The 56,320-nt window shown below is 74.0% G+C and carries 51 protein-coding genes and 2 riboswitches (2 of these 53 only partly in view); of the genes, 33 read left to right on the top strand and 18 right to left on the bottom strand.

The window, feature by feature from the left end; all coding sequences use genetic code 11:
* From K2224_RS26360 to K2224_RS26345, 4 genes are all read left to right on the top strand, one after another.
* Window positions 1–515, top strand: partial view of a ubiquinol-cytochrome c reductase iron-sulfur subunit gene (locus K2224_RS26360; RefSeq protein WP_221908982.1) — the 3' end only. Its footprint begins 529 nt before the window's first position; the window shows 515 of its 1,044 coding nt (coding positions 530–1,044); the start codon falls outside the window, past its left edge; it ends in the stop codon at window positions 513–515.
* Window positions 512–2,149, top strand: a complete 1,638-nt coding sequence (locus K2224_RS26355) for a ubiquinol-cytochrome c reductase cytochrome b subunit (RefSeq protein ID WP_221908981.1) — start codon at window positions 512–514, stop codon at window positions 2,147–2,149. The genes K2224_RS26360 and K2224_RS26355 overlap by 4 nt, the downstream gene beginning before the upstream one ends.
* Before the next feature lie 140 nt (window positions 2,150–2,289).
* Window positions 2,290–3,354 (top strand): anthranilate phosphoribosyltransferase, encoded by a 1,065-nt coding sequence (gene trpD, locus K2224_RS26350; RefSeq protein WP_221908980.1) that lies wholly within the window; start codon window positions 2,290–2,292, stop codon window positions 3,352–3,354.
* Between the two features lie 84 nt (window positions 3,355–3,438).
* Window positions 3,439–3,556: riboswitch (SAM riboswitch) on the top strand.
* A 202-nt stretch (window positions 3,557–3,758) separates the two neighbouring features.
* Window positions 3,759–5,138 (top strand): aminotransferase class V-fold PLP-dependent enzyme, encoded by a 1,380-nt coding sequence (locus K2224_RS26345; protein ID WP_221908979.1) that lies wholly within the window; start codon window positions 3,759–3,761, stop codon window positions 5,136–5,138.
* Between the two features lie 588 nt (window positions 5,139–5,726).
* On the opposite strand, the gene K2224_RS26340 is transcribed toward K2224_RS26345, so the two are convergent.
* Together K2224_RS26340 and K2224_RS26335 are read right to left on the bottom strand one after the other, a co-directional pair.
* Window positions 5,727–6,008: an Lrp/AsnC family transcriptional regulator gene (locus K2224_RS26340; RefSeq protein WP_039637278.1), complete on the bottom strand. Its 282-nt coding sequence runs from the start codon at window positions 6,006–6,008 to the stop codon at window positions 5,727–5,729.
* Window positions 6,005–6,739 (bottom strand): rhomboid family intramembrane serine protease, encoded by a 735-nt coding sequence (locus K2224_RS26335; protein ID WP_221908978.1) that lies wholly within the window; start codon window positions 6,737–6,739, stop codon window positions 6,005–6,007. The genes K2224_RS26340 and K2224_RS26335 overlap by 4 nt, the downstream gene beginning before the upstream one ends.
* Window positions 6,740–6,924: 185 nt before the next feature.
* Between K2224_RS26335 and K2224_RS26330 the strand changes: the two genes are divergently transcribed.
* The 5 genes from K2224_RS26330 to K2224_RS26310 all read left to right on the top strand — a co-directional run bounded on the left by K2224_RS26330 (window position 6,925) and on the right by K2224_RS26310 (window position 12,624).
* On the top strand, window positions 6,925–7,164 hold the full coding sequence (locus K2224_RS26330) for a hypothetical protein (RefSeq protein WP_221908977.1): 240 nt from the start codon (window positions 6,925–6,927) through the stop codon (window positions 7,162–7,164).
* Window positions 7,165–7,182: 18 nt separating this feature from the next.
* Window positions 7,183–8,556 carry an NYN domain-containing protein gene (locus K2224_RS26325; RefSeq protein WP_399019727.1) on the top strand — a complete coding sequence of 458 codons (1,374 nt, stop codon included), beginning with the start codon at window positions 7,183–7,185 and terminating at the stop codon, window positions 8,554–8,556.
* Between the two features lie 309 nt (window positions 8,557–8,865).
* Complete coding sequence (locus K2224_RS26320; RefSeq protein WP_221908976.1) at window positions 8,866–9,891, top strand: NlpC/P60 family protein; 1,026 nt, start codon at window positions 8,866–8,868, stop codon at window positions 9,889–9,891.
* 235 nt (window positions 9,892–10,126) lie between these two features.
* The gene (locus K2224_RS26315; protein ID WP_221908975.1) at window positions 10,127–11,173 is read left to right on the top strand and encodes an NlpC/P60 family protein; all 1,047 of its coding nucleotides are present in this window, start codon (window positions 10,127–10,129) and stop codon (window positions 11,171–11,173) included.
* Between the two features lie 62 nt (window positions 11,174–11,235).
* Window positions 11,236–12,624: a hypothetical protein gene (locus tag K2224_RS26310; protein WP_221908974.1), complete on the top strand. Its 1,389-nt coding sequence runs from the start codon at window positions 11,236–11,238 to the stop codon at window positions 12,622–12,624.
* Here the strand turns inward: K2224_RS26310 and K2224_RS26305 are convergent.
* On the bottom strand, window positions 12,581–13,936 hold the full coding sequence (locus tag K2224_RS26305; protein ID WP_221908973.1) for a glycosyltransferase family 87 protein: 1,356 nt from the start codon (window positions 13,934–13,936) through the stop codon (window positions 12,581–12,583). The two genes, K2224_RS26310 and K2224_RS26305, sit on opposite strands and share 44 nt — an antisense overlap.
* Window positions 13,937–14,172: 236 nt before the next feature.
* Here K2224_RS26305 and K2224_RS26300 point away from each other — a divergent pair, with 236 nt between their 5' ends.
* Window positions 14,173–15,315 (top strand): glycosyltransferase family 4 protein, encoded by a 1,143-nt coding sequence (locus K2224_RS26300; protein WP_221908972.1) that lies wholly within the window; start codon window positions 14,173–14,175, stop codon window positions 15,313–15,315.
* A gap of 82 nt (window positions 15,316–15,397) precedes the next feature.
* Here the strand turns inward: K2224_RS26300 and K2224_RS26295 are convergent, their stop codons facing one another.
* Window positions 15,398–17,194 (bottom strand): long-chain fatty acid--CoA ligase, encoded by a 1,797-nt coding sequence (locus K2224_RS26295; protein WP_221908971.1) that lies wholly within the window; start codon window positions 17,192–17,194, stop codon window positions 15,398–15,400.
* 272 nt (window positions 17,195–17,466) lie between these two features.
* On the opposite strand from K2224_RS26295, the gene K2224_RS26290 reads away from it, so the two are divergent.
* From K2224_RS26290 to K2224_RS26265, 6 genes are all read left to right on the top strand, one after another.
* Complete coding sequence (locus K2224_RS26290) at window positions 17,467–18,243, top strand: metallophosphoesterase (protein WP_221908970.1); 777 nt, start codon at window positions 17,467–17,469, stop codon at window positions 18,241–18,243.
* A 181-nt stretch (window positions 18,244–18,424) separates the two neighbouring features.
* On the top strand, window positions 18,425–18,919 hold the full coding sequence (locus K2224_RS26285) for an SRPBCC family protein (RefSeq protein ID WP_221908969.1): 495 nt from the start codon (window positions 18,425–18,427) through the stop codon (window positions 18,917–18,919).
* A 2-nt stretch (window positions 18,920–18,921) separates the two neighbouring features.
* Window positions 18,922–20,136, top strand: a complete 1,215-nt coding sequence (locus tag K2224_RS26280; protein WP_221908968.1) for an ArsA family ATPase — start codon at window positions 18,922–18,924, stop codon at window positions 20,134–20,136.
* A gap of 104 nt (window positions 20,137–20,240) precedes the next feature.
* Complete coding sequence (locus tag K2224_RS26275; protein WP_221908967.1) at window positions 20,241–20,714, top strand: DUF5304 domain-containing protein; 474 nt, start codon at window positions 20,241–20,243, stop codon at window positions 20,712–20,714.
* 128 nt (window positions 20,715–20,842) lie between these two features.
* A complete protein-coding gene (locus K2224_RS26270; protein WP_221908966.1) occupies window positions 20,843–21,784 on the top strand; it encodes an ROK family glucokinase in 942 nt (313 codons plus the stop codon).
* Window positions 21,785–21,789: 5 nt separating this feature from the next.
* On the top strand, window positions 21,790–22,587 hold the full coding sequence (locus K2224_RS26265) for an endonuclease/exonuclease/phosphatase family protein (RefSeq protein ID WP_221908965.1): 798 nt from the start codon (window positions 21,790–21,792) through the stop codon (window positions 22,585–22,587).
* An 18-nt stretch (window positions 22,588–22,605) separates the two neighbouring features.
* On the opposite strand, the gene K2224_RS26260 is transcribed toward K2224_RS26265, so the two are convergent.
* Window positions 22,606–23,151 (bottom strand): hypothetical protein, encoded by a 546-nt coding sequence (locus K2224_RS26260; protein WP_221908964.1) that lies wholly within the window; start codon window positions 23,149–23,151, stop codon window positions 22,606–22,608.
* On the bottom strand, window positions 23,138–23,935 hold the full coding sequence (locus K2224_RS26255; RefSeq protein ID WP_221908963.1) for a carboxylesterase: 798 nt from the start codon (window positions 23,933–23,935) through the stop codon (window positions 23,138–23,140). Before K2224_RS26255 ends, K2224_RS26260 begins: the two co-directional genes overlap by 14 nt.
* Before the next feature lie 236 nt (window positions 23,936–24,171).
* Between K2224_RS26255 and K2224_RS26250 the strand changes: the two genes are divergently transcribed.
* The 5 genes from K2224_RS26250 (at window position 24,172) to K2224_RS26230 (ending at window position 29,321) form a co-directional block, all read left to right on the top strand.
* Window positions 24,172–24,879 (top strand): 1-acyl-sn-glycerol-3-phosphate acyltransferase, encoded by a 708-nt coding sequence (locus tag K2224_RS26250; RefSeq protein WP_221908962.1) that lies wholly within the window; start codon window positions 24,172–24,174, stop codon window positions 24,877–24,879.
* A gap of 93 nt (window positions 24,880–24,972) precedes the next feature.
* A complete protein-coding gene (gene macS, locus K2224_RS26245) occupies window positions 24,973–26,283 on the top strand; it encodes a MacS family sensor histidine kinase (protein WP_398197885.1) in 1,311 nt (436 codons plus the stop codon).
* Window positions 26,276–26,947: a response regulator transcription factor gene (locus K2224_RS26240; protein WP_221908961.1), complete on the top strand. Its 672-nt coding sequence runs from the start codon at window positions 26,276–26,278 to the stop codon at window positions 26,945–26,947. The genes macS and K2224_RS26240 overlap by 8 nt, the downstream gene beginning before the upstream one ends.
* A 192-nt stretch (window positions 26,948–27,139) precedes the next feature.
* Window positions 27,140–28,168 (top strand): 6-phosphofructokinase, encoded by a 1,029-nt coding sequence (locus K2224_RS26235; protein WP_221908960.1) that lies wholly within the window; start codon window positions 27,140–27,142, stop codon window positions 28,166–28,168.
* Between the two features lie 136 nt (window positions 28,169–28,304).
* Window positions 28,305–29,321, top strand: coding sequence for a 2-hydroxyacid dehydrogenase (locus tag K2224_RS26230; protein ID WP_221908959.1), 1,017 nt, complete (start codon window positions 28,305–28,307; stop codon window positions 29,319–29,321).
* Here K2224_RS26230 and K2224_RS26225 read toward each other — a convergent pair.
* Window positions 29,287–31,239, bottom strand: a complete 1,953-nt coding sequence (locus tag K2224_RS26225) for an anthranilate synthase family protein (protein ID WP_221908958.1) — start codon at window positions 31,237–31,239, stop codon at window positions 29,287–29,289. The two genes, K2224_RS26230 and K2224_RS26225, sit on opposite strands and share 35 nt — an antisense overlap.
* A gap of 257 nt (window positions 31,240–31,496) precedes the next feature.
* Between K2224_RS26225 and K2224_RS26220 the strand changes: the two genes are divergently transcribed.
* Window positions 31,497–32,846, top strand: a complete 1,350-nt coding sequence (locus K2224_RS26220; protein ID WP_221908957.1) for a class II 3-deoxy-7-phosphoheptulonate synthase — start codon at window positions 31,497–31,499, stop codon at window positions 32,844–32,846.
* 155 nt (window positions 32,847–33,001) lie between these two features.
* Window positions 33,002–33,337 carry a bacterioferritin-associated ferredoxin gene (locus tag K2224_RS26215; protein ID WP_221908956.1) on the top strand — a complete coding sequence of 112 codons (336 nt, stop codon included), beginning with the start codon at window positions 33,002–33,004 and terminating at the stop codon, window positions 33,335–33,337.
* A gap of 40 nt (window positions 33,338–33,377) precedes the next feature.
* Here the strand turns inward: K2224_RS26215 and bfr are convergent, their stop codons facing one another.
* Entirely contained in the window at window positions 33,378–33,854 is a 477-nt protein-coding gene (gene bfr, locus K2224_RS26210) for a bacterioferritin (protein WP_221908955.1), read from the bottom strand.
* 155 nt (window positions 33,855–34,009) lie between these two features.
* Between bfr and K2224_RS26205 the strand changes: the two genes are divergently transcribed.
* Complete coding sequence (locus K2224_RS26205; protein WP_221908954.1) at window positions 34,010–34,630, top strand: sulfite oxidase-like oxidoreductase; 621 nt, start codon at window positions 34,010–34,012, stop codon at window positions 34,628–34,630.
* A 34-nt stretch (window positions 34,631–34,664) separates the two neighbouring features.
* Here K2224_RS26205 and K2224_RS26200 read toward each other — a convergent pair whose 3' ends face one another.
* Window positions 34,665–35,564, bottom strand: coding sequence for a deoxyribonuclease IV (locus K2224_RS26200; RefSeq protein ID WP_221908953.1), 900 nt, complete (start codon window positions 35,562–35,564; stop codon window positions 34,665–34,667).
* Between the two features lie 55 nt (window positions 35,565–35,619).
* Window positions 35,620–37,599 carry a Stk1 family PASTA domain-containing Ser/Thr kinase gene (pknB, locus tag K2224_RS26195; protein ID WP_260693285.1) on the bottom strand — a complete coding sequence of 660 codons (1,980 nt, stop codon included), beginning with the start codon at window positions 37,597–37,599 and terminating at the stop codon, window positions 35,620–35,622.
* 201 nt (window positions 37,600–37,800) lie between these two features.
* On the opposite strand from pknB, the gene K2224_RS26190 reads away from it, so the two are divergent.
* Window positions 37,801–38,205, top strand: coding sequence for a MerR family transcriptional regulator (locus K2224_RS26190; RefSeq protein WP_221908952.1), 405 nt, complete (start codon window positions 37,801–37,803; stop codon window positions 38,203–38,205).
* On the opposite strand, the gene K2224_RS26185 is transcribed toward K2224_RS26190, so the two are convergent.
* The 3 genes from K2224_RS26185 to thiO all read right to left on the bottom strand — a co-directional run bounded on the left by K2224_RS26185 (window position 38,202) and on the right by thiO (window position 40,570).
* Entirely contained in the window at window positions 38,202–39,053 is an 852-nt protein-coding gene (locus K2224_RS26185; RefSeq protein ID WP_221908951.1) for a thiazole synthase, read from the bottom strand. The two genes, K2224_RS26190 and K2224_RS26185, sit on opposite strands and share 4 nt — an antisense overlap.
* A 9-nt stretch (window positions 39,054–39,062) precedes the next feature.
* Window positions 39,063–39,263 carry a sulfur carrier protein ThiS gene (gene thiS, locus K2224_RS26180; protein ID WP_221909931.1) on the bottom strand — a complete coding sequence of 67 codons (201 nt, stop codon included), beginning with the start codon at window positions 39,261–39,263 and terminating at the stop codon, window positions 39,063–39,065.
* Between the two features lie 74 nt (window positions 39,264–39,337).
* Complete coding sequence (gene thiO, locus K2224_RS26175; protein WP_221908950.1) at window positions 39,338–40,570, bottom strand: glycine oxidase ThiO; 1,233 nt, start codon at window positions 40,568–40,570, stop codon at window positions 39,338–39,340.
* Window positions 40,568–40,680: riboswitch (TPP riboswitch) on the bottom strand. Its footprint overlaps the gene before it by 3 nt.
* A 157-nt stretch (window positions 40,681–40,837) precedes the next feature.
* On the opposite strand from thiO, the gene K2224_RS26170 reads away from it, so the two are divergent.
* The 5 genes from K2224_RS26170 (at window position 40,838) to K2224_RS26150 (ending at window position 45,580) form a co-directional block, all read left to right on the top strand.
* Window positions 40,838–42,130, top strand: coding sequence for an NAD(P)/FAD-dependent oxidoreductase (locus K2224_RS26170; protein WP_221908949.1), 1,293 nt, complete (start codon window positions 40,838–40,840; stop codon window positions 42,128–42,130).
* Between the two features lie 133 nt (window positions 42,131–42,263).
* Window positions 42,264–42,629, top strand: coding sequence for an Rv2175c family DNA-binding protein (locus K2224_RS26165; protein WP_221908948.1), 366 nt, complete (start codon window positions 42,264–42,266; stop codon window positions 42,627–42,629).
* Between the two features lie 101 nt (window positions 42,630–42,730).
* Window positions 42,731–43,381: a thiamine phosphate synthase gene (gene thiE / locus K2224_RS26160; protein ID WP_221908947.1), complete on the top strand. Its 651-nt coding sequence runs from the start codon at window positions 42,731–42,733 to the stop codon at window positions 43,379–43,381.
* Window positions 43,382–43,510: 129 nt separating this feature from the next.
* Window positions 43,511–44,428, top strand: a complete 918-nt coding sequence (metF, locus tag K2224_RS26155; RefSeq protein ID WP_221908946.1) for a methylenetetrahydrofolate reductase [NAD(P)H] — start codon at window positions 43,511–43,513, stop codon at window positions 44,426–44,428.
* 36 nt (window positions 44,429–44,464) lie between these two features.
* A complete protein-coding gene (locus K2224_RS26150) occupies window positions 44,465–45,580 on the top strand; it encodes a hypothetical protein (protein WP_221908945.1) in 1,116 nt (371 codons plus the stop codon).
* Window positions 45,581–45,714: 134 nt separating this feature from the next.
* On the opposite strand, the gene K2224_RS26145 is transcribed toward K2224_RS26150, so the two are convergent.
* From K2224_RS26145 to K2224_RS26130, 4 genes are all read right to left on the bottom strand, one after another.
* Window positions 45,715–47,229: an NAD(P)/FAD-dependent oxidoreductase gene (locus tag K2224_RS26145; RefSeq protein ID WP_221908944.1), complete on the bottom strand. Its 1,515-nt coding sequence runs from the start codon at window positions 47,227–47,229 to the stop codon at window positions 45,715–45,717.
* A gap of 65 nt (window positions 47,230–47,294) precedes the next feature.
* Window positions 47,295–47,918: a DUF4126 domain-containing protein gene (locus K2224_RS26140; protein WP_221908943.1), complete on the bottom strand. Its 624-nt coding sequence runs from the start codon at window positions 47,916–47,918 to the stop codon at window positions 47,295–47,297.
* Between the two features lie 383 nt (window positions 47,919–48,301).
* Entirely contained in the window at window positions 48,302–48,916 is a 615-nt protein-coding gene (locus K2224_RS26135; RefSeq protein WP_221908942.1) for a TetR/AcrR family transcriptional regulator, read from the bottom strand.
* Window positions 48,917–48,951: 35 nt separating this feature from the next.
* A complete protein-coding gene (locus K2224_RS26130) occupies window positions 48,952–51,159 on the bottom strand; it encodes a YhgE/Pip domain-containing protein (RefSeq protein WP_221908941.1) in 2,208 nt (735 codons plus the stop codon).
* A gap of 264 nt (window positions 51,160–51,423) precedes the next feature.
* Here K2224_RS26130 and K2224_RS26125 point away from each other — a divergent pair, with 264 nt between their 5' ends.
* From K2224_RS26125 to K2224_RS26115, 3 genes are all read left to right on the top strand, one after another.
* Window positions 51,424–51,918, top strand: coding sequence for an SAV_6107 family HEPN domain-containing protein (locus K2224_RS26125; protein WP_221908940.1), 495 nt, complete (start codon window positions 51,424–51,426; stop codon window positions 51,916–51,918).
* Between the two features lie 105 nt (window positions 51,919–52,023).
* Window positions 52,024–52,779 carry a bifunctional 2-polyprenyl-6-hydroxyphenol methylase/3-demethylubiquinol 3-O-methyltransferase UbiG gene (locus K2224_RS26120; RefSeq protein ID WP_221908939.1) on the top strand — a complete coding sequence of 252 codons (756 nt, stop codon included), beginning with the start codon at window positions 52,024–52,026 and terminating at the stop codon, window positions 52,777–52,779.
* A gap of 318 nt (window positions 52,780–53,097) precedes the next feature.
* Window positions 53,098–53,499, top strand: a complete 402-nt coding sequence (locus K2224_RS26115; RefSeq protein ID WP_221908938.1) for a DUF3040 domain-containing protein — start codon at window positions 53,098–53,100, stop codon at window positions 53,497–53,499.
* 410 nt (window positions 53,500–53,909) lie between these two features.
* Here the strand turns inward: K2224_RS26115 and K2224_RS26110 are convergent, their stop codons facing one another.
* Window positions 53,910–56,320, bottom strand: the 3' portion of a protein-coding gene (locus K2224_RS26110; protein ID WP_221908937.1) for a DUF3488 and transglutaminase-like domain-containing protein. The gene runs 16 nt beyond the window's last position; 2,411 of the gene's 2,427 nt are visible here — the last part of the coding sequence; its start codon lies off the right edge, out of view; it ends in the stop codon at window positions 53,910–53,912.

The raw sequence follows: 56,320 nt of genomic DNA, 5'->3' as shown, positions 1-56,320 counted from the left end.
TCCTGCTGCGCGACCTCGGCCCGCTGCCCGAGAAGAAGCTGCGGACCACCGGCTGGAAGAAGGGCATCCGCCTGGTCAACCAGTCGACGAACCTCCCGCTGCGTCCCGAGGACATCGCGGTCGGCTCCCTCACGTTCGCCAAGCCCGAGGGCCTGGAGGAGAGCGACGAGGACTTCGCCAACAAGATCGCCAAGGACGCCCTGATGCTCGTGCGGATCCAGCCGCAGAACATCAAGGACAAGCAGGAACTCGCCTGGTCGCACGAGGGCATCGTGGCCTACTCGAAGATCTGCACCCACGTGGGTTGCCCGATCAGCCTGTACGAGCAGCAGACGCACCATGTGCTCTGCCCCTGCCACCAGTCGACCTTCGACCTTTCCGACGGCGGTCGCGTCATCTTCGGTCCGGCCGGTCACGCCCTGCCGCAGCTGCACATCACGGTGAAGGACGGCTACCTCGAAGCCGTCAGCGACTTCGCGGAGCCCGTCGGCCCGAGCTTCTGGGAGCGCGGATGAGTAACGAGACAACCGCGACCACTGCGCGCCGTGGCCAGGCGCCACGGGGTGAGCGGATCGCCGACTGGGCCGACGGCCGGCTGGGCATCTACAGCCTGGCCAAGGCCAACATGCGCAAGATCTTCCCGGACCACTGGTCCTTCATGCTGGGCGAGGTCGCGCTCTACAGCTTCGTCATCATCATCCTGACCGGTGTCTACCTGACGCTGTTCTTCCACCCGAGCATGGCCGAGGTCACCTACCACGGCTCCTACGTGCCGATGCACGGGATCAAGATGACCCAGGCGTTCGAGTCGACGCTGAACATCAGCTTCGACGTGCGCGGTGGCCTGCTGATCCGGCAGATCCACCACTGGGCGGCGCTGGTCTTCCTGGCCGCGATGATGGTCCACATGATGCGGGTGTTCTTCACCGGTGCGTTCCGCAAGCCGCGTGAGGTCAACTGGCTGTTCGGCTTCCTGCTGTTCGTCCTGGGCATGTTCACCGGCTTCACCGGCTACTCGCTCCCGGACGACCTGCTCTCCGGCACCGGCGTCCGCTTCATCGAGGGCGTCATCCTGGCGATGCCGCTGATCGGCTCGTACCTGCAGATGTTCATCTTCGGCGGCGAGTTCCCCGGTCACGACATCATCCCGCGGTTCTTCACGGTCCACGTGCTGCTGCTGCCGGGCATCATGCTGGGCCTGCTGGTGGCGCACCTGATCCTGGTCTTCTACCACAAGCACACGCAGTTCCCGGGTGCCGGCAAGACCAACAACAACGTGGTCGGCATGCCGCTGCTGCCGGTCTACATGGCCAAGGCCGGAGGCTTCTTCTTCCTGGTCTTCGGTGTGATCTCGGTGATCGCCGCGGTCGCCAGCATCAACCCCGTGTGGGCCATCGGCCCGTACCGGCCGGACCAGGTGTCCACCGGTGCGCAGCCGGACTGGTACATGGGCTTCGCCGAGGGCCTGGTGCGTGTCATGCCGGGCTGGGAGTGGAACTTCTGGGGCCACACCATCAACTTCGGTGTGCTGATCCCGATCCTGGTCTTCCCGCTGGTCCTGATCGCCATCGCGGTCTACCCGTTCATCGAGTCCTGGGTCCGCGGCGACAAGCGCGAGCACCACATCCTGGACCGCCCGCGCAACGTGCCCAACCGCACCGGCTTCGGTGTGGCCTGGCTCGTCGCCTACTTCGTGATGCTGATCGGTGGCGGCAACGACCTGTGGGCCACCCACTTCCACCTGTCGATCAACTCGATCACCTGGTTCGTCCGGATCGCGTTCTTCGTCGGGCCGGTGCTGGCCTTCATCGCCACCAAGCGGATCTGCCTGGGTCTCCAGCGCCGCGACAAGGACAAGGTGCTGCACGGACGCGAGTCCGGCATCATCAAGCGCCTGCCGCACGGTGAGTTCATCGAGGTCCACGAGCCGCTCGACCAGGAGCAGCTGCACGTCCTCACCCAGCACGAGCAGCCCGAGCCGTTCGAGCTCGGTCCCGAGGTCGACGAGAACGGTGTCCGGCGCAAGTTCAAGCGCTCGCAGAAGCTGCGCGCCAAGCTCTCCAAGAGCTACTACGGCGAGGACAACGTCATCCCCAAGCCGACCGTCGAGGAGTACAAGGAGATCACCAGCGGCCACGGCCACCACTGATCCCCGCGGGCGCGGCGACGCGCACCGCTGGTAGTACGCCACCCAGAGGGCCCCGTCCACGTAGAGGACGGGGCCCTCCGGCATGCCCGTGTGTCGATAAGGTGACGGCACAGGCAGGAGACGAACCAGGAGCGTGGACCATGAACGTCGTGACCCCGGCAGGCGGCGGCAACGTGGCGGACCGCTCCTGGCCGGCCGTACTCAACACCCTCCTCGGCGGCCGGGACCTCACCGCCGACGACACCGCCTGGGTCATGGACCGGATCATGCGCGGCGAGGCCACCGACGCCCAGATCGCCGGCTTCGCGGTGGCACTGCGGGCCAAGGGCGAGACGGTCGCGGAGATCTCCGGCCTGGTCCGGACGATGTACGCGCACGCCAGCCTGATCGAGGTGCCCGGCCCCAGCGTCGACATCGTCGGCACCGGCGGTGACGGCGCGAACACCGTCAACATCTCCACCATGTCGGCCATCGTGGTCGCCGGCACCGGCGCCAAGGTCGTCAAGCACGGCAGCCGCGCCGCGTCCTCGGCCAGCGGCGCCACGGACGTCCTGGAGAAGCTGGGGATCAATCTGGACCTGTCGCCGCGGCGGGTGGTGGAGGTCGCGGAGGAGGCCGGGATCACCTTCTGCTTCGCCGCCAAGTTCCACCCCGCGCTGCGGCATGTGGCGGCCGCCCGCGGCCAGTTGGGCATCCGGACGACCTTCAACGTCCTGGGCCCGCTGACCAACCCGGCCCGGGTCAGGGCCCAGGCAACCGGCGTCGCCGACGCCCGGATGGCGCCGATCCTGGCCGGCGTGCTGGCCGAGCGCGGCTCCTCGGCCCTGGTCTTCCGCGGTGACGACGGCCTGGACGAGCTGACCACCACCGCCACCTCCCGGGTGTGGGTGGTGCGGGACGGCGCGGTCCACGAGGAGCCCTTCGACCCGCGGGACGTCGGCATCGAACTCGTCCCGGTGACGGCACTGCGCGGCGGCGACGCGTCGTACAACGCGGAGGTGGCCCGGCGGCTGCTGGACGGCGAGACCGGCCCGGTGCGGGACGCGGTGCTGCTGAACGCGGCGGCCGCGCTGGCCGCGCTGGAGCCCTCCGACGCCCCGCTGACCGACCGGATCCGGGACGGCCTGCGCAAGGCCGCCGAGGCGATCGACTCGGGCGCGGCCCGGCGGACGCTGGACCGCTGGGTGGCAGCCAGCAACGCCTGACGCACGCCGGATGTGACGCGGCTCCCGGTCCGGAATGCGGACCGGGGCTTGCGCCCCGATGATCGTGTGGCATGATTCAGCCCAGGTCACGAGTGACAGCGACACAGGCCCCGGCCCGCTGTCCGGCAACCCTCCTTCCGTGGCGGGGTGCCCCGGGTGATGACCAGGTCGCAGGCAGCGAGGTCTGCGGCAAGCGCGGATCCCTCGCCAGGGATCCTGGTCCCCGAGGGAGTTCCCCCGTGATGAAGCGAATGCGTTAGGGCCGCCGGCCCCGTTCCCACGCACCCTTTTCTCTTTTTCCCTTCACGCTGCGACGCCGTGCCGGGCAGTTCCTGTGCACCCTCCGCGTGCCGTGCGACGCCCACCGCCGCAGCGAACTCGCTTACTTCTCACGGGAGTTCGCCATGTCTGTCTCGACCGCTGCCGCCGACCGCTCCGTCTGTGCCCCGCTGCCGGTTCTGGGCCGGGACGTCCTCGTCCCCCTGGTGACCGGCGGCGAGGCCGTCTACGCCGCGCTGGACTACGCCGCCAGCGCCCCCGCCCTCCAGCGCGTCTGGGACGACGTCGCCGCCTACGCCCCGTACTACGGCAGCGTCCACCGCGGCGCCGGCTACCTCTCCCAGCTCTCCACCGACCTCTTCGAGAACGCCCGCAAGACCGTCGCCGACTTCCTCGGCTGCCGCGCCGAGGACCTGGTGGTCTTCACCCGGTCCACCACCGACTCGCTGAACCTGCTGGCCGCCGCGCTCCCGCAGGGCACCCGGGTGTTCGTCTTCGAGACCGAGCACCACGCCTCGCTGCTGCCCTGGGAGCACCGCGCGGACCTGACGGTGACCTACCTCGACGCCCCGCGCACCCCGCGGCAGGCGGTCGACACCCTGGAGAAGGCGCTGTCCGCCCGCGAGCCCTACGGGCCGGCGCTGGTCTGCGTCACCGGCGCCTCCAACGTCACCGGCGAACTGTGGCCGGTGCGCGAACTGGCCGCCGCGGCGCACGCGCACGGCGCCCGGATCGTCCTCGACGCCGCCCAGCTCGCCCCGCACCACCCCCTGGACCTGGTGGACCTGGACGTCGACTGGGTCGCCTTCTCCGGCCACAAGCTGTACGCGCCGTTCGGCGCCGGGGTGTTGGCCGGCCGTGCCGACTGGCTCCGGGCGGCCGAGCCGTACCTGGCCGGCGGCGGCGCCAGCCGGAAGGTCGCCCGGCGGCCCGACGGCGGGGTCGACGTCGAGTGGCACGAGAGCGCCGCGCGGCACGAAGCCGGGTCGCCCAACGTGATCGGCGCCTACGCCATCGCCTCGGCCTGCAAGGCGCTCACGGAGGCCGGTTGGGACACCCTGGTGGCCCGCGAACGGGAGCTGATCGCCCGCGTCCAGGAGGGCCTGGCCGAGGTCCCGGAGGTCCGCGTCCTCTCCCTCTTCGGCGACGACGCACCGCGGGTCGGCGTCCTCTCCTTCGTCGTCGACGGCTGGAACAGCTCGCACTTCGCCGCCGCCCTCTCCGCCGAGTACGGCATCGGCGTCCGCGACGGCCTCTTCTGCGCACACCCGCTCGTCCGCACGCTGCTGGGCTCCGCCCCCCAGACCCAGGGCGAATGCGGCGCCCCGGAGGCCGCACCGGGGGAGCGCTCCCTCAACGCGATCCGCGTCTCCTTCGGCGCCGGCACCCCCGACGAACACGTCGACCGCTTCCTCCGCGCGGTCCGGGAACTCGTCACGGAGGGCGCCCGCTGGAACTACCAGGTGGAGGACGGCCGTTGCGTCCCGGCGCGTAGCGCCGTTTGATTCCCACGTCGTCGGCCTTCCGGCCGTGGGTGGCTTGTCTGTTGCGCCTGCGGCGCATTGCGTTGCCGCTGCGCGGGGCTGTTGGGTGCGGTGCCGGGCCTGCGGGGGTGGTGTGTCGGACTGCTGCGCTTTACGTCCCACACACCACCCCCTCCGGCCCGTCCCCTCCCGTTGAGGGTCATAAAGACGGTGGGTGAGGGCTGGCCCCAGTGGTCCCCTGACGGTCACTCGTTGAGGGCTGACGGTCACTCGTTGAGGGACGGCCGCCCCTCAGTCCAGAGCCCGCAGGAGCCCAGCAACCGTTGCCCCGTCTATGGGTTTTCATGACCACCCACGGGAGGGGACGGGTCGGAGGGGCAGGGGTGTGTCCGGACGTAAAGCGCAGCAGTCCGGACACACCCCCTGCCCCGGAGGCCCGTCACCGCACCCAACAGCCCCGCGCAGCGGACCGGCCCCGCGCAGCGGACCAACAACGCCCGCGAAGCGGGCCGGAACAGCCCCCGCGCAGCGGACCCGCGCCGCAGGCGCAACAAGGCGAACCCCTACGGCGGGAAAGCCGACTACGTGGGAGGCAAGCCAAGCGCAGCGCTACGCGTCCAGGCCGATGGAAAACGCCGCCTCCAGGTCATGCTGCGAATACGTGCGGAACGCGATGTGCGTCTCCGTCGACGCGACGCCGGGCACCTTGCTGATGCGGCCGGGGATGACGTCGGCGAGGTCGTCGTGGTTGGCGACCCGCACCATCGCGATGAGGTCGTAGGCGCCGGTGACGGAGTAGACCTCGCTGACGCCGCTCAGAGCGGCGATCCGCTCGGCGATCTCGGGGATCTGATCCACGCTGGTCTTGATCAGCACGATCGACGTGATCACGGCTGGCTCTCTCCCTCGGCCGACGGTCCGTTGTCCCTGGTGGCACCCACAGTATCCCGCCGGCCGTGGCGGGCCCACGCGTAGAGGAAGCCCAGGGCGAAGCCGACGACGTGGGCGAGGTAGGCGACGCCGGGGCCGGCGGGGTCGTGGCCGGCCGCCTGCCACTGGAGGCAGAACCAGAAGAGCAGCACGAGCCAGGCCGGGAAGCGCAGCGGCAGGAAGAACAGGAACGGGAAGAGGCTGGTGACCCGGGCCCGCGGGAAGAGGAACAGGAAGGCGCCGAGGACGCCGGAGACGGCACCGGAGGCGCCGACCAGCGTCTGCGCCGAGGAGGCGTGGGCGGCGGCGTAGCCCAGCAGCGCCAGGTAGCCGACGGTCAGATAGAAGACGGTGAACGGGAGCCGGCCCAGCCGCGTCTCGACCATGCCGCCGAAGACGTACAGAAACAGCACGTTTCCGAGCAGATGCAGCCAGTTGGCGTGTACGAACAGTGCGGTGAGCGGGGTGAGCAGGACCCGTGACGAGCCGCTCCACACATCGAGCGGAATCACGCCCCAGCGCGCGAAGTACCTGTTCTGGGCGTGGACCAGCGTGTCCCCGGTGCCGTACGTCCGGTTCAGTCCGGAGACCGGGCCGAGCACGAAGAGTGCGCAGCACAGCCCGATCAGCACGTTCGTCATCCGGGAGAACACCGCGCGCAGCGAGCGGACGGGGTGGACGGGCGCCGTCATGAAGTGATCATGGCGTAATGCGGGCACACGGGACAGACCGCCTCGCCGCGTCCCGCCTTCCGGGCGGGCCCGCACCGGCCCGCCGTCAGGCCGTAGGGTTACAAGCAGTACGTTGCGTATTTCCGCAGTCCGACGGCGCACCGCGTGAGCCGCACCGCAGCACGAGCACGAAAGAGGACGACACGATGGCTGTTCCCCTGCCGACGGCGGAAACCCGGTGGCGTTGCACGCTGTGCGGGAACCTCACCCGGTTCGACGTGACCCGTCGGTCCAAGGTCGTGGAGTACGTCCACCTGGACCTCGCCGGGGAGCCGCGGGTGGAGGAGCGCGAGGTCGTCAGCGAGGCGATCGAGTCCGTGCGCTGCCGCTGGTGCAACGCGGTCGACCAGATCGAACTGGTGGACCGTCCGGGCGCGAGCGCCTGAGATCGGAGCGATGCAGCCGTGGTGGAACGTCCAGAAGGGGCTCCGGGGGCCGAGCGTGCGGACGCGCCCGGAGGGGTGGCCGACGAGGTGCTCGACCAGCCACTGCCCGAGGGCGTACGGCGCCGCGTCGTGGCGCTCACCGCGGAGTGGTTCGGGGCGCTGACGGTCGCCGAACTGCCGCCCCCCTTGCGGCAGTACGCCCGGTTCACCCCGAGTCGTCGGGCCAAGTTCGCCGGCAACGCGATGGCCGCGGCGCTGGAGAGCGACGCGGTCTTCCGGCAGCGGATCGCGGGCAAGCTCCGGGAGGCCCAGCCGGAGCTTGCCGAGGCCCTGGAGCAGGGGACCCCGCCCGCCGCCGCCGACCCGCTGGACGTCGCGGCCGCGGCGTACGTGCTGCGTCCCGAGGGCTGGGTCAAGCTGGTCGCGGCGGCCGGCGAGGAGGCGCAGCGGGCGCGGGCCGAGCGGGCCGGCGAGGAGGCCGAACGGGAGCTGGCCCGGCTGCGCGAGGAGCTGGCGCGGGCGCGCGGCGAGGCCCGTACGGAGGCGGACCGGGTCCGGACGGACCTGGAGGCGGCCCGCAAGGAGAACGAGTCGTTGCAGCGCCGGCTGCGCAGCGCGCTCAGCGACGTCAAGCGCGGTGAGGCGGCGGCCCGCAAGGCCGAGGCAGCGCTGGCCGAGGCGCGCGAGCGGGCGGCGACGGAGAAGGCCGCGGCCGACAGCGAGGTGCGCCGCCTCAAGGCCCGGATCGCGGAGGCGGAGGCGGCCCTGGAGGCCGGCCGGCGGTCCGCCCGCGAGGGCCGCAGCGTCGAGGACATGCGACTGCGGCTGCTGCTCGACACGGTGCTGGACGCGGCCCAGGGGCTGCGCCGCGAGCTGGCGCTGCCGCCCGCCGCGGGCCGCCCGGCGGACGCCGTCGACGCGGTCGCGCCGGGCCGTATGACGCCCAAGGACATCGCCACCCGGGCGCTGTCGGAGACCGATCCGGCGCTGCTGGACCAGCTCCTGGCGCTGCCTCAGGCACACCTGGTGGTGGACGGCTACAACGTCACCAAGACCGGCTATCCGACGATGCCGCTGGAGAAGCAGCGGCTGCGGCTGCTGGGCGGCCTGGCGGTGCTGGCGGCGCAGACCGGTGCGGAGATGACCTGTGTCTTCGACGGGGCGGAGCTGGCCGCGCCGGTGCTGCTGGCGCCGCCGCGCGGGGTGCGGGTGCTGTTCAGCAAACCGGGCGTGACGGCGGACGAGTTGATCCGGCAGCTGGTCCGGGCCGAGCCGGCGGGCCGGCCGGTGGTGGTGGTCTCCTCGGACCGCGAGGTGGCCGACGGCGTCGCCAGGGCGGGGGCCCGGCCGGTCGCATCGGCCTTGCTGCTCAAGCGACTTGCCCGAACCTGACATATCCGCCCTTGACCGGAATGGTGCCGCGGGGATGTGCCCGCGTGCCGTACCGGAGCGTCAAGCGCCGCTTACGGGCCGTGTGATGTTGGTAAAAGATGGGGCTCCCGATGCACATTTTCCTCGGGAGGATTTGAAGCGATCACAACTCGGTTACTAAGGTCGGGCCTCGAACCTTCATACAGGTGATTATCCAACCGGGATGGTCAGTGAAGGTACCGCCGAGTCCGCGGCGTTCGCGCGGAGCCGGGGACAAGCTCCCCCCACTCTCTCCCGGTAGGCGGCTGGAGGAAGAAGGAGCTCGCCCCCGTGGCGTCCCACCGTCGACCCAAGCAGCCGAGCCGTACTCGTGTGACCGTGCTCACCGCGACCGCCGCCGCGGCCGTCGCCCTCTCGACCCAGGCGGCGCACGCCGACCCGGGCCAGTCCAAGCAGGACGTCAAGTCCGAGGTCGACAAGCTCTACGGCGACGCGGAGCAGGCCACCGAGAAGTACAACGGCGTCAAGGAGCAGCAGGACAAGCTCCAGAAAGAGGTCGACGACCTCCAGGACAAGGTCGCCCGCGGCCAGGGCGAGCTGAACCAGCTGCGCAAGGGCCTGGGCGCCATCGCCTCCGGCCAGTACCGCAGCGGCAGCATCGACCCCTCGGTCCAGCTGTTCCTCTCCGGCGACCCGGACACCTACCTCGAAAAGGCCGCCACCCTCGACCAGTTGAGCGGCAAGCAGGCCGAGCAGCTCAGGACGATCGCGGACAAGCAGCGGCAGCTCGCCCAGGAGCGGGCCGAGGCCGCGAGCAAGATCCAGGACCTCTCCGAGACCCGCAAGTCGCTGGGCGACAAGAAGGACGAGATCAAGGGCAAGCTCGCCAAGGCCCAGGAGCTGCTCAACACGCTGACCGCCAAGGAGCGGGCGGCCGTGGAGGGCGCGAACGACCGGGCCAACCGCAGCAACGACCGGGTCGACCTCGGCAACGACGTGCCCGCCTCGCAGCGCGGTGCGGCCGCCCTGGCCGCCGCCCAGTCGAAGATAGGGTCCCCCTACGTCTGGGGCGCGACCGGCCCGTCCTCCTTCGACTGCTCGGGCCTGACGTCCTGGGCGTACGCGCAGGCCGGCCAGTCGCTGCCGCGCACCTCGCAGGAGCAGGCCAACGCCGGCACCCGCATCGGCTCCCAGAGCGCCCTCAAGCCCGGCGACCTGGTGCTGTTCTACGGCGACCTGCACCACATCGGCCTCTACGCCGGCAACGGCACCGTGCTGCACGCCCCGAAGCCGGGCGCCGCGGTCCGCTACGAGTCGATCAACAACATGCCGTTCCAGTTCGGCGTGCGGGTCTGACAAACCTCACAACACCCGCAACCCCCCGCCCGATCGGGCGAATTGCGGCCTCCGCCGCTGACCTTCCGCTCCGCCGGTGACCTGCGAAGTCACCGGCGGAGCGGCTTTTCGGGCAGGGCAAGCGGTCTTTGGCCGGTGTGCCGGGACGCGGTTACTGTCTGCCCTCGCAGCTGCCGGATCACCGACCGTCCCACCCGGGCGGCAGGGGCTGCACACGGAAGGAGTTGCGGCCCTCGTGGTGTCCCATCGCCGTACCTCGCAGCGCGGTCAGACCACCCTCGCCTCGGTCACCGTCCTGTCCGCCGCCCTGGCCGCCGCGGCCGCCGCCCTGTCGGCCCAGCCCGCCAGCGCGGATCCTGCGGAGCATCCCTCGGCCGGCCGGGAGAGCGCCGCCGCACGGGTCGGCAAGCTCTACGAGGAGGCCGAGCGGGCCACCGAGAAGTACAACGGCGCCACCGCCCGCACCGACGCGCTGCGTGACGAGGTGTCGGCCCTTCAGGACGGCGCCGCCCGCACCCTGGCGCGGGTCAACCGCATGCGGGCCCGGCTCGGTGCGCTGGCCGCCGCCCAGTACCGCTCCGGCGGGATCGACCCCACCGTCCGGCTGCTGCTCTCCGAACGGCCCGAGAGCTACCTGGAGAAGGCGTCCGCGCTCGACCGGCTCAACGGCACCGAGGCGCGCGAACTGCACCGGCTCCGGGCCGCCATCCGGCAGCTGGAGCAGCAGCGCCACGAGGCGGCCGGGAAGCTGGCCGTGCTGGAGGTCGGCCGCGCCGAGGTGGCCCGCCACAAGAAGGACGTCCAGCGGAAGCTGGCCGGCGCGCGGCGGCTGCTGGACTCCCTCCCCGCACCGGCCCGGGCGGCCTACGACCGGGCCACCCGAAGCGACGGCCAGGACGAGTTCATCCCGGACCTCACCGGGATCGTGCCGGACTCGGACCGGGCCGCGGCGGCGGTCGCCGCGGTGCGCGCCGCGGTCGGCTCCCCGTACTCCTGGGGCAGCGCCGGTCCCGGGGCGTTCGACTGCTCCGGTCTCACCCAATGGGCCTACGGCAAGGCCGGCGTCTCCCTGCCGCGGACCTCGCAGGCCCAGCGCGGCGCCGGAGCACGCGTCCCGCTGTCCCAGGCCCGCCCCGGCGACCTGGTCATCTACCGCTCGGACGCCAGCCACGTCGGGATGTACGTCGGCAACGGACAGGTCGTGCACGCGCCCTACCCTGGCGCCCGGGTGCGCTACGACCCGGTCGGCATGATGCCGATCGCGTCGATCACCCGGCCCTGAGCCGTCCCGGGCCGCGACCCCTGCGGTTTTGCCCCGGCCGGGCCGCCCTTACGATCGGCCGCATGCCGGACCAGAGGGCGCGACGCAAGGGGCCGCGGCGGGCCGCACGGGCGGCCGGCTGCGCGGCACCGCTGCTGGCGCTGCTCGTCCAGCTCACCGGCTGCGCCCCCACGGACGGGCCCGGCGACCAGTACCCCGGCGCCCAGCGGATGCTCGACGCCCGGGCCGAGGCGGTCCGGAGGCACGACGCCGCGGCGTTCCTGGCCTCCGTCGACCCCCGGGCCACCGCCTTCCGCGGCCGGCAGCGCGCGGTCTTCGACCACCTCGCCGCCGTCCCGCTCGCCGACTGGCGCTACGACCTGGTGTCCACCGGCGCCTTCCCGCTGCCGCTCGGCGACGGGCGGAGGCTGGCCGCGCAGGTGCGGCTGCGCTACCGCCTCAAGGGCTTCGACACCGCGCCGGTCACCAGCGTCCAGTACCTCACCCTCACCGAGCACGGCGGCCGTTGGCTGGTCAGCTCGGACTCCGACGGGGCGGGCGACGGCAAGGGCGGGAGCCGGCAGCTGTGGGACCAGGGCCCGGTCCGGGTGGTCCGCGGCCGCTACAGCCTGGTCCTGGGCGGGGCCGCGGACCTCTCGCGGCTGCGCGACCTGGCGTCCCGGGTGGACGCGGCGGTGCCCGCGGTCTCCGCGGCCTGGAAGGGGGCCTGGGCGCGCAAGGTGGTGGTGGAGGCGCCGGACAGTGTCGAGCGGATGGCGCAGCTGATGGGCGGTGACGATCCGTCCGGGTACGCCGGGATCGCGGCGGTCACCACCGGCGAGGCCGGGTCGTCGGCCGCGGCCCCCGCGGACCGGGTGATCGTCAACCCGGATGCCTACGAGGAGCTCAACGACCTGGGCCGCTCGGTGGTCCTGACCCACGAGACCACCCATGTCGCCACCCGCGCGCTCACCACGTCCGCGACCCCGCTGTGGCTCTCCGAGGGCTTCGCGGACTGGGTCGCCTATCGCAAGGTGAACCGCCGGCCCGCCGTCACCGCGCCGGAGCTCTCCCGGGCGGTCGCGGCCGGGCGGGAGCCGGCGAGCCTGCCGGGCGACGCCGACTTCGGCTTCCGGGCCGGCGCGGACCGGCTGGCCAAGGCGTACGAGGGCGGCTGGCTGGCCTGCCGGCTGATCGCCGAGAAGTGGGGCGAGGACCGGCTGATCGCCTTCTACCGGGACACCGGGCGGCGCGGGCTCCACGACGCCGCGGCCGGTACGGCGACGGGGCCCATGGAGGCCCGGACCGTCGCCCCGACGGTCCGGGCCGGCTCGGCCGCCTCCGCGGTGGACGGCGGCTCCCGGAGCGGTCGCAGCGGCCTGGTGGAGCGCGCCATGCGCGAGCAACTCGGCGTCGGGCTGACGGAGTTCACCGCGATGTGGCGCGCTTATGTCCGCCGGGAACTGGGCTGAGCGCGGGGCGGGCGCCGGGCAGACCGGGCGGCCGCGCGGTCCGTCCGGGGCCGGTGGCGGTCCGCAGCCGGCGGCAGGCGAGCAGGGACGCGGCCACCAGCAGGCCGTTGCGCAGCACCAGCAGTGCGATGCCCGGGGAGTCGCTGGCCACCACGTCGGCGAAGCCGACCGGGAACTCCAGCAGGGTCGCTCCGGCGGCCGGCAGCACCAGCACGGCCGGCAGGGCCTGCCGGCTCGCCCGTACGGTCAGGCAGACCGCGGCCAGCCCGACCAGCCACAGCAGGTACTGCGGGCTGATCACCCGGCTGGTGGTGGTGAAGAGGAGGACGGCGGTGAAGGCGGCGTCGCAGAGCACCGCGGGTTCGCCGGGCGTTCCGGCGCGCAGCCGCCAGTGGACCAGCCAGGCCAGCGCGGCGCCGGTCAGCGCCAGCGAGAGGGCGCTGACGAGCGGCACGCCGGGCCCGAGGAACTCCAGCGAGCCGTAGTGGAGTTGCACCTCGCCGGGCCAGCCGGCGTGCCGGGCGAGGTGCAGGACCAGCGCGCCCAGCGACTCGACCTCCGTGCCGCGGTCGCGCTGGAAGGTGAGGAAGGCCAGCGCGCCCGGCGCCGCCGTGACCGCGGCCAGTGTCAGCCCGGCGGCCCAGCCGGCCGCGCTCCACCACAGGGCGCGGGCCCGGCGGCCGCGCAGCGGCGCCCCGGCCAGCAGCAGCACCGGCCAGACCTTCAGCAGGGCGCCGCAGGCGATCAGCGCGCCCGCGGTGCGCGGCCGGCGGGCCGCCGCGAACAGCGCCGCCGCGGCCACCGCCGCCACCAGCAGGTCGTAGCGGGCGTAGGCGGTCGGGCCGAGCAGGGCGACGCCCGCGATCCACGCCCAGGCCCCGGTCCGGCGGTGCCCCGGCGTGCGTCCGACCCGCAGGAAGAGCGCCAGCGCGACCGCGTCCACGGCCAGCACCAGCACGAAGAACGCGGTGGCGTAGGGCAGGAAGGGCAGCAGGTCGGGGGCCAGGACGGGCAGGGCGGCGGCCGGCGGGTACTGCCAGGTGACGTCGTCCAGCGGGAAGGTCCCGGAGCGCAGCACCTCGGCCCAGCCGTGGTAGATCACCGAGACGTCGGTGCTGACGTCCGGGCCGGGCAGCACCAGCACCCGGAGGACGCACAGCAGGAGCAGCGCCCGGGTCGCGGCCCAGGCCGTCCAGGCGGCGGCCGCGGAACCGGCGGCCCGGGCGGCCGGGGTGGCGCGGGCGGAGGCGCCGGGCGGGGCGGACCGGCGGGGCGGGCCCGCCGCGTCCGCCCTGCTGTCGGTGCTGGTCATCGTCACCCCGTGGGTCGTCCTGCGTGCATGATGCCCGGAGGGGGTGTGCGCGCCGGTGAACACGGCCGGGCACGCCGGGCGCGGGCGTGGCGGGGCGCGCCGCCCCGCCCCGGCCGGCCGCCGCCCGGACCCGCCCACCCGGTACTGTCGGCCCCGGACCCCGCGGGAGGCGCCGCGCCCCGCCGGCCGGGAGACCGCCGCTCACCGAGAGACCACCGACCGCTTAAGAGACCACCGTGCACAAGACCCTCATCGTCACCAACGACTTCCCGCCCCGGCCCGGCGGAATCCAGGCGTTTCTGCACAGCATGGCGCTGCGGCTGGATCCCGAGCAGGTCGTCGTGTACGCCTCCACCTGGAAGCGGACCGAGGAGGGCCGGGCGGCCACCGCCGCCTTCGACGCCGAGCAGCCCTTCCCGGTGGTCCGGGACGCCACGACGATGCTGCTGCCCACGCCCCGGGTGACCCGGCGGGCGGTCTCGCTGCTGCGCGAACACGGCTGCTCGTCGGTGTGGTTCGGGGCCGCCGCGCCGCTGGGGCTGATGGCCCCGGCGCTCCGCGCGGCCGGCGCCCGCCGGATAGTGGCCACCACCCACGGCCACGAGGCCGGCTGGGCGCAGCTGCCGGCGGCCCGGCAACTGCTGCGGCGGATCGGCGAGGGCACCGACACCCTCACCTACCTCGGCGAGTACACCCGCACGCGGATCGCCGCCGCGCTCACCCCGGAAGCCGCCGCCCGGATGGTCCAACTCCCGCCCGGCGTCGACGAGAAGACCTTCCACCCGGACTCGGGCGGCGACGCCGTACGGGCCCGGCTCGGGCTCGCCGACCGGCCGGTGGTGGTCTGCGTCTCCCGGCTCGTCCCGCGCAAGGGGCAGGACACCCTGATCGAGGCGCTGCCGGCGGTCCGCGCGGCGGTGCCGGACGCGGTGCTGCTGATCGTCGGCGGCGGCCCGTACGAGGCGCAGCTGCACCGGCTGGCGCTGGAGAAGGGCGTCGCCGACGCGGTCCGCTTCACCGGTGCCGTCCCGTGGGAGCAGCTGCCCGCCCACTACGGCGCGGGCGACGTCTTCGCGATGCCCTGCCGCACCCGCCGCGGCGGGCTGGACGTCGAGGGCCTGGGCATCGTCTACCTGGAGGCGTCCGCCACCGGACTCCCGGTCGTGGCCGGCGACTCGGGCGGCGCGCCGGACGCGGTGTTGGAGGGCGAGACCGGCCGGGTGGTCCCCGGCGGCTCCCCGGAGGCCGTCGCCGACCGCCTCGTCACGCTCCTGAAGGACCCCGGGCTGCGTCGCACGATGGGGGCCCGCGGCCGCGCCTGGGTGGAGGAGAAGTGGCGCTGGGACCTGCTCGCGGAGCGGCTCAGGGAGCTTCTGTAGCCCGGTGGTCGTGGCGCGGGCCGGTGTGCGGACACTCCGCTCACCGGCCCGATGCCCCGGCGCCCCGCGTGGGGCCCGCGGGTCACCCGCGGTAGATCGCCTCGATCTCCTCCGCGAAGTCCTTCGCGACGACGTTCCGCTTCAGCTTCAGCGAGGGCGTCACATGTCCCGACTCCTCGGTGAACTGGGTCGGCAGGATACGGAACTTGCGGACCGACTCGGCCTTGGAGACCGCCGCGTTGCCGTCGTCGACCGCGCGCTGCACGGCGGCCAGCAGCTCGGGGTCGTCGGCGAGTCGGGCGGGCGTCGTGTCGGCCGGGTGGCCGTGCTCCTCGGCCCAGCGGGGCAGGAACTCCTCGTCCAGGGTGATCAGCGCGCCGATGAACGGGCGGCCGTCGCCGACCACCATGCACTCGGCGATCAGCGCGTGGGCGCGGATCCGGTCCTCGATGACGGCCGGGGCGACGTTCTTGCCGCCCGCGGTCACCAGGATCTCCTTCTTGCGGCCGGTGATGGCGAGGTAGCCGTCCTCGTCGAGGGTGCCGAGGTCGCCGGTGTGGAACCAGCCGTCGGACAGCGCCTCCTTGGTGGCCGTCGGGTTGTTCCAGTACTCGCTGAAGAGGTGCTCGCCGTGCAGCAGCACCTCGCCGTCGTCGGCGATCCGGACCACCGAGCCGGGCAGCGGCTGGCCGACCGTGCCGATCTTCTGCCGGTCCCAGGGGTTGAACGCGGTGGCCGCGCAGGACTCCGTCAGGCCGTAGCCCTCCAGGACGGTGAAGCCGATGCCGCGGTAGAAGTGGCCCAGCCGCTCGCCGAGCGGGGCGCCGCCGGAGATGGCGTGGCCGGCCCGGCCGCCGAGCACCGCCCGCAGCTTGCCGTAGACCAGCCGGTCGAAGACCTTGTACTTCACCTTCAGGCCGAGGGACGGGCCGCCGGGGGTGTCCAGTGCCCGGCTGTACGCGATCGCGGTGTCCGCCGCCTTGTCGAAGATCTTTCCCTTGCCGTCGGCCTGCGCCTTGGCCCGCGCGGAGTTGTAGACCTTCTCGAAGACCCGGGGGACGCCCAGGATCATCGTCGGCCGGAAGGAGGCCAGGTCGTCGGTGAGGTTCTTGATGTCCGGCGCGTGGCCCAGCTTGATGGGCGCCATGACGGAGGCGACCTGCACCAGCCGGCCGAAGACGTGCGCGACGGGGAGGAAGAGCAGCACGGAGGAGTCGCCGGTGCGGAAGAGCGGCTTCAGCCGCTCGACGACGTTGCCGCACTCGGCGAAGAAGCTGCGGTGGCTGAGCACACAGCCCTTGGGGCGGCCGGTGGTGCCGGAGGTGTAGACGATGGTGGCGGGGGAGTCGGCGTCGGCCAGCGCGCTGCGCTCGTCGACCTCCTGGTCGGTGATGCCGTCGCCGGCGGCCCGCAGCCGGGCGACCGCGTCCCGCTCGATCTGCCAGATGTTCGCCAGGTCCGGCAGCCGGTCGCGGACCGACTCCACCGTCGCCTCGTGGTCGGGCGTCTCCACCAGGCAGGCGGCCGCGCCGGAGTCGCCGAGGATCCACTGGATCTGCTCGGCGGAGCTGGTCTCGTAGACGGGGACGGTGATGGCGCCCGCGCTCCAGATGGCGAAGTCCAGCAGCGTCCACTCGTAACGGGTGCGCGACATCAGGCCGACCCGGTCGCCCGGCTCGATCCCGGCGGCCATCAGGCCCTTGGCGACCGCCCGGACCTCGGCGAGGAAGGCGGCGGCGGTGACGTCCTGCCAGACGCCGTTCACCTTCCGCCCCAGGACCGCGACATCCGGGTACTGTGCGGCATTGCGGCGGATCAGGTCCGTCAGATTGCCGTCCGCGGGGACCTCGTACAGGGCCGGAAGGCTGAACTCGCGCAAGACTGCTGCTCCTCGAAAGCGCCGGCACCCACGACGCTGTGTGTGCACCGGCTGCGGTCCATGATCATGCGGGGGGATTGGACGGGCCGGACGTTACCCACCGGTATTGCCTTTGGGATAGGGGTGCACGGCCAGATGTTCGATGCGTCACATGCTGCGGACACGTCATGGGGACTGCACGCGCAGACTAGTCCAGCCCTGAGGTGACCCGAAAGTAACCGCCGGGCCGCCCCGCCTCCCCGCGGCGGCCCGCGCGCTCATAGGGTGACGTCATGCGCGTGCATGTGGTGAGCGACGTCCATGGGAACAGCCGGGACCTGAGGGTGGCCGGCGACGGGGCCGACGCCCTGGTCTGCCTCGGCGACCTGGTCCTCTTCCTCGACTACGCGGACCACTCGCGCGGCATCTTCCCCGACCTCTTCGGCGCCGCCAACGCCGCCGCCCTGGTCGAACTGCGCACCGCCCGCCGCTTCGACGAGGCCCGCGCGCTGGGCCGCCGGCTCTGGGCCGGGCTGGACCGCGACGGCGCGAGCCGGGAGGAGGTCATCGAGACCGCGGTCCGCCGCCAGTACGCCGACCTCTTCGCCGCCTTCCCCACCCCCACCTACGCCACCTACGGCAACGTCGACATCCCGCGTCTGTGGCCGGAATTCGCCCGCCCTGGCACCACCGTCCTGGACGGGCAGCGGGTGGAGATCGGCGGCCGGGTCTTCGGCTTCGTCGGCGGCGGGCTGACCACCCCGATGCGGACGCCCTACGAGATCGGCGACGAGGAGTACGCCGCCAAGATCGAGGCGGTCGGCGAGGTCGACGTGCTGTGCACCCACATCCCGCCGGACGTCCCCGAACTCTGCTACGACACCGTCGCCCGCCGCTTCGAGCGCGGCAGCGCGGCCCTGCTGCACGCCATCCGCGCCACCCGGCCGCGCTACGCCCTCTTCGGCCACGTCCACCAGCCGCTGGCCCGCCGGCTCCGGATCGGCGGTACGGAATGCGTCAATGTCGGGCACTTCAACGCGACCGGCAGGCCGTACGTGCTGGAGTGGTGAGCCCGGCACCGGGCCGCACGGCCGGGCCGTCGCGGTGGGCCTGCTGGTGTCGGTCACGGTTGCGCCGCGCGGTAGCCTTCAGCAGCACAGACACCGGGCAACGGAGTCGCCCCGGCTCGGCGCGCAGAGCCCGGGGAAGGGTCGGCGGACCGGCATGAATCGGCATGGAGGAGTCACGGCGATGGCCGAACACACCAGCTCGAACATCACGATCGAGGCGGCACCGGCCGAGGTGATGGGAGTGATCGCCGACTTCGCCCGCTATCCGGAGTGGACCGGAGAGGTCAAGGAGGCCGAGATCCTGGCCACCGACGACCGGGGCCGCGCGGAGAAGGTGCGCCTGGTGCTGGACGCCGGCGCCATCAAGGACGACCACACCCTCGCCTACACCTGGACCGGCGAGAACGAGGTCAGCTGGTCGCTGGTCAAGTCGCAGATGCTGCGCGTCCTCGACGGCTCCTACCGGCTCACCGCGCTGGCCGGCGGCACCCGCACCGAGGTCACCTACCAGCTCACCGTCGACGTCAAGATCCCGATGCTCGGCATGATCAAGCGCAAGGCCGAGAAGGTCATCATCGACCGGGCGCTGGCCGGGCTGAAGAAGCGCGTGGAGAGCGACCCCGAGGCGCCCGGCGCCACGACCGCGACCGCCGCCGACGAGGCCGAGAAGCGCTGAGCGTGCGGACCGTCCTCGTCACCGGCCCCGGCGGCGCGGGCCGCACCACGCTCGCCGCCGCGACCGCCCTGGCCGGTGCCCGGCACGGCGCGCGGACCCTCCTGCTCACCACCCAGAGCAGCGCCCCGGAGGCGGTCCTCGGCGTCCGCCCCGGCGTCGCCGAACCCGCGCCGATAGCGGCGGCCCCCGGCCTGCACGCCCACCGCATCGACCCCGCCGACCGCTTCCGCCAGGAGTTCCTCGCCTTCCAGGACCGCGCCGGCGCCGCCCTCGACCTGCTCGGCGCGGCCCCGCTCGACGAGGACGAACTCACCGAACTCCCCGGCTCCGAGTCCTTCGCGCTGCTGCACGCGCTGCGCGCCGCCCACGCCTCGGACGCCTGGGACCTCCTGGTCGTCGACATGCCGCCGGCCGCCGAAACGATCCGGCTGCTGGCCCTGCCCGCGCAGGTCCGCCGCTACCTCCGCCGCCTGCTGCCGCCCGAGCGCCAGGCCGCCCGCGCGCTGCGCCCGGTGCTCGCCCAGCTCGCCGGCGTCCCCATGCCGGCCCAGAAGCTGTACGAGGCCGCCGAGCGCTGGGAGCGCGAACTCGCCGCCGTCCAGCGGGTGGTGGACGCCCCCGGCACCACCGTCCGGCTGGTCACCGACGCCGGACCGGTCGCCACCGCCACCCTGCGCCCGCTCCGCGCCGGCCTGGCGCTGCACGGCCGGCGCACCGACGCCGTCCTCGTCAACCGCCTGCTGCCCACCGGCTCCGCGGACCCCTTCCTCGCCGGGCTCTCCGGCGGCCAGCAGGACGCCCTGAAGGCGCTGCGCGAGGAGTTCCCCGACGTCCCCGTCCACGAGGTGCCGCACCTCGGCCGCGACCCCCAGGGCATCGAGGAGCTCGGCGCCCTGCTCGACGGTGCCGCCGGCGCCCCGCCCCCCGCGGCGCCGCCGCCCGCGCCCGCCGACCCCTGGACCGTCGAGGACCGGCTGGCGTCCGACGGCATCCTCGTCTGGCGGGTGCCGCTGCCCGGCGCCCGGCGGGACGGCCTCGGCCTGGTGCGCCGCGGCGACGAGATCGTGGTGACCGTCGGCCGCTTCCGGCGGATCCGCACCCTGCCCTCCGCGCTGCGCCGCTGCACCGTCTCCGGCGCCGCCCTGCGCGACGGCACCCTGGAGATCCGCTTCACCCCCGACCCGGGGCTCTGGCCGCGGACCGCGCTGAGCGACTGATCCGGGCACCCCCGTTCGGGTAACGTCGTAAGACGTCATCGTCGTGCGTCCGCGCACGGCACCCGTACGGTCCGTACCGCCTGCAGGAGTCCACGGAGTCCGCCATGAGTGATGCCACCGAGCGCCCCGCCGACCGCCGCGCCGAGCCGGACGACGACGCCTGGAAGACGGCCTGCGCCGAGGACCTCGCCGCGGAACAGGCCCGCCGCCGGGCCGAGTACGGCCCCCAGCCGGGCACCGCGGCCGAGGAGCTGCGCCGGCTCGCCGAGGCGGTGACCGACAAGCTCGCCGCCATCCAACTGCCCGGCGCGCTCGGCGGGATCGCCGCCAGCGGCGCGGTGGGCGAGCTGCTGCGGCAGGCCAAGGCCGCCGTCGAGCCGGTCATCGAGCGCAACCCCGACGTCTTCGACCACCTCGCCGCGGCCGGCTCCGAACTGCTCGCCGCGTACCGCTCCGCGGTGACGGGCAGCGAGCGCCGCTGGACCCGCGAGCCCGGCCCGGCCGACCGCCCCGAGGACCCGGCCGCCGACCCGCGCGACGACGGCCCGGCCGGCACCGAGCGCATCGACCTCGACTGACGCCCGCCGCCCGCGGGCGGCGGAGGACCCCGCGGTCCCCCGCCCCGGCGGCCCTGACCGGCGAGGGAGCTCCCCCTGCCTCCGGTACGGTGGTTCTCGGCGGGGTTCGAGCGAAAACTGAGGGACACATGGGACTCACCATCGGCGTCGACATCGGCGGCACGAAGATCGCGGCCGGTGTGGTCGACGAAGAGGGTTCGATCCTTGAGACGTGCAAGGTACCGACCCCGCAGGCCACCGACGCGCTGACCGAGGCCATCGCGGACGCCGTCCGCACGGTGGGAGCCGGCCACCGCGTCGAGGCCGTCGGCATCGGCGCCGCCGGCTACGTCGACGAGAAGCGGGCCACGGTCCTCTTCGCGCCGAACATCGACTGGCGCCACGAGCCGCTCAAGGACAAGGTCGAGCAGCGCGTCGGCCTCCCCGTCGTCGTCGAGAACGACGCCAACGCCGCGGCCTGGGGCGAGTACCGCTTCGGCGCCGGCCAGGGCCACAGCGACGTCATCTGCATCACCCTCGGCACGGGCCTGGGCGGCGGCATCATCATCGGCAACAAGCTCCGCCGCGGCCGCTTCGGCGTCGCCGCCGAGTTCGGCCACATCCGGGTCGTCCCCGACGGCCTGCTCTGCGGCTGCGGCAGCCAGGGCTGCTGGGAGCAGTACGCCTCCGGCCGCGCCCTGCTGCGCTACGCCCGGCAGCGCGCCTTCGCCACACCGGAGCACGCCGCGGCGCTGCTGGCGCTCGGCGACGGCACCCCCGAGGGCATCGAGGGCCGGCACATCAGCGCCGCCGCCCGCCAGGGCGACCCGGTCGCCGTCGACTCCTTCCGCGAGCTGGCCCGCTGGGCCGGCGCCGGCCTCGCCGACCTGGCCTCGCTCTTCGACCCGTCGGCCTTCATCGTCGGCGGCGGCGTCTCGGACGAGGGCGAGCTGGTGCTCGACCCGATCCGCAAGTCCTTCCGGCGCTGGCTCGTCGGCAGCCAGTGGCGGCCGCACGCCCAGGTGCTCGCCGCCCAACTCGGCGGCAAGGCCGGGCTGGTCGGCGCCGCCGACCTGGCGCGCCAGGGCTGACGCGGATGGCGGCCGAGCGCTCCGGAGGGACCGCGTCCGACCCGGCGGGCTCCGCCGCCGGACTCCCGCCCTCCGCCACGGAGGCCGACGGCAGCGCGGTCGTCCGGGTGCTCAGCTACAACATCCGCTCGATGCGCGACGATCGGGCGGCGCTGGCCCGGGTCATCCGGGCCTGCGCCCCCGATCTCGTCCTCGTCCAGGAGGCGCCGCGCTTCTTCCGCTGGCGCAAGGCCGCCGAGCGCCTCGCCCGGGCGAGCGGCCTGACCTACGTCACCGGCGGTGCCACCACCGCGGGCCCGATGATCCTCGCCCGGCTCCGCGCCCACGTGGAGCGCACCGAGGACGTCCTGCTGCCCCGCACCCCCGGCCTGCACCAGCGGGGCCTGGCCACCGCCGTGCTGCGCTTCGCCGGGGCCCGGCTCGGGGTCGTCAGCTGCCACCTCAGCCTCGACGCCCGGGAGCGGTACGGCCAGGCAGGGCTGCTGCTGGAGCGGGTCGCCGGGCTGGGCGTGCCGCACGCGGTGGTCGGCGGCGACCTCAACGACCGGCCGGACGGCCGGAGTTTCCGGCGGATCGCCGGGGAGCTCAGGGACGGCTGGGCGGCCGAGCCGTGGGGCGGGGAGTTCACCTCCACCCCGCACGCGCCGCGGCAGCGGATCGACGCGCTGTTCACCACCGGCGGCGTCGAGGTGCTCGGCTGCGGTGTGCCGTACGGCCTGCCGGGCCTGCGGGCGGCCGATCTGCTGGCCGCCTCGGACCACCTGCCCGTGCTGGCGGCCCTGCGGGTGCCGGCCGGCGGCTGACCGGCCGGCCCGCGGTCCTCAGACGACCGCGCCGCCGCCCGGCATGTCCTCGTCGTCGTCCCGGTCGTTGCCCATCCGCGCGAAGAGGGTGGCCAGGCCGCCCAGGAAGCCGCCGATGCCCAGCACCGCGATCCACCAGGTGACCGGCTGCTGGAGGACGACCGTGCCGACCAGCAGCAGCGGGCCGCCCAGGGCTGCGATCCAGGCGAACTTGGTGGTGGTGTCGGCGCTCGGCAGCGGCGGTGGCTCGGGCGGGGTGAAGTGGCCCTCGTCGGTCTCGTCGAAGTCGTCGTCGTCGGAGGGCTTCTCGGGGGTCCAGTCGCGCGGTCCCACACCGGGGGCGTAGACCACGAAGCTGCCGGGGCGCGACGGCGGGCTGTCGGGCGGGCCGTCACCGGGGCGCGCCGCGGGGGAGTCCGGGGCGTCGCCGTCCGCCGGCGCGCGGTCCGGGCGCTCCCCGGATGCCGGGAAATCCGGCCGCTCGCCGTACCCCGCGACGATCTCGGCCCACGCGGCCTCCTCGTCCAGCGGGTCCCGGGGGTCGCGGGGGCTACGCTCCGCCACTGGCCGCCGTCCCCTCCTCGGCCGTCGCCGGCCGGGCCTCCGGGGCGAGCCGGGTGATGAAGTCGTGGGTGTCCTGGAAGATCCGTTCCGCGTCGTGGTCGAGCGTGGCGACGTGGTAGCTGCGCTCCAGCAGGACGTGCCGGACGTCGGTGGAGGAGACCCGGCCGAGGATGCGCTCGGAGTCGACGGGCGGGACGACGTGGTCCTGGCGGCTGGTCAGCACCAGCAACGGCTGGGTGACGCGCGGGAGTTCGGAGTCGACCAGCTGGAAGAAGCGCCGCAGCGAGTGCGCGGCGTGCAGCGGCACCCGGTCGTAACCGACCTCCGTCGCACCGGGCTTGGCGATGTCGCTGGCGATGCCCTTCGTCGAGCGGACGACGTGCCGCAGCACCGGCAGCAGCGGTGCCGCCGCGTCGTGGACCTTGTTGCCGGGGTTGACCAGGGCGACGCCGCTGAGGGTGTCGCCGTGCCGGGCGGCCAGCCGCAGGGCCAGCGCGCCGCCCATGGACAGTCCGCAGACGAAGACCCTGGTGCAGCGCTCGGCCAGTGCGCGCAGTTCGCGGTCGACCTCGGCGTACCAGTCCTGCCAGGTGGTGAGCTGCATGTCCTCCCAGCGCGTGCCGTGGCCGGGCAGCAGCGGGACGGTGACGCTCAGGCCCCGGTCGGCCAGGTACTCGGCCCAGGGGCGGACGGACTGCGGGGAGCCGGTGAAGCCGTGGCAGACGAGGACGCCGACGTCTCCGCCGTCGCGGCGGAACGGCTCGGCTCCGGGGAGGAGCGGCACCGGGGGACTCCGATCGGTGAGGGGGCTCGCGGGTTACCTCAGGGTACGCGGAGTGACCGCGGCGGGGGTAGGGCCGTGGTCCGACCAGGGGCGCGGATGCCGGCGGGGACCGCCCTGCGCACGGCCTCCGGCGGGCCCGTGCGCCGTCGCGTGGCCCGCCGCGGCCCCCGGCGCGCCGCGCGGGGGTTAAGGTCAGTGCGTCAGACACAGGAGGCAGTCGGTTGATCTACGGCGCAATGAAGTTTTCCATCGGCGGTCCGCTGAGGCTCGCGTTCCGTCCCTGGGTGGAAGGCATCGAGAACGTTCCCGCCGAGGGCCCGGCGATCCTCGCGAGCAACCATCTGTCCTTCTCGGACTCGTTCTTCCTGCCCGCGGTGCTCGACCGCAAGGTCACCTTCATCGCCAAGGCCGAGTACTTCACCTCCCCGGGCGTCAAGGGGAAGCTCACCGCCGCGTTCTTCAAGGGCGTGGGGCAGCTCCCGGTCGACCGCTCGGGCGCCCGCGGCGCCGGCGAGGCCGCGATCAAGAGCGGTATCGAGGTGCTGGAGCGCGGCGAGCTGTTCGGCATCTACCCGGAGGGCACCCGCTCCCCGGACGGCAGGCTCTACCGCGGCAAGCCGGGCGGTCTGGCGCGGGTGGCGCTGGCCACCGGGGCGCCGGTCATCCCCGTGGCGATGATCGACACCGAGAAGGTGCAGCCGCCCGGCAAGGTCCTGCCCAAGATGGTCCGGCCCGGCATCCGGATCGGCAGGCCGCTGGACTTCAGCCGCTACCAGGGCATGGAGGGCGACCGCTACATCCTGCGCTCGATCACCGACGAGGTGATGTACGAGATCATGAAGCTCTCGGGTCAGGAGTACGTCGACATCTACGCGACCGCGGCCAAGCGGCAGATCGCCGAGGCGGCCAAGGCCGCCGAGGCGCAGAAGAAGGCCGGGGCGTAGCACGGCGCGGGGCCGTTCGGGCCACCGCCGGGGAGACGGGACGGACGAGCCGAGACCGGGGCGGGGCGGCCCCGGTGAGGGGTGGGGGCCGGCATGACGGATGCCGACAGGGACGACATACCGACCACGGCCGACGACGCCGGGGGCGACCGCGGCGCGCGGCCGGGCGGGCGCCCGAAGGCGCTGCGGATGTCCGTCGAGCTGCCGCTGTGGCGGGCGCTCACCGGCTACCGCATCCTGACCCTGGTCTACGTCCTGGGCCTGTTCGCGGTCGCCTACCCGCGCTACGCGCACCCGCTGGGCGGCGCCGCGTACATGGCCGCGCTCACCCTCTGGACGGCGCTGACCTGGCGCCGGACGACGTCCGCCGAGCGCTGCACCCGGCAGTTCCTCCTCGCCGACCTCGGCTTCGCGGTCGGCGGCATCCTGCTGACGTCGCTGATCGACACCCAGGCCCGCATCATGGGCGGCGGCCCGACGCTGCCGTCGATCTGGACGGCGGGGGCGGTGCTGGGCTTCGCCATCAAGGGCGGCTGGCGGTGGGCCGCGGTGGCTTCCAGCATCGTGGCGGCGGCCAACCTCGTCGAGCGCCAGGTGCTGGCCCGGGACACCGTCCACAACGTGGTGCTGGTGTGGGTGGCCAGCGTCGCCATCGGCTATGTCGTCGAGGTGGCGCGGGCCAGTGAGCGCACGCTGGCCCGCGCCCTCCAGATCGAGGCCGCCACCCGCGAGCGGGAGCGGCTGGCCCGCGACATCCACGACAGCGTGCTACAGGTGCTCGCCATGGTGCAGCGGCGCGGTGCCGCGCTCGGCGGCGAGGCGGCCGAGCTGGGCCGGATGGCCGGTGAGCAGGAGGTGGCGCTGCGCACCCTGGTCGCCGGTGGCCTGGTGCCCCGGCAGCGGACGGCGGCCGATCCCGCGGCGGAGGCCGCGGCCCCGGACCTTCCGGCGGTCCCCGGCCCGCCACCGGGCGGCCCCTGCGACCTGATGGCGCTGCTGGCTCCGCACGCCGGGGCCGGGGTGGCGCTCTCCGGCCCGGGCACCCCGGTGGGGCTGCCGGCCGTGGCCGCGGGTGAGCTGGCCGCCGCTGTCGGTGCCGCGTTGGACAATGTCCGGGTGCACGTGGGGGCCGACGCCCGCGCGTGGATCCTGGTGGAGGACGAACCGGACGCGGTGCTGGTGACGGTGCGCGACGAGGGCCCCGGCATCCCCGAGGGGCGGCTCGCCGCGGCCGAGCGCGAGGGCCGCCTGGGGGTGGCCCTGTCGATCCGCGGCCGGCTGCGGGAGCTGGGCGGCAGCGCCGAGTGGATCTCGGTCCCCGGCCAGGGCACGGAAGTGGAGCTGAAGGTTCCCAAGGGCCGTGCGCCCGAGGGCGGACGACGGGGGAGAGACGGACATGAGTGACGGGACGCGCCTGCGGGTCATGGTGGTCGACGACCACCCGATGTGGCGGGACGCGGTCGCCCGGGATCTGGCGGAGGCCGGGTTCGACGTGGTCGCGACGGCCGGGGACGGGCTCCAGGCGGTGCGCCGGGCCCAGGCCGCGGCGCCCGACGTGCTGGTCCTGGACCTCAATCTGCCGGGCCTGCCCGGCGTCCGGGTGTGCAAGGAGCTGGTCGGCGGCGATCCGTCGCTGCGGGTGCTGGTGCTCTCCGCCAGCGGCGAGCACGCCGACGTCCTGGAGGCGGTGAAGTCCGGTGCCACCGGCTATCTGCTGAAGTCCGCCAGCACCGAGGAACTGCTCGACGCGGTCCGCCGCACCGCCGCCGGCGACCCGGTCTTCACCCCGGGACTGGCCGGCCTGGTCCTCGGCGAGTACCGCCGGCTGGCGACGGAGCCGTCCCCCGCGACCGCCGACGACCCGGGTGCCCCCCGGCTGACGGAGCGGGAGACGGAGGTGCTGCGCCTGGTCGCCAAGGGGCTCTCGTACAAGCAGATCGCCGAGCGGCTGGTCATCTCGCACCGCACCGTGCAGAACCACGTCCAGAACACCCTCGGCAAGCTCCAGTTGCACAACCGCGTCGAGCTGGTGCGGTACGCGATAGAGCGCGGCCTCGACGGCGTCTGAGGCTCCGGACGTCCCCCGCCGGGGCCGCGGCCGTCCGCTCGTAAGGGTGAACGCCGGGCCCCAACTCCCGTGCAACGGAAGGGAATCCGGCGTCCGCACCATCCCGGAGTGAGCCAGGTCACCATTAGCGTGACCGGCGTTGACGCTCACGGACGGCCGTTACGCGGCCACGGACGGGATGAAGGTGAAGCGATGCGGGTCGGAGTACTGACCGGCGGTGGCGACTGCCCGGGTCTGAACGCGGTGATCAGGGGCATCGTCCGCAAGGGCACCCAGGAGTACGGATACGAGTTCGTCGGCTTCCGGGACGGCTGGCGCGGCCCCCTGGAGGGCAACACCGTCCGGCTGGACATCCCGGCGGTGCGCGGCATCCTGCCCCGCGGCGGCACCATCCTGGGGTCGTCGCGGACCAACCCCTTCAAGGAGGAGGACGGGGTCCGCCGGATCCGGGAGACGCTCGCCAAGCAGGAGGTCGAGGCGCTGATCGCGATCGGCGGCGAGGACACCCTCGGCGTCGCCTCCCGGCTCTTCACGGAGCACGGCATCCCCTGCGTCGGCGTGCCCAAGACCATCGACAACGACCTGTCGGCCACGGACTACACCTTCGGCTTCGACACCGCGGTCGGGGTCGCCACCGAGGCCATCGACCGGCTGCACACCACCGCCGAGTCCCACATGCGGGTGCTGGTCGTGGAGGTGATGGGCCGGCACGCCGGCTGGATCGCGCTGCACTCCGGCCTGGCCGGTGGCGCCAACGTCATCCTCATCCCGGAGCAGCGCTTCGACGTCGACGAGGTCTGCCGCTGGATCGAGTCCCGCTTCAAGGCCAGCTACGCGCCGATCGTGGTGGTCGCCGAGGGTGCCATGCCCAAGGACGGCGAGATGGTGCTCAAGGACGGCAGCACCGACTCCTTCGGGCACGTCCGGCTCTCCGGCGTCGGCGAGTGGCTGGCCAAGGAGATCGAGGGGCGCACCGGCAAGGAGGCCCGGACCACCGTCCTCGGCCACACCCAGCGCGGCGGCACCCCGAGCGCCTTCGACCGCTGGCTGGCCACCCGCTTCGGGCTGCACGCCATCGACGCGGTGCGGGAGGCCGACTACGGCACGATGGTCGCGCTGCGCGGCACCGACATCGTCCGGGTGCCGCTGGCGGAGGCGACCGCCAAGCTGAAGACCGTCGACCCGGCGCTCTACGCAGAGGTCGGCGTCTTCTTCGGCTGACGCCGGGCCCCGGCGTGAGCGGTGCCGTCCGCTTCCCGGGCGGCACCGCTCGGCGCGGGGCCGTATATTCGCCATGACGCGACACGTCCGGCATATACGGCCCATTGCTTCCGCGGGGGAGAACGGGGAGAAGACCGTGGAGATCGTCGCCTTCGGTGTGCAGACGGACGAGCGGAAGCTCCTGGAGCGGGCGTTCGCGGGCCGCCACCAGGTCCGCTGCCTGGACGTCTTCCTCAACCGCGACACCGCCCCCATCGCGCACGGCTACGAGATCGTCTCCACCTCCGCCAACGACGACCTGAGCGCCGAGGTGCTGCAGACCCTCGCCGCCGGCGGCAGCAAGATGGTCGCCCAGCGCTCCACCGGCTTCAACAACATCGACCTGGAGGCCGCGGCCGATCTCGCCCTGACCGTCGGCCGGGTCTCCGCCTACTCGCCGTACGCGGTCGCCGAGTTCGCCTGGCTGCTGGCGCTGGCGGTGAACCGGCGGCTGGTCCCGGCCGCCAACCGCACCCGCAACTTCGACTTCCGGCTGGACGGCCTGATGGGCCGCGACCTGCACGGCCGCACGGCCGGGGTGCTCGGCACCGGCCGGATCGGCACCGCCTTCGCCCGGATCGCCCACGGCTTCGGGATGCGGCTGCTGGGCTGGGACCTCGTCGAGAACCCGGAGTGCCGGGCGCTCGGCATGGCCTACGTCCCCCGGGAGCGGCTGTTCGCCGAGGCGGACCTGGTCACCCTGCACGTCCCGCTGACCGACGACACCCGGCACCTGGTCGACGCCGCCGCGCTGGCCGCCATGAAGGACGACGCGATCCTGGTCAACTCCAGCCGCGGCGGGCTGATCGACACCGCGGCCCTGGTCGAGACGCTCAAGGCCCGCCGGCTCACCGGCGTCGGCCTGGACGTCTACGAGGAGGAGGCCGGGCTGTTCTTCCGGGACAGGTCCCTGGACGTCATCGGCGACGACGTCCTGGCCCGGCTGATGACCTTCGCGAACGTGCTGGTCACCTCGCACCAGGCGTACTTCACCGAGGAGGCGGTCGGCCGGATCATCGAGACCACCGTGGCCAACGTGGAGGACCATCTGGCCGGCCGCACCAGCGAGAACCTCCTGGTCACACGAGGACAGCTGCCAGCAGCCGCGCGGTGACCGCGGCGCCGTCCAGGGTCAGCACCGACTCGGGGTGGAACTGCACCCCGGCGAAGCCCGGGCCGCGCAGCGCGTGCACCTCGCCGGTGGTCTCGTCCCGGCTCACCTCCACGCGGTGCATGGCGAGTTCGGCCGCGGTCCGGTCGTCGCAGCGGGCCGTGAAGGTGTTGTAGAAGCCCACCGTCTCGGTCCGCCCGAAGAAGTCGATCCGCTCCTGGGCGCCCTGGAACGGGACCTCCTTGCGGACGATCTCCAACCCCAGCTCCACGGCGAGCAGTTCGTGGCCGAGGCACACGCCCAGGATGCCTTGGTGGTGGGACGCGACCAGGTCGGCGGTGAGGGACCGCAGGAAGCGCATCTTGGGGTCGGCGGTGTCGGTCGGGTCGCCGGGCCCCGGGCCCAGCACCACCGGTCCCTCGTGCGCGAGGGCGGCCGCGCGCAGGCCCGGCTCGTCGTAGCGGCGGACCGTCACCGTCAGCCCCGAGGTGCGCAGCAGATGCGCCAGCATCGCGGTGAAGGTGTCCTCGGCGTCGACCACCAGGGCGTGGCCGTGCAGCCCGGCGACCGGGGCGGTGGTCTGCATCCGGAGCCAGAAGGGGGCCAGGTCGGCGCGGCGGGCGTCCAACGCGGCCCGCACCCGGGGGTCGTCGGCCAGCCGCGGCGCCGGCCCGGCCGCGGGCCGTACGGGCGCCGGCCGGACCCCCAGCGCGGTGAGCACCCCGGCCGCCTTGGCGTGCGTCTCGGCCACCTCGCCGGCCGGGTCGGAGGCGCGCACCAGGGTGGCGCCGACCGGCACCCGCAGCCGCCCTTCGGCGCCGATGTCCGCGGTGCGGATCAGGATCGGGGAGTCCAGCGTCTGCGTCCCGCTCGCGTCCCGGCCGATCAGCGCCAGCGCGCCCGCGTAGTAGCCGCGGCCGCGCCCGTCCGGGCCGACCGGCTCGTGCCGCTCGATGACCCGGCAGGCGTTCTGCACCGGCGACCCGGTGACCGTCGCCGCGAACATCGTCTCCTTGAGGACCTCCCGCACGTCCAGGGTGGAGCGGCCGCGCAGCTCGTACTCGGTGTGCGCGAGGTGCGCCATCTCCTTGAGCCGGGGCCCGACCACCACCCCGCCCTGGTCGCCGACGGTGCACATCATCTTCAGTTCCTCGTCGACCACCATCGACAGTTCCTCGACCTCCTTGCGGTCGCCGAGGAACGCCAGCAGGTCCTCCGCGGTGGGCCCCTCGGCCGGGTAGCGGTAGGTCCCGCTGATCGGGTTCATCACCACGGTGCCGCCGGCCATCCGGACGTGCACCTCGGGGCTCGCGCCGACCAGCGTGCGCACCCCCGGCTGGTGCACCACGAACGTCCAGTACGCGCCGCGCTCGCCGGCCAGCAGCCGCCGGAACAGCGCCAGCGCGTCGGCCGCCGAGAAGCCGGGGACCTCCCCCTCGAAGGTCCGGCGGACGACGAAGTTGGCGCCCTCGCCGGTGCCGATCTCCTCCCGCACCACCCGCTCGACGATCTCCGCGTAGGCCGCGTCGTCGACGTCGAAGGCCCCGCCGTCCACCCGCACGGCGTGCGCCGGGAGCGCGGCCAGCAGCGCGTCCAGCGGCAGCTCGTGGCGCTCGGCGGGGCGCAGCACGGCCAGCGGGGTGCCGTCGTCGTGCGCCCGGAAGCCGCGCTCGCGGATCTGCCGGAACGGGACCAGGGCCAGCGCGTCGGTGACCGGCCCGGTCGGCACCCCTTCGCCGAGCGGGATGTCGGCCAGCCGCTCGACCTCGGTGACCTCGCCGATCAGCACCTCGACGAGGGTGCCGTCCCGGCCCGGGGCGCGGCGGCGGAGCAGGGCGAACGGCGGGCAGGCGGGGTCCAGCAGCCGCTGGACCAGTGCGGCGGCGTCGGGCCGGGGCTGGGGGTGGGGGTGGGGGTGCATGGCGGTTCCTTCCGGGAGTGCTTCCGATATGGAGGGAACGGCCGCGGGAACACCGAAGGCCGCCCCTCGGGCGGCCTTCGCGGTCTGTGGGATGCGTACGCGAATCAGTGGGCCGCCGGCTGGGCGGTCCACCACCAGTTCAGGTGCGTGCTCGGTCGCGTCTGCATGGCGGGCACCCTACCGGATCACCGGCGCCGCGGCGTCTCACAGTCCGGATGGCGGACGGACACCCCGTCCGGACCCCGTAATGTGGGGGTGTGACCGTGAACGCTGAAACCCACGCCGGTGGCAACACCTGGCGAGACCTGCCCGCGGCGCAGCAGCCCGACTGGCCGGACCAAGAGGCTCTGCGCGATGTGATCGCCGAGCTCGAGTCCTATCCGCCGCTGGTCTTCGCCGGCGAGTGCGACCAGCTGCGCGAGCGCCTGGGCGCGGTCGCCCGAGGCGAGGCGTTCCTGCTGCAGGGCGGCGACTGCGCGGAGGCGTTCGACGCCGTCTCCGCCGAGCACATCCGCAACAAGCTCAAGACGCTCCTCCAGATGGGCGCCGTGCTGACGTACGCCGGGTCCGTCCCGGTGGTCAAGGTCGGCCGGATCGCCGGCCAGTACAGCAAGCCGCGCTCCAAGCCGACCGAGACCCGCGACGGGGTGACCCTGCCGACGTACCGCGGCGACTCCGTCAACGGCTTCGAGTTCACCGAGGCGGCCCGCATCCCGGACCCGAAGCGGCTCCAGCGGATGTACCACGCCTCCGCGGCGACGCTGAACCTCGTCCGTGCCTTCACCACCGGCGGCTACGCCGACCTGCGCCAGGTGCACGCCTGGAACCAGGACTTCGTGAAGTCCTCGCCCTCCGGCCAGCGTTACGAGGCGCTGGCCCGCGAGATCGACCGGGCGATGAACTTCATGAACGCCTGCGGGGTGGACCCGGAGGAGTTCCGGACCGTCGAGTTCTACTCCTCGCACGAGGCGCTGATCCTGGACTACGAGTCGGCGCTGACCCGTGTCGACTCCCGCACCGGGAACCTCTACGACGTCTCGGGCCACATGGTCTGGATCGGCGAGCGCACCCGCCAACTGGACGGCGCGCACATCGAGTTCGCCTCCCGGATCCGCAATCCGATCGGGGTGAAGCTCGGCCCGACGTCGACCCCGGAGGACGCGCTCACCCTCATCGACCGGCTCGACCCGCACCGCGAGCCCGGCCGGCTCACCTTCATCACGCGGATGGGCGCGGACAAGATCCGCGACAAGCTCCCCCACCTCGTGGAGAAGGTCACCGCCTCCGGCGCCCAGGTCGTGTGGATCTGCGACCCGATGCACGGCAACACCTTCGAGGCGGCCTCGGGCCACAAGACCCGCCGCTTCGACGACGTGCTCGACGAGGTCAAGGGCTTCTTCGAGGTCCACAAGAGCCTCGGCACGCACCCGGGCGGCATCCACGTCGAGCTGACCGGTGACGACGTCACCGAGTGCGTGGGCGGCGGCGACGAGATCTTCGTCGACGACCTGCACCAGCGCTACGAGACCGCCTGCGACCCGCGGCTGAACCGCAGCCAGTCGCTGGACCTGGCCTTCCTGGTGGCGGAGATGTACCGCGACCAGTAGCGGGCGGCTTACGACGGGTGGGGCGCGGATCCTGTGATCCGCGCCCCACTGCGTTGCCCCCCGTTGTCCCGCACCCGCCGCCGCAGGTAAGGTAAGGGTTACCTCACTGACGATCACCGGGATCGGGTGGGGCGCCCTTACGGAGGTGAACCCGCGTGTACGTCTGCTCCTGCTTCGGCATCACCGAGAAGCAGGTCCGCGAGCACGCGGACCGGGGCGCCTGCACGCCCCGGCAGGTCGCCTCCGCCTGCAAGGCCGGCACGGACTGCGGCAACTGCGTACGCCGCATCCAGGCGCTGCTGGGCCGGGGTGCGTGCCCCCGCCGCGAGCTGATCGACAGCGGCGCCCCCGACGCGCTGCGGCCGGAGTCCGGGCCGTCGGGCCCGGTGCTCGACGAGTCCGCCGTGCCGGGCGTGCCGTCGGTGCCCGCCGTGCCGCCGGCCGCGGAGGCGGCCGCACCGGCGCCCGTGGGCCTCCGGGCGGCCGCGTGACGCCCTGGGGCGTCCCGCCGCGGTGCGTCATGCCGGGCCGTCAGCTCGGCTGCTCGATCACCTGGGCGAGGTAGAGCGCCTCCCCGAGCTTCTCGACCAGCTCCAGCTGGGTGTCGAGGTAGTCGATGTGGTGCTCCTCGTCGGCGAGGATGTCCTCGAAGATGTTGGCCGACGTGATGTCCCCCTTGGCCCGCATGACCTCGATGCCGCGCTTGAGCCGGTCGATCGCCTCCACCTCGACCTGCCGGTCGGCCTGGAACATCTCGGTGACGGTCTGGCCGATCCGGACGTGGAACAGCCGCTGGTAGTTCGGCAGCGCTTCGAGGAAGAGGATGCGGTCGGTCAGTGTCTCCGCGTGCTTCATCTCGTCGAAGGACTCGGCGCGGGTGTACTTGGCGAGCTTGTACCAGCCGAAGTTCTCCTGCATCTTCGCGTGCAGGAAGTACTGGTTGATCGCGGTCAGCTCGGCGGTCAGCTGCTCGTTGAGGAAATCGATGACCTCGGGGTCGCCCTGCATGGCTGCGGGCCCCTTTCACGCGAGTTCTGGGCAAGTGCCGCGCATCCTCGCACCGCGTCGAGCGAGCCGTCCAGTAAGTTCACACTTAGCACGAGTTGCCCGATTCCGTACCACCCTGGTCATCGGCACCCTCCGGGGTCTGACACCATGGGGGCATGGGTCAGCCGGAACGTCGCGACGAGGAGCCTGTGCTGCCTCCGGGACAGCGGCTGCAGCGCGGCTGGCCGGTGACGCACTACGGGCCGGTCCCGAAGTTCCGCCCCGAGCGCTGGGAGTTCCGGGTCTTCGGCGCCACCGCCGACGGGGCCAAGCACTGCTGGACGCACGAGGAGTTCACGGCGCTGCCGTACACCACCGTCGTCGCCGACATGCACTGCGTCACCAAGTTCAGCATGCTGGGCGCCGAGTGGGGCGGGGTGCTGACCCGCACCATCCTGGAGCTGGCGCCGCCCGCGCCCGAGGCCACCCACGTGATGGTGTGGGCCGAGTACGGCTTCAGCTCCAACCTCCGGATCGGCGACTTCGGCGCCGAGAACTGCCTCTTCGCCACCCACCGCTCCGGCGAACTGCTCACCGCCGAGCACGGCTTCCCGGTCCGGCTGATCGTGCCGCACCTCTACGCCTGGAAGGGCCCCAAGTGGGTGCGCGGCGTCGAGTACATGACGGCCGACCGCCGCGGCTTCTGGGAGGAGCGCGGCTACCACAACCTCGGCGACCCCTGGCGCGAGCAGCGCTACACCTACCAGGAGGAGCCGGGCGAGGGCCCGGAGATCTGAAACCCCCGGGCGGCCCCGCCCGGGCCCCGCCCGCTCAGGCCGTCCGCAGCTCCTTCAGCCGCGCCACGTCCGCGGCGTGGCCCTCCTCGCCGCCCGGGGTCTCGATCACCAGCGGGACGCCGCTGGTCGCGGGGTGGGCGAACAACTCGGCGAACGGTTCCGCGCCGATGTGGCCGGCGCCGATGTTCGCGTGCCGGTCCTTGTGCGCGCCGACCACGTCCTTGGAGTCGTTGGCGTGGATCAGCTTCAGCCGGCCCTCGCCGGTGACCTCCACCAGCTCGTCCAGCAGTGCCTTCGTCCCGCCCGGCGCCGCCATGTCGTGCCCGGCGGCGAAGGCATGGCAGGTGTCCAGGCACACCCCGAGCCGCGGGTGACGGTCCAGCGCCTCGAAGTACGGACCCAGGTCCTCCGCCAGCGCGCACAGCGAGGCGCCCTGGCCGGCCGTGGGCTCCAGCAGCAGCCACGGGTCGTCGTCGTGCGTCAGCTCGTCCAGCAGCGGCCGCACCTGCTCCCTGACCTGCGCCAGCGCCGTCTCCCGGGGCCGTCCGCCGGTCGCCGAGCCGGTGTGCACCACCACCCCGAGCGCGCCGATCTCCCGGCCCCGGCGCAGCGAGTGGCGCAGCGACGCCACGGACTTCTCGACCGTCGCCGCGGTGTGCGAACCGAAGTTGATCAGATAGGGCGCGTGCACATAGGCCGGGATGCCCTCCTCGGCGCACGCCGCGCGGAACGCCGCGTCCTGCTCGGGGCTGCCGGGCGGCGTCGCCCAGCCTCGCGGATTGGCGACGAAGACCTGGACGGCCTCGCAGCCGATCTGCCGGGCGTACGACAGGCCCACCTTGGCCAGGCCGCCGGCCACCGGCACATGGCCGCCGACCGGATTGCGTGCGCGGGCGCGCTGCGCGGCGCCCTCGGGGGACAGGGGAGTACTCACCCTCCCAGGGTGCCAGGTGCCCCGCGACCGTCGCGGGGCACCCGGGACGGCATGCCTAGAACGCGCCCTTGAGCCGGATCGTGATCGTGCTGCCCTTGGGGGCCTGGCCGCCGGCCGCGACCGACTGGGAGGCGACGCTGTCCTGCGGGAACAGGAACGGCTTGTCCACCGTCACCGCGAAGCCGAGGTCGGTCAGCGCCTTGGTGGCGTCCGCGGTGTTCTTGCCGCCGACGTCCGGCACGGTGACCATCTCCGGGCCCTTGGACAGCGTCAGGGTGACCGTGTCGCCCTTGCCCAGGGTGCCGCCCGCGCCGGGCGACTGGCGGGCCACCGCGTCCTTGTCCTGCGGCGCGAAGACCGGCTGGTCGGCGAAGCGCACCTGGAAACCGGCCCGGCGCAGTGCCGACGCGGCGTCCTCCCGCGCCTTGCCGACCACGTCCGGCACGTCGACCGGCGCGCCCCGGCTGACGGTCAGCGCCACCGCGGTGTCCGGCCGCCGGCTGCTGCCCGCGGCCGGGTCCGTACGGATCACCGACCCCTTGGCGACCTCGTCGCTGAACGTCCTGGTCTCGGTGCCCGGCACCAGGCCCAGGTCGCGCAGCTTGCGCCGGGCGTCGGCGAGCGGGGTGCCGGCCAGGTCGGGGACGGCGACCCGGTCCGGGCCGCGGGAGACGACCACGGTGACCGTGCCGTTGCCACGGATCCGTTCGCCCGTCCCCGGCTTGGTGGCCATCACATGGCCGCGCCGGACGTTGGCGCTGAAGCCGCGCTCCACCTTCACGCCCAGCCCCTCGTCGCGCAGTGTCTGCTGCGCCTTGGCCTGCGTCATGTCCAGCACCGCCGGGACCTGGGTGAACTGGCCGACGTTGACGTACCAGACGCCGGTGCCGATGCCGAGGACCAGCAGCACGGCCGCCACGACGGTGGTGATCCGCCGCTGCCGGAGCCGCCGTTCGGCCGGTGTCGCGCCGGGGTCGGGGCGGACCGGCCGCAGCCGGGTGGTCCGGCCGTCGGCGGGCACCGGGTCGGCCGGCGGCATCTCCAGTCGGCTGGTGCGGTCCAGCGGCGCCCCGCCCTCGGCCGGCAGCGGGAGCTGCACACCGGCCGGGCGCGGAATCACGTCCGTCCGCTCCTCGTCCGCGGCCGCCGCCTGTCTGGCCTGCGGCGGGACGACGTCCAGCTGCGCTTCGGTGAGCGGCGCGCGGGCCGAGCGGGCCCGGGCCAGCAGCGCCACCGCGTCCTGCGGGCGGGCCTCCGGGGCGCGGGCGGTGGCCGCCGCGACCAGCTCGTCCAGCTCCGGGGCCAGCCCCGGCACCAGCTCGGAGGGCGGGGTGATGTCGTCGTGCAGATGGCTGTAGAGGATCTGCGCGGCGGAGCCGCCGGTGTGCGGCTTGCCGCCGGTGAGCATCTCGTAGAGCACCACGCCGCAGGCGTAGACGTCGACCCGGGCGTCCGCGGTGCCGTGCTCCATCTGCTCGGGGGCGAGGTAGGAGACCGTGCCCAGGACCGAGCCGGTGGAGGCGGTGGTGTGCGTGTCCACCGCGCGCACCAGGCCGAAGTCGGCGACCTTGACCCGGCCGTCGTCGCCGATCAGGACGTTCTCCGGCTTCATGTCGCGGTGCACCAGACCGGCGCGGTGCGCGGCACCCAGCGCGGCCAGGATCGGCTCCAGGATGTCCAGCGCGGCCCGCGGCCGCAGGGCGCCGCGCTCGCGCAGCACGTCGCGCAGGGTGCAGCCGGCGACGTACTCCATCGCCAGATAGACGTAGGTGCCGTCCGTGCCCTGGTCGAAGACGCCGACCACATTGGGGTGCGAGAGGCGGGCGACGGACTTGGCCTCACGGATGAAGCGGTCGACGAACGCCTCGTCCACGGCCAGGCCGGGGTGCATCACCTTCAGCGCGAGCACACGGTCCAGCCGGGTGTCCACGGCCCGGTAGACGGTGGCCATGCCCCCGGCGGCGATGCGCCCCTCGACGCGATAGCGGCCGTCGAGCAGTTGGCCCACGAGCGGGTCCTGCAGCGTCGTATCCACGGCAGACGAGTCTACGAGCCCCTACCGACACGCCGGACGTCCCGGCCACTCTCCCGGGCGACCGCAGCGGAACCGTGACAAGGGAGGGCGGCCGGCCCGGGGCTGGTCCGGCACGGAATAATCCGGCCGCGGACGTGGTCGCACCCCAGGAGGCGGGTCGCGTCGCGCCACCGCACCACCGCACCAGAGGAGGGGGAGCCGATGACGACGCTGCTGATCGGCGAGCTGGCCCGCCGGACCGACACCACCGAGCGGCTGCTGCGCTACTACGAGGAGCAGGGGCTGCTGAGTCCCGGGCGGACCGCCGCCGGCTACCGCCTCTACGAGGAGGCCGACGTCGCCCAGGTCCGCCGCATCCGCACCCTCCTGACCTCCGGGCTGAACACCGCGACCATCGCGCAGGTGCTGCCCTGCCTGCGCGACGACGACGGGCGCCTGGTGCCGACCTGTCCGCAGCTGGTCGGCGAACTGCACCGGGAGCGGGCCCGGCTCACCGACTCCATCGAGGCGCTGCTGGCCTCCCGGGACCTGCTCGACGAGGTGATCACCGCCGCCCCGGCCGAGTTCGCGGAACCGGCCGGGGCGGCGGCGGACCGCGTGGCCTAGAAGGCCGGCCGCTCCGGATCCAGTTCCGGTACGCCCTCGGTGGGCGAGGAGGCCAGCGCGAAGTGGCGGCGCGGGATCCGGCCCGCGCGGTGCGCCAGCCGGCCGGCCACCACCGCGTGCCGCATCGCCGACGCCATCAGCTCCGGCTCCTGGGCGCGGGTCACCGCCGACGCCAGCATCACCGCCGCACAGCCCAGCTCCATGGCGAGCGCGGCGTCCGAGGCGGTGCCGGCGCCGGCGTCCAGGACGACCGGGACACCCGCGCGCTCGGTGATCAGCTGGAAGTTGTGCGGGTTGCGGATACCCAGTCCGGAGCCGATCGGCGAGCCGAGCGGCATGATCGCCGCACAGCCCACGTCCTCCAGCTTCCGGGCCAGGACCGGATCGTCGTTGGTGTACGGGAGCACGGTGAACCCGTCGTCCACGAGGGTCTCGGCGGCGTCCAGCAGCTCCACCGGGTCGGGCAGCAGGGTCCGCTCGTCGGCGACGACCTCCAGCTTGACCCAGTCCGTGCCGAGTGCCTCCCGGGCGAGCCGGGCGGTGAGCACCGCCTCGCCCGCGGTGAAGCAGCCCGCGGTGTTCGGCAGCACCCGGATCCCGTTCCGGGCGAGGACGGAGAGCACCGAGCCCTGCACGGTCGGGTCCAGCCGCCGCATGGCGACGGTCGTCAGCTCCGTGCCGGAGGCCAGCAGGGCGCGCTCCAGGACGTCGAGGCTGGGCGCGCCGCCGGTGCCCATGATGAGCCGGGAGCCGAAGGAGGCCCCGGCGATGGTGAGCGGGTCGGCGCCGGCGGGGGCGGTGCCGGGCGCCGCGGGGGCGGTGCCCCGTTCGACTGTGGTGTCGGTCATGTCCGTGGATCAGCCTCCCTGGACGGCGGTCAGCACCTCGACGCGGTCGCCGTCGCCGAGCGCGGTGGTGGGCCACTGGGTGCGCGGGACGACGGTCTCGTTGACCGCGGCCGCCACGCCGGTCGGCGCCTGGGACAGCGTGGCGACCAGCCGGTCGAGGGTCAGGCCGCCGGGGATCCGGCGGGCGGCCCCGTTGACGGAGACGGACACCGTGGGGCCGTTGGGGGCGCCGGAGTTGTCGGTGGGGTGGGTGGGGTCAGGGGTACCGGGAGTACCGGGGGCGCTCATATGGGCTGCTCCTCGGGGGCACGGGTGCGCTGCTCCTCCTGGACGTCGGGGGAGAAACGCGCGGGGGAGAAGGGGCGGGCCGCTTCCGGGACGGTCCCGGTGGACAGCAGCTCGGCCATCACGTCCCCGGTGACCGGTGTCAGCAGCACGCCGTTGCGGAAGTGGCCGGTGGCCAGGTGGAGGCCGGGCAGCGCGGTGGGCCCGAGCAGCGGTGCGTTGTCGGGCGAGCCGGGGCGCAGCCCGGCCAGGCTCTCGGTCAGCGGCAGTTCGGTCAGGCCCGGGACCAGCTCGTGGGCGTCCCGCAGCAGCTCGTAGACCCCGCCCGCGGTGACCGTGGTGTCCCAGCCCAGCTCCTCGGTGGTGGCGCCGAGGACCAGTTCGCCGCTCTCCCGGGGCACCAGGTAGACGGGATTGCCCCGGACCACGGCCCGTACGGTGCGGGAGAGGAACGGCGGTCCGCCGGGCGGCGGGTCCGGCAGCCGCAGCCGCAGCACCTGCCCCTTGACCGGCCGCACTGGTGGCCGCACGGCCTCCGGGACGCCTTCCAGCCGGCCGCTGAGGCTGCCCCCGGCCAGTACGACCTGGCCGGCCGACAGCCGTGTCCCGTCGGCGAGTTCGACGCCCGAGGCGCGCCCGCCGGCGGTCGTCAGGCGCTCCGCCCGCGTGCGGTGGAAGACCACCCCGGTCCGCTCGCAGGCGGCCAGCAGGGCCCCCGCCAGTCGGCGCGGATCGACCTGGTGGTCGCCGTCCACCCGGAGGCCGCCGCGCACCCCGGGGGCGAGCATCGGCTCCAGCCGGCGGCACTCGCGCCCGGTCAGCCACTGCGAGTCCAGCCCGCAGCGGACCTGGAGGGTGTGCAGTTCCCGCAGGTGGGCGCGGTCGTCGGCGTCCAGCGCGACCTGGAGGGTGCCGCTCCGCCGGTAGCCGATCCGCTGCCCGCTCGCCGCCTCCAGTTCCCGGGTGAACTCCGGATACCGTTGTGCGGAGGCCAGGTTGAGCCCCAGCAGCGTCTCCTCGCCGTAGTGCAGCTCGGTGACCGCGGCCAGCATGCCGGCCGCGACCTGTGCCGCGCCGCCGCCGGGCGCGGGGTCGGCGACCGCGACCCGCAGCCCGCGGCCGGCCGCCCGCCAGGCGGTGACCAGCCCGATGATGCCGCCGCCGACGACCAGCACATCGGGGTGCCGGTCCGCCGGCCGCGGCGGGTCCGATGGTGTGGCGGATGGATGCATGGGCGTCCAGCCCCTCCCTTCGCCGGCATGACCCGGATCAGGTTCGTACGGTCGGAGGCCGGCCAGCCTCCCTCTCAGCCCGGTGCGTCCGGGCTCCCGCGAGTGCGTGCACCACCCTAATACGGGCCGCGGGCCGCCGTAAGGGAGCGCCCGGGCCACGGGCCGGGCCACCGGGGCCGCACCGGGTGCCACGGCGCGTGACGCTGTGTCAGAGATCTCCTTGCGCGGTGCTGCGGGCCGCGTCGCCCGCCGTCCTAAAGTGAGTGGGTGAGCGAGCAGAGCAAGTCTCCCCAGGCCCCTGTCCGCACGCCGCGCGTGGTGATCGCCGGCGCGGGGATGGCGGGTGTGCAGACCGCCGTGGCCCTGCGCGAACAAGGCTGGCGCGGCGCGATCACGCTCCTCGGCGACGAGCCCCACCAGCCCTACGACCGCCCCCCGCTGTCCAAGGCGGTGCTGCTCGGCAAGGCCGACGGCTCCGCCTTCGACATCGACTTCGCCGGTCTCGGCATCGACCTCCACCTCGGCCGCCCGGTCACCGCGCTGCGCCCCGAGGAGCACGTCGTGGAGACCGCCGAGGGCCCGGTCCACTACGACTACGCGGTCCTGGCCACCGGTGCCGAACCGGTCCGGCTGCCCGGCAGCGAGGGGCTCCCCGGAGTCCACCTGCTGCGCACCCTGGACGACGCCGAACGGCTGCGCCCGGTGCTCGCCGCCCAGCACCGGATCGTGGTGGTGGGGGCCGGCTGGATCGGCGCCGAGTTCGCCACCGCCGCCCGCGAGGCCGGCTGCGAGGTCACCGTCGTCGAGGCCGCCGACCACCCGCTGGCCGGCGCGCTGCCCGCCGAGGTCGCCGCGTACATGACCGGCTGGTACGCCGACGCCGGAGCCGAGCTGCGCACCGGCGCCCGGGTCGCCTCCGTCACCGGCGACGCGGTGGCCCTCGCCGACGGCACCGTGCTGCCCGCCGACGCCGTGGTCGTCGGGATCGGCGCCCGCCCCGCCACCGCCTGGCTGGCCGGCTCCGGCGTCGCCCTCTCGCCCGAGGACGGCTCGGTGCTGGCCGACGAGCGGCTGCGCACCTCCGTCCCCGGGGTCTACGCGGTCGGCGACTGCGCCTCCTTCCCGTCGGCCCGTTACGGCACCCGGCTGCTGGTCCACCACTGGGACAACGCCCTCCAGGGGCCCCGCACGGTGGCCGAGAACATCGCCCGCGGCGAGGCGGAAGGGGTGGTCTACGACCCGGTGCCGTACTTCTGGTCCGAGCAGTTCGGGCGGTTCGTGCAGTACGCCGGCCACCACGTGGACGCCGACGAACTGGTCTGGCGCGGCGATCCGGCCGGCGCGGCCTGGTCGGTGATCTGGCTTCGGGGCGGCCGGGAGCCGGGCGAGGGGCCGGCCGAGGGCGGCGCCGGGCGGCCGGCCGGCCGGCTGGTCGCACTGCTGGCCGTGGGGCGGCCGCGGGATCTGGCCCAGGGGCGCCGGCTCATCGAGAAGGGCGCGCTGCTCGACCGGGAGCGGGTCGCGGACGCGACCGTTCCGCTCAAGTCCGCGGTCCTGTAGGGCAGTCCGGTCCGGGGCCGCCGAACGGGGCGGCGCGCGCCCCGGCCCGCCGGGCTCACCCGGCGGTGTGCACGCGCGCGCCGTAGGCGATGCCCGGCTACCGGCTGTCAGTGGGAGGTGGCACGCTTGTCCTGTGACCGAGATTGACGCAAACATCGATGGACTCGTCCCCGCCTGGCTCACCCTCCCCGACATCGCCGAGGAACTCGACGTCGAGGTGACCCGCGTGCGGCAGCTGGTGAAGGAGGGCCAGCTGATCGCGGTGCGCCGCGGCGAGAACCGTGTGCTCCAGGTGCCCGCCGAATTCATCAAGGACGGCAAGGTCGTCAAGGGCCTCGCCGGCACGCTGACGCTCCTGCGGGACGACGGCTTCGCCGACGAGGAGATGCTGGAGTGGCTCTTCACCGCCGATGACACCCTGCCCGGCACCCCGGCGCAGGCGCTGCGCGAGAATCGCGGCACGGAGGTCAAGCGCCGGGCCCAGGCGCTGGCCGTCTGACGCACCCGCGTCCCGCAGCAACCGCACACGCAACCGCATCCACGCGGCGTACGGACCGGCCCGCCCGGTCCGTACGCCGCCGACGAGGGGGAAGCCGCCCGATGACCACCGCTCGACAGGCCCTGGCCGACGCCCGGCTCTATCTGTGCACCGACGCGCGCACCCGCCAGGGCGACCTCCCGCAGTTCCTGGACGCGGTGCTGTCCTCGGGCGTGGACATCGTCCAGCTGCGCGACAAGGGCATGGAGGCCGGCGAGGAGCTGCGCCACCTGGAGGTCTTCGCGGACGCCTGCCGGCGCCACGGCACCCTGCTCGCGGTCAACGACCGCGCGGACGTCGCGCACGCCGCCGGCGCCCAGGTGCTCCACCTCGGCCAGGGGGACCTGCCGGTCCCGGCCGCCCGCGCCCTCCTCGGCCCGGAGCCCCTGATAGGCCGCTCCACCCACGCCGAGGCGGAGGTGGACGCCGCACTCACCGAGCCCGGCGTCGACTACTTCTGCACCGGCCCCTGCTGGCCCACCCCGACCAAGCCCGGCCGGCACGCCCCCGGACTGGACCTCGTCCGGTACGCCGCCGCGCACGAGCCCGAGCGCCCCTGGTTCGCCATCGGCGGGATCGACGCCGGCAACCTCGACGAGGTGCTGGCCGCCGGCGCCCGCCGGGTGGTGGTGGTCCGCGCGATCACCGAGGCCGACGACCCGGGCGCGGCCGCCGCGGAGCTCGCCAAGCGGGTCCGGACCTGGTCCGCCTGAGGAGCGGCGGGCGCCCCCGGAAGCCCCGGGATGGACGCGAGATGTCCACGTAGTGGACAGGAACCGCACCAACCAGGCATTACGCCGATGCCGGTTGGTGTCCGTCCGGGGTGTGGATAACCTGCCGGTATGGCCCTAGGTACAGCTTCCACCAGGACTGATCGCGCACGGACCGTGCGCGACCTGCTTGCTTCCGGTAAGCGCTCCTATTCGTTCGAGTTCGCCGCCCCGAAGACGGAGAAGGGCGAGCGGACCCTGTGGAACGCCATTCGCCGCATCGAGGCCGTCGCCCCGACCTTCGTGTCGGTGACCTACGGTGCCGGTGGCACCTCCCGCGACGGGACGGTCCGTGCCACCGAGCGCATCGCCACCGACACCACCCTCACCCCGGTCGCCCACCTGACCGCGGTCAACCACTCCACCGCCGAGCTGCGCAACGTCATCGGCCAGTACGCCGACGCCGGCATCCGCAACATGCTCGCGCTGCGCGGCGACCCGCCGGGCGACCCCATGGGCGAGTGGATCAGACATCCCGACGGTGTCACCCACGCCGCCGACCTGGTCCGGCTGATCAAGGAGTCCGGCGACTTCTGCGTCGGCGTGGCCGCCTTCCCCGAGATGCACCCGCGCTCGACGGACTGGGAAACCGACATCCGGCACTTCGTCGACAAGTGCCGCGCGGGCGCCGACTTCGCCATCACGCAGATGTTCTTCTACCCGGAGGACTATCTCCGGCTGCGCGACCGGGTCCACGCCGCGGGTTGCCCGACGCCGATCATTCCGGAGATCATGCCGGTCACCAACGTGCGCCAGATCGAGCGGTTCGCGCAGCTCAGCAATGCCGCCTTCCCGCCCGAGCTCGCAGCGCGCATCCTCGCGGTCAAGGACGACCCGGCGGCGGTACGCTCCATTGGCATCGAGTACGCGACGGACCTGTGTGCGCGCTTGATGGCCGAGGACGTGCCCGGGTTGCACTTCATCACCCTGAACCACTCCACGGCCACTCTGGAAATCTACGAGAATCTGGGGCTGCACCAGCGGCCCTGAGCACGGCGGCCGGGATCCGGCGGAAGAGGGGCGCATATGGGCTGGACGATCCTCTACATCGCGTTCGCCCTGGTCGCCCTGTGGCTGCTCGGCGAGGTGCTGTTCCAGAACAAGGCACCGCTGCGCTGGCGGTTGCTGGCGCTGGGCGGCTTCCTGGGCGTGGTGACCGGCGTGCTCCTGCCGTCGGTCGTCGTGATCGCGCTGGGAGCGGTCGCCTTCGCGATCGGGCAGACGTATGTCACGCTCTCCGTCCGCCGCGGCTACACCGAGGGCTGGACGATCGGCGGACGGCCCAAGCCGAACCGCCGGCGCCGCGCCCGCCCCTCCCGCGGCGCCGCCGCCGGACCGAACCTCCAGGTCTCCGGGCTGACGGAGGAGACGCCGCCGGACGCCGCCGGGAGCGGCACGGAGCCGGCGGCCGGCGACCACGGGAACCACGGCGACGACGGCATCGGGACCGGAGGCCCCTACGCGCCGCAGCAGGACCCGGCCGCCCCCGGTGAACCGCCCGCCGCCGCCCCGGACTTCGGCTATGCCTACGCCTACGCCGACGCCCCCACCGTCTACGCGCCCCAGCCGATGCCGGACGAGACCGGGACCTACGGCGTCTACAGCCCCGACGCCCGCCCCGACCAGCCCGGCGACGCCTCGTACGACCTCTTCGGAAACGTCACTGCAGAGGGCGAGGGCCACGGCTACGGCGAGGCCAACGGCCATGCCTACGGCGGCGGTTACGGCCAGCCCGCAGGTCAGCCCACCGGGCAGCCCGCTGGTCAGGACGGCTACGCCGACCCCTACCCGGCCTACGACGACGGCTCCTACCACCACGGTGCCCAGGCGCCCTACTCCGACCCGTACATCGGCGCCCAGCAGTACGCCGCGCACTACGAGCCGTACGAGGAGCCCGATCCGTTCGGCCGGCCGCCGTACCAGCCCGATGCCTACGACGCCTTCGGCGGGCAGCCCGGCCATCAGGACGAGCAGAGCCAGCACGGCCAGCACGCGCAGCCGTACGGCCAGGAGCAGTACCCCCAGCCGCCGCCGGACGGGGTCTGGGTGCCGCAGCAGCGCGACACCGGGCACCACCCGGCCGAGCAGCCGTCCTACCCGCCCCAGCAGCCGGGATACGGCGAGCAGTACTACCACTACTGAGCGGCGGGACCGGGGCGGCCGGGCGGGTCAGCTCGGCCAACTCGGGGCGCTCGGGCGCTTGTTGGGTGCAGCCCGGCCCTGGGTGGCGCCCGCGTTCCCCCGCACCGCCCCCGGCGTTCCGATGCGCCCCGGGCTCACTCCGAGCCGTGCCAGTCGTCGCCGTGCACGATCAGGCCGGCGACGAGCGCCCCGGACATCCCCGCGTGCGCCAGCCCGCCGCCGGGGTGGGACCAGCCGCCGACGGCGTAGAGCCCCGGTATCCGGGTGCGGTTGCCGGGCCGCAGGAAGCGCCCCTCCCGGCCCGGCAGTGCCGGACCGGGCACCGGGCCGCTGTCGGCCGGCGAGCGGACCTCCCGCCACAGCACCCGCTCCCGCAGGCCCGGTACGGCCGCCTCGGCGGTCTCGACCAGCCGGTCCGCGGCCCGCTCCAGGGCCCCGGGACCGAGCCGGTCCACGGGGCCGTGGGCGACGGCGGCCGTGAGGGTCACCGCCTCGTGATCGTCGTCGGGACGGGTCGCGGGGTCGTCGGGGCGCAGCACCGTCACCGTCGGCCGGGCGCACGGCTCCTGGGGGCCTTCGCCGAAGACGGCGGCCAGCTCCGCGGCGCGGTCGGCGGCGTGGACCACCGTGCGGTGCACCGCGTCCGCCGGGCGGGCGCCGCGCAGTGCCAGGCAGACCGTCAGCCGCGCGGCGGCCCCCTCGCCCGGCCCCGGAGCGGGGCGGACGTCGCCCTCGTCCCACAGGGCACGGCCGGCGCAGAGCTCCGGCAACCGGACCGGGTCGATGCCCGAGATCACGAACTCGGCGTCGGCCGACCGCCCGTCGGCCAGCTCCACACCGGCGGCCCGGCCGTCCTTCGCCACGATCCGGGTCACCTCGGCGCCGAAGGTGAACTCCACCCTGCGGGCCAGGCAGCGCTCGTACAGCGCGTCGGCCAGCGCCCGCATGCCGCCGGCGACGTACCAACTGCCGAAGGTCTGCTCCATGTAGGGCAGCACGGCCGCGCTCGCCGGGGCGGTGCGCGGATCGAAGCCGTACGCCAGGGCGTGGCTCTCCAGGAGGGCGGTCAGCCGGGGGTCGGCCAGTTCGCGGCGGGCGACCTCGGCGAGGGTGGCGGTCGTCGGGCCCTTGCCGCGGCCCGGCCCGAACAGGCGGCGCCGGCGCACCGCCGGATACGGGTCGCGGCCCAGCACCTTCCAGTCGGCCCGCAGCGGCTCCTCCAGGAGCGGCCGGCGGGTGGCGTCCCACGCCTCCCGGGCGCGCACCATCAGGTCGCTCCAGCGCTCGCCACGGCCGGCGCCGAGGGCCTCGTCCAGGGCGGCGAGGACGCCGGCCCGCGAGGCGTTCGGCAGCGTGGCGACGGTGCCGTCGGGGAAGACATGCCGGCTCGCGGGATCGACCTGGGTCAGCTCGACGCACTGCTCCAGCGGCTCACGGCCGGTCTTGACGAACAGATCGCGGTAGACCGCCGGCAGATGCAGCAGGCCGGGCCCGGTGTCGAAGGCGAAGCCGTCCCGCTCGAACCGCCCCACCGCGCCGCCGTACGTCGCACCGCGCTCGAACACCGCCACCCGGTGGCCCGCGACGGCCAGCCGGGCGGCGGCCGCCATGGCGCCCATCCCGGCGCCGATCACTGCAATCCCTGCCATGCCTGCGACTTTAACCGGCGGCACCGACAACGCCGCCGACGGTCGCCGCCCGCCCGGCGGCGGGCTCAGCCGGGCGGTGGCGCGGCGTCGGCGTCCGCCACGGCGAGCCGCCGCTCCGCGCGCCGCGCACGCCGGCGCCGCAGATACCGCCGGATCCGCGACCACAGCAGGACCACCACCGCGATCCCCGCGACCAGCAGCACCGCCGCGATGCCCGCCGCGATCCACGGATGGAACAGCGCGAACGCGACGAGCCCCGCGACGCCGAGGTCCTCGGCCAGGCTCACCACGATGTTGCTGGCCGGCTCCGGCGAGGTGTTGACCGCGATCCGGGTGCCCGCCTTGACCAGATGGCTCACCAGCGCCGTGGAGCCGCCCACGGCGCCGGCCGCCAGCTGGGGCAGCGACCCGTCGTGCCCGGCCAGCAGCGCCGCCACCACCCCGCCGGCGATCGGCCGGATCACGGTGTGCACGGCGTCCCAGACGGAGTCCACGTACGGGACCTTGTCGGCGATCGCCTCGGCCAGGAAGAGCACCGCGGCGACGATCAGCACATCGGGCCGCTCCAGCGCGGCGGGGACCTCGTCGGAGACCCCGGTCGCGCCGAGCAGACCGAGGAGCAGGACGACGGCGTAGGCGTTGATCCCGCTCGCCCAGCCACTGGTGAAGACCAAGGGAAGTACGGACACGCCGCAGATCGTAGGCGCTGTAGGGGCCCCGGCGCCCGGTTCGTGGCGCCGGGTGCTCAGCTTTGAGTATCCGTACTCAGACGGCGAGATGAGTAGGTACGCGGATGGGCCGGCGCCCGCCCGGACGGAAGAGTGGAGGCCACGGACGGGAAGCGGCGCCGCACCGCCGACACGGGGCGGCGGAACGGCGCGGCTCCCGGACGGAACGGGGGAACGACGGGGGAGTACGGGGGAATGACGGGGGACGGTGCTGCCCTGGTCGGATCGGTCGGGGGAACGATCCGTGCCAGGGCAGCGCCCATTTGTCGGTACGGGCCCGTGTGCCCGAACAGGCTCGTGTGCCCGAACGGGGCCGTGGGCGCTCCGGGGGGAGCGGGGGCTCCCTAGGCGGGCCGGCCGGTGACCCGCCCCTGGAGGAGCCGGGACAGCGCCGCGTGCACATCGTCGATCGACCGGTCCGGCTGGTACGACTGCCAGTCCAGGGCGGCCACCAGGACCATGCCGAACAGCGCCGAGGCGGTCAGCGGGATGTCGATCTCCTCGCTCAGCTCCCCGCCGGCCACGGCCTCCCGCAGGACGTTCTCCACCACGGTGATGGCGCGCTCCCGCACCACCATGAGCGTGGACTGCCACGCCCGGTTGGTGCGCCACAGCTCGGCGACGTAGAGCTGGGTGAGCGCCGGGTAGCGGGCGATGAACTCCAGGCCCGCCCGGATCATCGCGTCCAGGGCGTCGACCCGGGTGCCGCCCCCGTCGGCGACCTCTTCGGCGGCCGCCTGGAGGGACGTCGCCAACAACTCGATGCCGTGCCGCAGCAACTCCTCGAAGAGGACGTTCTTGCTCGCGAAGTTGTAGTACACCGTGCCCTTCGCGACCCCCGCCCGCTCGGCGATCTCGTCCACCGTGGTGGAGGAGAAGCCCTGTTCGGCGATGAGCGTGACCGCGGCCTCGAAGAGCTTGCGCCGGGTGGCGTCGCGGCGTGTGTTGGAGCTGTCCATGGGGGCGATTCTGCCGGTAGTCACTGTGTGCGCGCTCACAGGCTCAGTTCCGGGTGGAGGTCCTTCATCCGCACCACCTGGCGGCCGCGCGCCGCCAGGGCGGTCAGCGCGAGCCCCCCGAGGGTGAAGGCCAGCAGCACCGCACCGCCCTGCCACACGGGTGCCAGGTCGCCGCCCGTGATGAGCCGGCGCAGTCCCTCGACGACGTAACTCATCGGCAGGAAGGGGTGGACGGCCCCGAAGAAGCCCGGACTGGTCTGCACCGGATAGGTGCCGCCCGCCGACGTCAGCTGGAGCATCAGCAGCGCCAGCACGAGAATCCGGCCGGCCGGCCCGAACTTGGCGTTCAGCCACTGCACGAGCGCCGAGAAGCAGCCCGTGACCAGGATCAGGAAGCCGATCGTGCCGGCTGCCCGGGCCATCTGGAGGCCGAGCGCGAAGTGCAGCACGGCCATCAGCGCGGCGGTCTGGAGCACCCCGATGCCGAACACCGGCAGCCAACCGGACAGCGCCACCCGCCAGGAGGGCGCGCCCATCGCCAGCGCCCTGCGGTTGAGCGGCGGGATCAGCATGTACGCCACCATCGCGCCCACCCACAGGGACAGCGGGATGAAATACGGGGCGAACCCGGTGCCGTAGTTGGGCGCCTTGTGGGCCGAACCGGACGCCAACTGCACCGGGTCGGACATGACCAGGGTGCGCGCGTCGCGGTCCTGCCGGTCGTAGTCGGGGATCTGCCGTGCCCCGTCGTGCAGTCCGCCGGCCAGCTGCGCGGAGCCGTCGGAGAGCTTGAACATCCCGCCGTCCAGCGTCCGCGCGCCGTCCTTGAGGCGGCCGACGCCGGCGTCCAGGTCGGTCATCCCGGCGGCGGCGCGCCCGGTGCCGTCGTGCAGCTGCCGGGCCCCGGTGCCCAGCCGGTCCGCGCCGGCCGCCAACTGGGCGTTGCCCGCGGCCAGTTGGCGGGCGCCGGCGGAGACCTCGTGCGCGCCCTCGTTGAGGTCGTTGATCTTCCGCACCGCGGCGTCCATGTCGGCGCCGAGGGTCGGGCCGTGCGCGGCCAGTTCGGAGGCGAGGGAGTGCAGGGTGTCCAGGTCCCGGCCGAGCCGGTCGAGGTTCTTCTGGTCGTGGACGTAGCCGCTGACCTCTTCGGCGGTGCCCGCCGCCGCGTCCGCCTGTTCGGTGAGCTGCTTCAGCTCGGCGCAGTCGGCCGCCAGGTCGAGGCCGGTGCCGCAGCGCAGCCGGTAGTACGCGGCGAGGTGGTCGGAGATGCCGCGGGAGAGCCTGGCGCCCGTGGACGCCGCCGCGGGCAGCTTGTCCAGGTGGTCGCGGACCGCCTGGGCGCCGTCCGCGACCAGTCGCGCGGCCTCCCCGATCTCCTTGCCGTGGGCCCGGACGAACGGCCCCACCTTGCCGACGACCCCGTTGACGGTGTCGGCGAGCTGCTGGGTCCCCTGGGCCACCTGCCCGGAACCGTCGGCCAGTTGGCGCGACCCCTCGGCGGCGACGCCGGCGCCCTTGGCGAGGTCGGCGCCGCCCCGGCTGAGCCGTCCGGCGCCGGCGTCGAGGTCGCCGAGGCCGCCGGCCAACCGGGCGCTCCCGTTCTTGGCGGTGCCCAGGCCGTCGGCCAGTCTGCCGGCGCCGTCCTCGGCCTGCCCGATGCCGTCCTTGAGCCGGTCCGCGCCGTCGGCGGCCTGCTCCGTTTTGCCGTGCAGGGTGGAGAAGGAGACGAAGATCTTGTCGAGGAAGGTCCGCGACGCCTTGGCCGAGGCCGCCGCGCGCACCTCGGAGAAGACCGTCCGGGAGATCTGGCCGACGATGTAGTTGTTGGCGTCGTTGGTGCGCACCTTCAGGGCGCCGGTCTCCGGGTGGTCCCCGGAGCTGGAGGCGAGCCGCCGGCTGAAGTCCCGCGGAATGGACAGCGAGAGGAAGTACGTGCCGTCCTCGACTCCCCGGCCGGCCTCCTCGGCGTCCACCTGGTGCCAGTCGAAGGTGTGGCTGTCGCGCAGCCCGGCGACGATGCCGGCGCCCGCGGAGAGGTGCTGCCCGCCGACGTCGGCGCCCCGGTCCTCGTCGACGAGTGCGACCGGTATCCGGTCCAGCCGGCTGTAGGGATCCCAGAAGGAGCACAGGTACAGCGCTCCGTACAGGAGGGGCAGCAGCAGGAGCGCGGCCAGTGCGGCGCGCGGCAGCTTCCCCCTGCCGAACCGCTTCAGCTCAAGCGCGGCCAGCTTCGGCGAGCGCATCGGCCGCCCCCTCCTCGTCGTGTCCGCCGTCCACGAACCCTCCCTTGCACTGACTGGTCAGTTGAAAGTAGGGACCCCTCCCGCTCTCCGCAAGGGGTTCCCCGGAATTCCGCGAAAACCGTTCCCGGTTCCCCGCGCGATGTCCGCTTTTCCGGCGAAACCGCAGGTCAGGGTCGATTGTCAGTGGTGTGCCGCACGATGGGTGCATACGGTCCGCATCGGCACGCCGGTCCCCAACCGCCGTGCGACGACAGGAGGTTCGTCATGGCAGCTCGTCCCGCCGCGGGCAGCTCCGCTGCGTACGGTCCCCCGAGCGATGTCCACCCCGTCCTGCGCCGGGCGGCCGCGCCGCCCGCCGCCCTCGACCTGCTCACCAAGGCCCGGCGGGGTCTCGACGAGGCCGAGACCCAGCAGTCCGCCAACGAACGCTTCGCCACCGCCCATCTGGCCGCGCTGCGCGCCGCGGCCGCGGTCCTCGCCGTGCGCGGCCGGCCGGAGCCCACCGCGCGCCGCCGGAAGTCCATCCGGAGCGCCTGGGAGGTGCTGCCCGAGGTCGCCCCCGAACTCACCGAGTGGAGCGCCCTGTTCGCGGCCGGCGCCGACCGCCGGGCCCGGGCCGAGGCCGGCATAGCCGGCGCGGCGAGCCACCGCGACGCCGACGACCTGCTGCGGGACGCCGGGATGTTCCTCCGCCTCGTCGAGCGGATGCTCCGGCTCCAGCCGGTGCTGCCGCCCCAGCGGATCGAGCGGGCCGGCTGACCGCCCGCGCCTCGGCGGCGCGCGGGCCGGGCGCCGCACCCGGCGGAATACGGAATAGGGTGGTGAGCGACTGGATGTTCTTGCCCCGCCGAGGAGCCACCCACCGTGTCTGACCCGCTGCGCCCGCGCGCCTCCCTTCGTACCGCCGTGGTCTGGGACGTCCTCAAGGACGCCCTGGAGCGCCGGGTCAAGGCCGCCGGGCGCGACGCCCTGGACGTCCTCGACACCGGCGGCGGCAGCGGCAACTTCGCCGTCCCGGTGGCCCGTCTCGGCCACCGCGTCACCGTCGTCGACCCCAGCCCCAACGCCCTCTTCGCCCTGGAGCGCCGAGCCGCCGAGGCCGGGGTCGCCGACCGCATCCGCGGTGTCCAGGGCGATGCCCACGGCCTGTTCCAGGTCGTCGAGCGCGGCGGCTACGACGCGGTGCTCTGCCACGGCGTGCTGGAGTACGTCGACGACCCCGCCGAGGGCCTGCGCAACGCCGTCGGCGCCCTGCGCCCCGCCGGCACCCTCAGCCTGCTCGCCGCCGGCCTGGGCGGGGCGGTCCTCGCCCGTGCCCTGGCGGGCCACTTCACCGAGGCCCGCCGGGCCCTCACCGACCCGGCCGGCCGCTGGGGCGAGGGCGACCCGGTGCCCCGCCGGTTCACCGCCGAGCAGCTGACCGACCTGGTCACCGGCAGCGGCCTCCAGGTCGGTGCGGTGCACGGGGTGCGGATCTTCGCCGACCTGGTCCCCGGCGTCCTGGTCGACACCGAGCCCGGCGCGGTGGACGCCCTGCTGAAGCTGGAGGCCGCCGCGGCGGAGCAGCCCGCGTTCCACTCCGTCGCCACCCAGCTGCACGTCCTCGCCGAGCGCGACTGACCGGCCGTGCGGCCGCCCGGTCCCGCTGCGGCCGACCGCGCGGCAGCGCCGCCGAGGGGACCGGGCGACGCCCGCGAGTACCGCGTGCGGTCGGCCACAGGCCACCCGAACAGCCGCTTCGCCCCGTATGATCGGGGTACCACGTTCCGGCATGACGGACAGGCGGGTGGGGAATGCAGCCAGCATCACCACCGCGCAGCCGCGGCGGTGCGGACGGTGAAGTGGCGTTGAGGGGCGGGTTTCACGGGGGCGATTCCCTGCCTATCCTGAAGGGGCCGCACCCGGTCGCCCCCCGCGACCGACGAGTAGGAGGACTCCGTGCCGCTCTCGGAGCACGAGCAGCGCATGCTCGAGCAAATGGAGCGAGCGCTGTACGCCGAAGATCCCAAGTTCGCGACAGCGCTTGAGGGAAGCGGGCTGCGCACGTACACCCGGCGACGGGTCTACCAAGCGGCCGCGGGCTTCCTGGTGGGTATCGGCCTGCTCATGGCCGGCATGGTCGCGCAGCAGATCTGGTGGGTCAGCATCGTCGGCTTCCTCGTCATGCTGGGCTGCGCCGTCCTGGCCGTCACCGGCTGGCGCAAGGCCCCCAAGCCCGGTGAGCGTGGTGCGCGCCCGGCCGGGACGCAGGCCCGCCGCCAGGTCAGGTCGCGCCGTTCGATGATGGACCGCATCGAGGACCGCTGGCAGCGTCGCCGCGACGAGCAGCAGGGCCACTGACCGGCGCCCCCGAAGCTCCCGCTCTGGCGCCCGACGCGTTCTCCTCCTCGGATTCCGCGGCACGGATCCGGCCAATTTTCCCGGCCTCGGCGAGGGGCCGATGACCGGTTTCCCGTTCCCCGGGACCCAGGGAACGGGCCGTGGGGTCGGGCCTCGGGCCGGGCCGGCCCCGGTGATTCACTGACGTTCGGCATGCCTGTTGAGGCGTCCGGGGTTCGCGCCGTCCGGCGCGCGTCGCTGCGTGACGCCCGTGGCTTGTGACCTCCGTGGGGTCTCCGCACCATCCGCGGGCGGCCCTGAGGGTCCGGGACCGCCCCGCTTCCGCTCCTCTTACCGTGCCGTTCCGTCAGGCGTGCCGCCTACGTTCTGCCGGTGCCCGCGCACCACGCCGCGCGGGCACCCGACCCCGCCTACGTCCGTTCGCCGCGCCGCCACCCGGCCGTGCGCAGGGTGGCCGTGACGCGCCGGGCCACGGTGGCCGGGCGGCTGTCCCGGCAGCGCAGGCGCAGGGCCGACCCGCGTGCCGCCCAGGCATGGCGGAGCCGGGCCGCCGAGCGTGGGGCGAGCCGCGCGCGCAGCCGCAGGGCACGCGGCGCCCCGTCCCGCAGGCCGGCGTGCACCTGTCGGACGTCGGCGGCGAGCCCGTCCACCGGGGCCGGTCGCGGGGCGTACAGGACCTGTTCGACCGCCGCCGCGACGCGCCGGGCGGCGGCCGCGGCGTCGGGTTGCAGTTCCCCGATGCGAATGATCCGGGCCGCGGCCGTGCGCGGCGTCAGCGACTCGTCCGGGAAGATCCCGAAGTCCCAGCCGGTGTCCAGCAGCTCCTGCCAGGCGGCGAGGGTGCCCGCCGCGGCGTCACCGCCCGGGTCGCCGGTCAGCCTGCGGGCGCGGACCCGGCTCCGCCACAGCACCGGCGCGGCGGGCAGTGCCACGACCAGCAGTGCGGCGAGGACGACGGCCGCGAGCGTCCAGGGCGAGGGCCCACCGCCCGGCGGGCCGGCCGTCGGCACCGGGGGAGCGGCCGCGCAGTCCGGCCGGGAGTCCGTCCGACGGTCGCCGGCGCCGCAGGGCGGGGCCGCGGACGGGCCGGTGGAGGGCACCGCGGAGGGGGCCGGCGCGTGCTCCGGGCCGCCGGCGCCCGGTGTCTGCGAGGTGTCCGGGTAGGCGTAGTCCGGGACGCTGCCGCGGCTCGGGGTCGGCTCGAAGCGCGTCCAGCCGACGCCCTGGAAGTACAGCTCGGGCCAGGCGTGCGCGTCCTTCAGGCCCACCGACGTGGTGCCGTCGGGCTGCCGGGTGCCGGGCGTGAAGCCGACCGCCACCCGGGCCGGGATGCCCAGCGTGCGGGCCATCGCGGCCATGGAGAACGAGAAGTGGACGCAGAAGCCCTCCTTGTCGCGCAGGAAACGGGCGATCGCCTCGGTGCCGCTGCCCGCCCGGACCTCGGTGTTGTAGGTGAAGCCGCCGTAGAGCGCGAACCAGTCCTGGAGCTTGACCGCCTTGTCGTAGGCGGTGCGGGCGCCGCGGGTGACCTGGCGTGCGGTGGTGCGGACGATCGGGGGGAGCGAGGCCGGCACCTTGGTGTACTCGCGCTGCAGCGCGGCGGGCGGCGGCGCGGCCGAGGCCAGCTGGCGGGCGGTGGGCCGCACCTGGAGGCTCTCGGCCTGGTACTGGAGGCCGTGGGTGTTCTGCCCGCGGTCGCCGACCAGGGTGCGGCCCTCGGGCTCGAACCGCCAGCGGCCGGGGATCTCCACCCTGGCCGCCGGATAGGGGAGCGGCAGCCAGTTCTGGGCGTACCACTGGGCGGTGGACAGGGAGGTGTTGATCCGGGTGACGGCCACGTCGGGGCTGAGGCCGGGCGGCCGCGGCAGCTCGCCGGGGACGTCGGTGACCGTGCGCTCGGAGGGCTTCCAGGCCGTGCCGTCGAACTGGTCCAGGGCGACGATCCGCAGATACATCTCGCGGGAGTCGAGGGCGGTGGTGCGGTAGTTGAGGACCTCGCGGTCCTCCGGTTGGTTGAGGCTGTCCTGGAGCGAGACCAGGGGGTTCACCGCGGAGATGGTGCCGCCTCCACCGCCCGGGCCCTCGCCGGCGGCGTTCGGGCCGAGCAGCCCGCCGTCCAGGGACGGCAGCACGGCGGGCACCAGCAGTGCGACGCCCAGCGCCAGCGCGCCGATCCGGCGCCCGCGGCGGATCGGCACCGGACCGCCGGGCCGCTCGCCCGGCCGGCCCGCGCCCGCGGACGGACCGCCGAAGACCCGGCCCCACTGGGTGAGCCGGTCGCGGCCCTCGGCGAGCAGGAGCAGCAGATAGCCGGCGGCCGCCACCACGAACCACAGCCAGCCCGAGCCGCCCTGGGACAGCCCCGCCGCCACGGAGTAGAGCGCGAGCAGCGGCAGCCCGGCGGGCGCGGCGCTGCGGTAGGTGACCGCCAGGGCGTCCACGATCAGGCCGATCAGCAGCACCCCGGAGACCAGCAGCAGCCGGATGCCGGGGGTGACCGGGGCCGGGACGGCGTACCGGCCGACGTCCCGGACGCCGGCGTGCGCCAGGTCGGCGAGCGCGGTGACGGCGTCCGGGCCCGGCAGCAGCCCGGCGATCGCCTGGCCGCGGGCGAACGCCACGGTGAGCAGCAGGGCGGCGGCCAGTGCCTGGACGCCGATGGTCAGCGGCCGGGCCAGCGGGATCCGCCGGGCCAGCGCGCCCGCCCCCGTCACCAGCGCCAGCAGCAGCGCCGCCTGGAACATCCAGGTGACCGGGTCCACCAGCGGCAGCAGCGCGCCCCCGGCGCACAGCGTCGCCGCCATCCCGCACAGCGCCAGCC

This window comes from Streptomyces sp. BHT-5-2, assembly GCF_019774615.1.
Classification (GTDB): domain Bacteria; phylum Actinomycetota; class Actinomycetes; order Streptomycetales; family Streptomycetaceae; genus Streptomyces.
Note: the sequence above shows the minus strand (reverse complement) of the source record. Positions and strands in the feature narration are given on the sequence as shown.

Excerpts from the sequence above, each read along its gene's own strand:
- K2224_RS26285 (WP_221908969.1), top strand. The coding sequence starts at position 18,425 with ATGGCCGAACACACCAGCTCGAACATCACGATCGAGGCGGCACCGGCC.
- thiO (WP_221908950.1), bottom strand. The coding sequence starts at position 40,570 with ATGCATCCATCCGCCACACCATCGGACCCGCCGCGGCCGGCGGACCGG.
- K2224_RS26235 (WP_221908960.1), top strand. The coding sequence starts at position 27,140 with ATGCGGGTCGGAGTACTGACCGGCGGTGGCGACTGCCCGGGTCTGAAC.
- bfr (WP_221908955.1), bottom strand. The coding sequence starts at position 33,854 with ATGCAGGGCGACCCCGAGGTCATCGATTTCCTCAACGAGCAGCTGACC.
- K2224_RS26330 (WP_221908977.1), top strand. The coding sequence starts at position 6,925 with ATGGCTGTTCCCCTGCCGACGGCGGAAACCCGGTGGCGTTGCACGCTG.
- K2224_RS26305 (WP_221908973.1), bottom strand. The coding sequence starts at position 13,936 with ATGACCAGCACCGACAGCAGGGCGGACGCGGCGGGCCCGCCCCGCCGG.
- K2224_RS26185 (WP_221908951.1), bottom strand. The coding sequence starts at position 39,053 with ATGACCGACACCACAGTCGAACGGGGCACCGCCCCCGCGGCGCCCGGC.
- K2224_RS26270 (WP_221908966.1), top strand. The coding sequence starts at position 20,843 with ATGGGACTCACCATCGGCGTCGACATCGGCGGCACGAAGATCGCGGCC.
- K2224_RS26275 (WP_221908967.1), top strand. The coding sequence starts at position 20,241 with ATGAGTGATGCCACCGAGCGCCCCGCCGACCGCCGCGCCGAGCCGGAC.
- K2224_RS26290 (WP_221908970.1), top strand. The coding sequence starts at position 17,467 with ATGCGCGTGCATGTGGTGAGCGACGTCCATGGGAACAGCCGGGACCTG.
- K2224_RS26225 (WP_221908958.1), bottom strand. The coding sequence starts at position 31,239 with ATGCACCCCCACCCCCACCCCCAGCCCCGGCCCGACGCCGCCGCACTG.
- K2224_RS26355 (WP_221908981.1), top strand. The coding sequence starts at position 512 with ATGAGTAACGAGACAACCGCGACCACTGCGCGCCGTGGCCAGGCGCCA.
- K2224_RS26310 (WP_221908974.1), top strand. The coding sequence starts at position 11,236 with ATGCCGGACCAGAGGGCGCGACGCAAGGGGCCGCGGCGGGCCGCACGG.
- K2224_RS26190 (WP_221908952.1), top strand. The coding sequence starts at position 37,801 with ATGACGACGCTGCTGATCGGCGAGCTGGCCCGCCGGACCGACACCACC.
- K2224_RS26135 (WP_221908942.1), bottom strand. The coding sequence starts at position 48,916 with ATGGACAGCTCCAACACACGCCGCGACGCCACCCGGCGCAAGCTCTTC.
- K2224_RS26335 (WP_221908978.1), bottom strand. The coding sequence starts at position 6,739 with ATGACGGCGCCCGTCCACCCCGTCCGCTCGCTGCGCGCGGTGTTCTCC.
- trpD (WP_221908980.1), top strand. The coding sequence starts at position 2,290 with ATGAACGTCGTGACCCCGGCAGGCGGCGGCAACGTGGCGGACCGCTCC.
- K2224_RS26125 (WP_221908940.1), top strand. The coding sequence starts at position 51,424 with ATGGCAGCTCGTCCCGCCGCGGGCAGCTCCGCTGCGTACGGTCCCCCG.
- K2224_RS26150 (WP_221908945.1), top strand. The coding sequence starts at position 44,465 with ATGGGCTGGACGATCCTCTACATCGCGTTCGCCCTGGTCGCCCTGTGG.
- thiE (WP_221908947.1), top strand. The coding sequence starts at position 42,731 with ATGACCACCGCTCGACAGGCCCTGGCCGACGCCCGGCTCTATCTGTGC.
- macS (WP_398197885.1), top strand. The coding sequence starts at position 24,973 with ATGACGGATGCCGACAGGGACGACATACCGACCACGGCCGACGACGCC.
- K2224_RS26145 (WP_221908944.1), bottom strand. The coding sequence starts at position 47,229 with ATGGCAGGGATTGCAGTGATCGGCGCCGGGATGGGCGCCATGGCGGCC.
- K2224_RS26265 (WP_221908965.1), top strand. The coding sequence starts at position 21,790 with ATGGCGGCCGAGCGCTCCGGAGGGACCGCGTCCGACCCGGCGGGCTCC.
- K2224_RS26205 (WP_221908954.1), top strand. The coding sequence starts at position 34,010 with ATGGGTCAGCCGGAACGTCGCGACGAGGAGCCTGTGCTGCCTCCGGGA.
- K2224_RS26240 (WP_221908961.1), top strand. The coding sequence starts at position 26,276 with ATGAGTGACGGGACGCGCCTGCGGGTCATGGTGGTCGACGACCACCCG.
- K2224_RS26250 (WP_221908962.1), top strand. The coding sequence starts at position 24,172 with ATGAAGTTTTCCATCGGCGGTCCGCTGAGGCTCGCGTTCCGTCCCTGG.
- metF (WP_221908946.1), top strand. The coding sequence starts at position 43,511 with ATGGCCCTAGGTACAGCTTCCACCAGGACTGATCGCGCACGGACCGTG.
- K2224_RS26130 (WP_221908941.1), bottom strand. The coding sequence starts at position 51,159 with ATGCGCTCGCCGAAGCTGGCCGCGCTTGAGCTGAAGCGGTTCGGCAGG.
- K2224_RS26345 (WP_221908979.1), top strand. The coding sequence starts at position 3,759 with ATGTCTGTCTCGACCGCTGCCGCCGACCGCTCCGTCTGTGCCCCGCTG.